General features: G+C 64.2%; 55 protein-coding genes (1 of these 55 cut by a window edge). 21 read left to right on the top strand and 34 right to left on the bottom strand.

Annotated features, from left to right (window positions below):
* The 12 genes from VIM95_RS16910 to VIM95_RS16855 form a co-directional block, all read right to left on the bottom strand.
* A protein-coding gene (locus VIM95_RS16910) for a hypothetical protein (RefSeq protein ID WP_331988059.1) crosses the window boundary here: on the bottom strand, nt 1–2017 show its 5' portion. Its footprint begins 335 nt before the window's first position; the window shows 2017 of its 2352 coding nt (coding positions 1–2017); the start codon lies at nt 2015–2017; its stop codon lies off the left edge, out of view.
* Entirely contained in the window at nt 2010–2615 is a 606-nt protein-coding gene (locus VIM95_RS16905; protein WP_331988057.1) for an outer membrane lipoprotein carrier protein LolA, read from the bottom strand. The genes VIM95_RS16910 and VIM95_RS16905 overlap by 8 nt, the downstream gene beginning before the upstream one ends.
* Entirely contained in the window at nt 2612–3031 is a 420-nt protein-coding gene (locus VIM95_RS16900) for a thioesterase family protein (RefSeq protein WP_331988055.1), read from the bottom strand. Before VIM95_RS16900 ends, VIM95_RS16905 begins: the two co-directional genes overlap by 4 nt.
* Nucleotides 3021–4568: an aromatic amino acid ammonia-lyase gene (locus tag VIM95_RS16895; RefSeq protein WP_331988053.1), complete on the bottom strand. Its 1548-nt coding sequence runs from the start codon at nt 4566–4568 to the stop codon at nt 3021–3023. Before VIM95_RS16895 ends, VIM95_RS16900 begins: the two co-directional genes overlap by 11 nt.
* Entirely contained in the window at nt 4549–5487 is a 939-nt protein-coding gene (locus VIM95_RS16890; RefSeq protein WP_331988052.1) for an acyltransferase, read from the bottom strand. The genes VIM95_RS16895 and VIM95_RS16890 overlap by 20 nt, the downstream gene beginning before the upstream one ends.
* Nucleotides 5484–6221 (bottom strand): glycosyltransferase family 2 protein, encoded by a 738-nt coding sequence (locus tag VIM95_RS16885; protein WP_331988051.1) that lies wholly within the window; start codon nt 6219–6221, stop codon nt 5484–5486. The genes VIM95_RS16890 and VIM95_RS16885 overlap by 4 nt, the downstream gene beginning before the upstream one ends.
* Nucleotides 6218–7909, bottom strand: a complete 1692-nt coding sequence (locus tag VIM95_RS16880; RefSeq protein WP_331988049.1) for an AMP-binding protein — start codon at nt 7907–7909, stop codon at nt 6218–6220. The genes VIM95_RS16885 and VIM95_RS16880 overlap by 4 nt, the downstream gene beginning before the upstream one ends.
* Nucleotides 7902–8444, bottom strand: a complete 543-nt coding sequence (locus VIM95_RS16875; protein WP_331988047.1) for a hypothetical protein — start codon at nt 8442–8444, stop codon at nt 7902–7904. The genes VIM95_RS16880 and VIM95_RS16875 overlap by 8 nt, the downstream gene beginning before the upstream one ends.
* Nucleotides 8445–8448: 4 nt before the next feature.
* Entirely contained in the window at nt 8449–8709 is a 261-nt protein-coding gene (locus tag VIM95_RS16870; protein WP_331988045.1) for an acyl carrier protein, read from the bottom strand.
* 72 nt (nt 8710–8781) lie between these two features.
* Nucleotides 8782–9042 (bottom strand): phosphopantetheine-binding protein, encoded by a 261-nt coding sequence (locus tag VIM95_RS16865; protein WP_331988043.1) that lies wholly within the window; start codon nt 9040–9042, stop codon nt 8782–8784.
* A complete protein-coding gene (locus VIM95_RS16860; protein WP_331988041.1) occupies nt 9029–9811 on the bottom strand; it encodes a lysophospholipid acyltransferase family protein in 783 nt (260 codons plus the stop codon). The genes VIM95_RS16865 and VIM95_RS16860 overlap by 14 nt, the downstream gene beginning before the upstream one ends.
* Complete coding sequence (locus VIM95_RS16855; RefSeq protein WP_331988039.1) at nt 9804–10529, bottom strand: beta-ketoacyl synthase chain length factor; 726 nt, start codon at nt 10527–10529, stop codon at nt 9804–9806. The genes VIM95_RS16860 and VIM95_RS16855 overlap by 8 nt, the downstream gene beginning before the upstream one ends.
* A 312-nt stretch (nt 10530–10841) precedes the next feature.
* Here VIM95_RS16855 and osmF point away from each other — a divergent pair, with 312 nt between their 5' ends.
* Genes osmF through VIM95_RS16835 form a run of 4 tightly spaced genes read left to right on the top strand, consistent with a single transcriptional unit; the run spans nt 10842 to nt 14608 of the window.
* On the top strand, nt 10842–11771 hold the full coding sequence (gene osmF / locus VIM95_RS16850; protein ID WP_331988037.1) for a glycine betaine ABC transporter substrate-binding protein OsmF: 930 nt from the start codon (nt 10842–10844) through the stop codon (nt 11769–11771).
* 4 nt (nt 11772–11775) lie between these two features.
* On the top strand, nt 11776–12939 hold the full coding sequence (locus VIM95_RS16845; RefSeq protein WP_331988035.1) for an ABC transporter permease: 1164 nt from the start codon (nt 11776–11778) through the stop codon (nt 12937–12939).
* Complete coding sequence (locus tag VIM95_RS16840; RefSeq protein ID WP_331988033.1) at nt 12936–13868, top strand: ABC transporter ATP-binding protein; 933 nt, start codon at nt 12936–12938, stop codon at nt 13866–13868. Before VIM95_RS16845 ends, VIM95_RS16840 begins: the two co-directional genes overlap by 4 nt.
* A complete protein-coding gene (locus VIM95_RS16835) occupies nt 13865–14608 on the top strand; it encodes an ABC transporter permease (RefSeq protein WP_331988031.1) in 744 nt (247 codons plus the stop codon). The genes VIM95_RS16840 and VIM95_RS16835 overlap by 4 nt, the downstream gene beginning before the upstream one ends.
* Before the next feature lie 13 nt (nt 14609–14621).
* On the opposite strand, the gene VIM95_RS16830 is transcribed toward VIM95_RS16835, so the two are convergent.
* The 6 genes from VIM95_RS16830 to VIM95_RS16805 all read right to left on the bottom strand — a co-directional run bounded on the left by VIM95_RS16830 (nt 14622) and on the right by VIM95_RS16805 (nt 20170).
* On the bottom strand, nt 14622–14903 hold the full coding sequence (locus VIM95_RS16830) for a DUF427 domain-containing protein (protein ID WP_331988029.1): 282 nt from the start codon (nt 14901–14903) through the stop codon (nt 14622–14624).
* A complete protein-coding gene (gene egtD, locus VIM95_RS16825; protein WP_331988027.1) occupies nt 14900–15865 on the bottom strand; it encodes an L-histidine N(alpha)-methyltransferase in 966 nt (321 codons plus the stop codon). Before egtD ends, VIM95_RS16830 begins: the two co-directional genes overlap by 4 nt.
* Nucleotides 15866–15899: 34 nt before the next feature.
* The gene (gene egtB / locus VIM95_RS16820; protein WP_331988025.1) at nt 15900–17183 is read right to left on the bottom strand and encodes an ergothioneine biosynthesis protein EgtB; all 1284 of its coding nucleotides are present in this window, start codon (nt 17181–17183) and stop codon (nt 15900–15902) included.
* Between the two features lie 162 nt (nt 17184–17345).
* Nucleotides 17346–19136, bottom strand: a complete 1791-nt coding sequence (gene aspS, locus VIM95_RS16815; RefSeq protein ID WP_331988023.1) for an aspartate--tRNA ligase — start codon at nt 19134–19136, stop codon at nt 17346–17348.
* A gap of 93 nt (nt 19137–19229) precedes the next feature.
* Nucleotides 19230–19883 (bottom strand): DUF502 domain-containing protein, encoded by a 654-nt coding sequence (locus VIM95_RS16810; protein WP_331988021.1) that lies wholly within the window; start codon nt 19881–19883, stop codon nt 19230–19232.
* A gap of 29 nt (nt 19884–19912) precedes the next feature.
* Nucleotides 19913–20170 (bottom strand): zinc ribbon domain-containing protein, encoded by a 258-nt coding sequence (locus VIM95_RS16805; RefSeq protein ID WP_331988019.1) that lies wholly within the window; start codon nt 20168–20170, stop codon nt 19913–19915.
* A gap of 241 nt (nt 20171–20411) precedes the next feature.
* Here VIM95_RS16805 and VIM95_RS16800 point away from each other — a divergent pair, with 241 nt between their 5' ends.
* The 10 genes from VIM95_RS16800 (at nt 20412) to clsB (ending at nt 27284) form a co-directional block, all read left to right on the top strand.
* Nucleotides 20412–20846 carry a DUF2147 domain-containing protein gene (locus VIM95_RS16800; RefSeq protein WP_331988017.1) on the top strand — a complete coding sequence of 145 codons (435 nt, stop codon included), beginning with the start codon at nt 20412–20414 and terminating at the stop codon, nt 20844–20846.
* A gap of 114 nt (nt 20847–20960) precedes the next feature.
* A complete protein-coding gene (locus VIM95_RS16795; RefSeq protein WP_331988015.1) occupies nt 20961–21668 on the top strand; it encodes a TetR/AcrR family transcriptional regulator in 708 nt (235 codons plus the stop codon).
* 87 nt (nt 21669–21755) lie between these two features.
* Entirely contained in the window at nt 21756–22514 is a 759-nt protein-coding gene (locus VIM95_RS16790) for a sulfite exporter TauE/SafE family protein (protein ID WP_331988013.1), read from the top strand.
* A gap of 142 nt (nt 22515–22656) precedes the next feature.
* Nucleotides 22657–23442, top strand: coding sequence for an SDR family oxidoreductase (locus VIM95_RS16785; RefSeq protein ID WP_331988011.1), 786 nt, complete (start codon nt 22657–22659; stop codon nt 23440–23442).
* 57 nt (nt 23443–23499) lie between these two features.
* Nucleotides 23500–24159 (top strand): TetR family transcriptional regulator, encoded by a 660-nt coding sequence (locus VIM95_RS16780; protein WP_331988009.1) that lies wholly within the window; start codon nt 23500–23502, stop codon nt 24157–24159.
* 34 nt (nt 24160–24193) lie between these two features.
* Nucleotides 24194–24628, top strand: coding sequence for a hypothetical protein (locus VIM95_RS16775; protein WP_331988007.1), 435 nt, complete (start codon nt 24194–24196; stop codon nt 24626–24628).
* 3 nt (nt 24629–24631) lie between these two features.
* Nucleotides 24632–25111, top strand: a complete 480-nt coding sequence (gene nudB / locus VIM95_RS16770; protein WP_331988005.1) for a dihydroneopterin triphosphate diphosphatase — start codon at nt 24632–24634, stop codon at nt 25109–25111.
* A gap of 22 nt (nt 25112–25133) precedes the next feature.
* Entirely contained in the window at nt 25134–25901 is a 768-nt protein-coding gene (locus VIM95_RS16765) for an endonuclease/exonuclease/phosphatase family protein (RefSeq protein ID WP_331988003.1), read from the top strand.
* Nucleotides 25901–26143, top strand: coding sequence for a hypothetical protein (locus VIM95_RS16760; protein ID WP_331988001.1), 243 nt, complete (start codon nt 25901–25903; stop codon nt 26141–26143). Before VIM95_RS16765 ends, VIM95_RS16760 begins: the two co-directional genes overlap by 1 nt.
* Nucleotides 26124–27284 carry a cardiolipin synthase ClsB gene (gene clsB, locus VIM95_RS16755; protein WP_331987999.1) on the top strand — a complete coding sequence of 387 codons (1161 nt, stop codon included), beginning with the start codon at nt 26124–26126 and terminating at the stop codon, nt 27282–27284. Before VIM95_RS16760 ends, clsB begins: the two co-directional genes overlap by 20 nt.
* Before the next feature lie 3 nt (nt 27285–27287).
* Here the strand turns inward: clsB and VIM95_RS16750 are convergent, their stop codons facing one another.
* The 13 genes from VIM95_RS16750 to VIM95_RS16690 form a co-directional block, all read right to left on the bottom strand.
* Complete coding sequence (locus VIM95_RS16750; RefSeq protein ID WP_331987997.1) at nt 27288–28280, bottom strand: XdhC family protein; 993 nt, start codon at nt 28278–28280, stop codon at nt 27288–27290.
* Nucleotides 28280–30454 carry a xanthine dehydrogenase family protein molybdopterin-binding subunit gene (locus VIM95_RS16745; RefSeq protein ID WP_331987995.1) on the bottom strand — a complete coding sequence of 725 codons (2175 nt, stop codon included), beginning with the start codon at nt 30452–30454 and terminating at the stop codon, nt 28280–28282. The genes VIM95_RS16750 and VIM95_RS16745 overlap by 1 nt, the downstream gene beginning before the upstream one ends.
* 2 nt (nt 30455–30456) lie before the next feature.
* A complete protein-coding gene (locus tag VIM95_RS16740) occupies nt 30457–30939 on the bottom strand; it encodes a (2Fe-2S)-binding protein (protein ID WP_331987993.1) in 483 nt (160 codons plus the stop codon).
* 152 nt (nt 30940–31091) lie between these two features.
* Entirely contained in the window at nt 31092–32402 is a 1311-nt protein-coding gene (locus VIM95_RS16735) for a sigma-54 dependent transcriptional regulator (RefSeq protein WP_331987991.1), read from the bottom strand.
* A gap of 222 nt (nt 32403–32624) precedes the next feature.
* Nucleotides 32625–34463: an ATP-binding protein gene (locus VIM95_RS16730; RefSeq protein ID WP_331987989.1), complete on the bottom strand. Its 1839-nt coding sequence runs from the start codon at nt 34461–34463 to the stop codon at nt 32625–32627.
* A 124-nt stretch (nt 34464–34587) separates the two neighbouring features.
* Nucleotides 34588–35379, bottom strand: coding sequence for an ABC transporter ATP-binding protein (locus VIM95_RS16725; protein WP_331987987.1), 792 nt, complete (start codon nt 35377–35379; stop codon nt 34588–34590).
* Between the two features lie 10 nt (nt 35380–35389).
* Entirely contained in the window at nt 35390–36211 is an 822-nt protein-coding gene (locus VIM95_RS16720) for an ABC transporter permease (protein ID WP_331987985.1), read from the bottom strand.
* A 19-nt stretch (nt 36212–36230) separates the two neighbouring features.
* Nucleotides 36231–37199 carry an ABC transporter substrate-binding protein gene (locus VIM95_RS16715; protein ID WP_331987983.1) on the bottom strand — a complete coding sequence of 323 codons (969 nt, stop codon included), beginning with the start codon at nt 37197–37199 and terminating at the stop codon, nt 36231–36233.
* Between the two features lie 226 nt (nt 37200–37425).
* A complete protein-coding gene (maiA, locus tag VIM95_RS16710) occupies nt 37426–38076 on the bottom strand; it encodes a maleylacetoacetate isomerase (RefSeq protein WP_331987981.1) in 651 nt (216 codons plus the stop codon).
* A 134-nt stretch (nt 38077–38210) separates the two neighbouring features.
* Entirely contained in the window at nt 38211–39194 is a 984-nt protein-coding gene (locus VIM95_RS16705) for a fumarylacetoacetate hydrolase family protein (RefSeq protein ID WP_331987979.1), read from the bottom strand.
* Between the two features lie 5 nt (nt 39195–39199).
* Nucleotides 39200–40327 carry a homogentisate 1,2-dioxygenase gene (locus VIM95_RS16700; RefSeq protein WP_331987977.1) on the bottom strand — a complete coding sequence of 376 codons (1128 nt, stop codon included), beginning with the start codon at nt 40325–40327 and terminating at the stop codon, nt 39200–39202.
* Between the two features lie 59 nt (nt 40328–40386).
* Nucleotides 40387–41466: a 4-hydroxyphenylpyruvate dioxygenase gene (gene hppD, locus VIM95_RS16695; RefSeq protein WP_331987975.1), complete on the bottom strand. Its 1080-nt coding sequence runs from the start codon at nt 41464–41466 to the stop codon at nt 40387–40389.
* Between the two features lie 3 nt (nt 41467–41469).
* Entirely contained in the window at nt 41470–42279 is an 810-nt protein-coding gene (locus tag VIM95_RS16690; protein WP_331987973.1) for a phenylalanine 4-monooxygenase, read from the bottom strand.
* Between the two features lie 143 nt (nt 42280–42422).
* On the opposite strand from VIM95_RS16690, the gene VIM95_RS16685 reads away from it, so the two are divergent.
* Nucleotides 42423–42908, top strand: a complete 486-nt coding sequence (locus VIM95_RS16685) for an Lrp/AsnC family transcriptional regulator (protein ID WP_331987971.1) — start codon at nt 42423–42425, stop codon at nt 42906–42908.
* Between the two features lies 1 nt (nt 42909).
* On the opposite strand, the gene VIM95_RS16680 is transcribed toward VIM95_RS16685, so the two are convergent.
* A complete protein-coding gene (locus VIM95_RS16680; protein WP_331987969.1) occupies nt 42910–43926 on the bottom strand; it encodes a D-alanine--D-alanine ligase in 1017 nt (338 codons plus the stop codon).
* A 57-nt stretch (nt 43927–43983) separates the two neighbouring features.
* Nucleotides 43984–44640 carry a GNAT family N-acetyltransferase gene (locus tag VIM95_RS16675; RefSeq protein WP_331987967.1) on the bottom strand — a complete coding sequence of 219 codons (657 nt, stop codon included), beginning with the start codon at nt 44638–44640 and terminating at the stop codon, nt 43984–43986.
* A 109-nt stretch (nt 44641–44749) separates the two neighbouring features.
* Between VIM95_RS16675 and VIM95_RS16670 the strand changes: the two genes are divergently transcribed.
* The 4 genes from VIM95_RS16670 (at nt 44750) to VIM95_RS16655 (ending at nt 50533) form a co-directional block, all read left to right on the top strand.
* Nucleotides 44750–45667: a LysR family transcriptional regulator gene (locus tag VIM95_RS16670; protein WP_331987965.1), complete on the top strand. Its 918-nt coding sequence runs from the start codon at nt 44750–44752 to the stop codon at nt 45665–45667.
* A complete protein-coding gene (locus VIM95_RS16665) occupies nt 45664–46341 on the top strand; it encodes a hypothetical protein (protein ID WP_331987963.1) in 678 nt (225 codons plus the stop codon). The genes VIM95_RS16670 and VIM95_RS16665 overlap by 4 nt, the downstream gene beginning before the upstream one ends.
* 304 nt (nt 46342–46645) lie before the next feature.
* Nucleotides 46646–48286 (top strand): electron transfer flavoprotein-ubiquinone oxidoreductase, encoded by a 1641-nt coding sequence (locus VIM95_RS16660; protein WP_331988087.1) that lies wholly within the window; start codon nt 46646–46648, stop codon nt 48284–48286.
* A 177-nt stretch (nt 48287–48463) separates the two neighbouring features.
* Entirely contained in the window at nt 48464–50533 is a 2070-nt protein-coding gene (locus VIM95_RS16655; protein WP_331987961.1) for a TonB-dependent receptor, read from the top strand.
* 66 nt (nt 50534–50599) lie between these two features.
* Here the strand turns inward: VIM95_RS16655 and VIM95_RS16650 are convergent, their stop codons facing one another.
* Entirely contained in the window at nt 50600–51853 is a 1254-nt protein-coding gene (locus VIM95_RS16650; protein ID WP_331987959.1) for a hypothetical protein, read from the bottom strand.
* A 434-nt stretch (nt 51854–52287) separates the two neighbouring features.
* Between VIM95_RS16650 and VIM95_RS16645 the strand changes: the two genes are divergently transcribed.
* Nucleotides 52288–54570, top strand: a complete 2283-nt coding sequence (locus VIM95_RS16645; protein WP_331987957.1) for an NADP-dependent malic enzyme — start codon at nt 52288–52290, stop codon at nt 54568–54570.
* 113 nt (nt 54571–54683) lie between these two features.
* On the top strand, nt 54684–56233 hold a 1550-nt coding region (locus VIM95_RS16640), incomplete at its 3' end, for a sensor domain-containing diguanylate cyclase (RefSeq protein WP_331987955.1).

Raw genomic sequence — 56233 nt, 5'->3', positions numbered from 1 at the left:
CCCGCCAGGACTGCCGGCCAAAACGGCGCCACAGTGCGCCGAACACCAGCAGATAGCTGACCAGCACCAGGTAGCCCATGCGGTAGCGGTAGCGCGCCATCAGCTCCGAAATCTCACCCACCTTGTCCACCCAGCGCACGCCCGGTACTGCGGTGCCAGCTGCGGCCAGCTTGGGCAGGTCACCCAACTTGTCCACACCACGCAGCAGCACCACGCTGGCGTAACCCTCGCCAAAGCGGCCCAGCCACTGCGGTCGCAGTGGTTCGGAAACCGGCGCAGCCAGCCAGTCATTAAGTTGCAAGAGGGGTACGGCTTGGCTGCTCGCCGGCGGCATATCCTCACCCAACTGGCGCGTGGCCAACGCCAGTACGCCTGCCTCGCCTTGCACCACCCGCTGGACCAAAACGGCATCTGCCGCCTGCCGCTGAGCCGAAGGTACCCAGTCCGATACCGCCTGCACGCCACGGATCACGCCCGCCGCCTGCAGGGGCATGAGCCTCGCCTTGAGGGTCTCCTCGGCCTGCAACACCGCCTCGGCCGTGGCACCGCGCACCAGGTAGAACTGAGCCGGGCTGGGTAGGTCCAGCAGCCTGCCCACCTGTATCTGATCTGCAAGCAACTGACCCGGCGGGTTCTGCAGCAGACGGATATCGTCGTTGGCGGTAAGCCTAGGCAGGCCCAGCACGAGCAGTACACACACCACCAAGGCAAAGGCCACGCTAAAGCGATTACGCCCCAGGCTGGGCCAGATCGCCCTGCGGCTACCCAGCCAGCGCGAGAAGCGGGTAGCCGGCATCTCGCCCTTGTCGAGGAAAGGGAACCACCACAACACGGTGACAAAGGCAGCACTGAGGCCCACCACCGAGAAGAGGGCAATCTGCCGCAAGCCCGGGAAAGGCGTCAGCGCCAACAGGGCGTAGCCTATGGCTGTCGTCAGCATGGCCAGCCACATTACCCTGCCCTGCTCTTGCAGCATGGCCCAGCGCTCGCTGGCCGGGCGCCCTAGCCGGCTGCTGAAGTAGTTGGTGCCGTAGTTCTCGGCCACCCCCACGAGGCTGGCGCCGAACACCAGGGTGATCAGGTGCAGGTGGCCAAACAGCAGGGTGCAGACCGAAATGGCGGCCAACAGGCCCACGGCAATGGATAGCGTGACCAGAATACGCGGGCGGATGGCACTGAAGGCAAACAGGGTGATCAGCACGATGCCAGCCAGCGAACCCATGCCTATGGTATGGATCTCATGCTCGGCCTGGTCGGCAGCGGCCACGGCAAACAGCGGCACGCCTACCGTCAGCACGCGGGCCCTGGGCACAGCCGCCAGTGCAGCCTGCCTCGCCGCTTTCAGCCTGGGAACCAGTGCCCGTTGGCTGGCCACCGAAAAAGCCGGCCCCTGCTGCTCCAGGGTCAAGAGAGCGTATTGCGTGTTGCCCTGCGCCACGCTCAGGCGGCCATCGGCCACCCGTACCGGGCTGGCGCCAGCGCGCTCGGTCAGCCAGCCACCATAGAGGTTGAGCGGGTCATCCTGCCATCTCCCCACGCGCGGCAAGCCCATGGGGCGGTAGAGCGCCTGTACCGCCTGCTCGGCCAATTTTGCGGGCGCTTGGGTTTGGAGCTGCAGCCGCTGCCCATCGGTCAGCAGGTGCTGCCGATAGGGGGCAAAAAAGCCCAGCCATTGCTCGCCGGCATCGTCCGCCACGCGGTAGCGTAATGCGAGCTTGAGATCGCTTGCCTCAAGGCTGGCAGCGTAGGCATCGGCTGCACGGCGGCTTTCAGACCAGTCCCGCCCGGCCACCAGCACCACGATACGGCGCCCGGCAGCGTCTGCCAGCCTTTGGGTCGCCTGCTGCACCGCCGGCTCGCGCTCATCGCGCGGCAGCATGGCCAGCACATCGGTATCGAGCTGCATGCGATTGCCGGTCCACAAATAGAGGTTGTGGGCCAGCACCGCCAGCACGAGCACCAGCCAGCCCATGGCCAGCCAGCGCACCGGACGGCTTGCGCGGCCGACCTCAGTCAAAGCGGGCGGCCTCTTCCGCACTCAGCTTGGCCGGCTCCACGCTCTGGGCAGAGAAGCGGATGCCAGTCTTGTCACCATTGGTCTCGTCGATCTGGATGCTGCGCACATATTGGTCACCCGCCATCTCGACCTTGGCCATCAATTTGGCGAGCGCCGCTTGCTTGGGCGTGAGCAGCAACCGCCAGGATCTACCACTGGTTTCGCCTTCAATGCGAAAGTGCTCCGCCAAGCCGCTCACGTCGCCATTGAGCAAGGAAAACAGCAGGCCGTTGATCACTCTGACCGAAGGCTCCTTGCCGGCATCGAGCCGGAAGGCCACCTCGCCACCCTGGGTGGCGACAATCTCGTCGCGCGTCAGCTTGAGCACCCCGGCGAAAGGCTGCTGGGTGCGCCAGAGCACGCCGCGCTCACGCGCAACCAGGAAGTCCCCGCGCGACAGCAACGGCTTCTTGAAGCCAGCCACCTGCTTGCTCTGCTCGAAGCTGCCACGCAGCACCGGCGGCTGCGCCAGCCGCTCGCGCACGGCAGCGGCCAGATCGGCCGCCTGCAGCGGGACCAGGCAGCACAGCACAAGCAATACACCTATCCAACGGCTCATAAGCCCTCCACGCCCAGCTTCTGCCACAGTACCGGTGGGCAGACATATTGCAGCTCCTGGCTGGCCATCTCCACCGCCACCTGGATGGTGTAGGCCTTGTTGAGCTTCTGGCCGCTTGCCGCATCCGTGATCAGGTAGTCGAGGCGCAAGCGGTTCTGCCACTCGGTGATCTCGGCCCGTACCCTGATGCGCTGCCCAAAGACAATGGGCCTCACATACTTGAGCCGCATGTCTACCACGGGCCAGGCGTAGCCCGAATCACGCATTTGCGGGTAGTCATAGTCGAGCCGACCCAGCAGCGTGCTGCGGGCAATCTCCAGGTACTTCACATAGTTGCCATGCCAGACAATATCCATGGGGTCGAGGTCATGGAAGGCCGGCGTAAGCTCGACCTCCGCCCATAGCTCAGGCTTCATACAGCCTCCAGCAGCGGGCGCGTAGCGCACTCAGGAGCTGCTGCAGCTCGGCATCCAGCGCGCGGTCCTCGATCACCAGCGGAATGCGCTCGGCAAGATCAGTCTGCATGGCCGCAAGCGGCGCCGGCAGGACCAGTTGCGGCGCCAGCCGCTGCCGCAAGGCCACCCCCTGGCGAGCGGCAATCAGCATGCCTGCCACCACCTGCTCGCTCAGCTCCAGCACCCGCAAGCAATCGCGCGCAGCAATGGTGCCCATGCTGACCTTGTCCTGGTTATGGCACTCGGTCGAGCGGCTGAAGACCGAGGCCGGCATGGTCTGCTTGAGCGCCTCGGCAGTCCAGGCCGAAACACTGATCTGCAGCGCCTTGAGGCCATGATTGATGGCGGCGCGCGGCCCGGTCGCACCGGAGAGGTTGCTGGGCAGGCCGTGGTTGAAGCGGGTATCCACCAGTAGCGCCAGCTGTCGATCCAACAGGTCGGCCACATTGGCCACCGCCTGCTTGAGCCCGTCCATGGCAAAGGCAATGTGGCCGCCGTAGAAATGCCCGCCATGCAGCACCCGCTCGTTCTCGGCGTCAATGATGGGGTTGTCGTTGGCGCTGTTCAGTTCGTTCTCGATCAGGCCGCGGAAGTAGGGCAAGGCATCGGCCAGCACACCGATCACATGCGGGGCACAGCGCAGCGAATAGCGGTCCTGCAGGCGTTGCTCGTTGCGGCTGGGGCGGTCGCTCGCCAGGTCGTCGCGCAGGCGCGCTGCCACCTGCTGCTGGCCGACGTGCGGCTTGACCGCGAACAGGGTCTCGTCGAAATGATGGGCATTGCCCTCGCTCGCCAGCACATTCATGGCGGTAAGCCGGGTGGCAAGCTGGCAGAGATAATCGGCACGCTGCCAGGCAAGGCAGGCAAGGCCGGTCATCACGGCGGTGCCATTCATGATGGCCAGGCCCTCCTTGGGGCGCAGCCGCAAGGGTTCGATACCGAGTTCAGCCAGCACTTCGCCGGCCGGACGGCGCACGCCGTGGTACAGTACCTCGCGCTCACCGCAAAGCACGGCGGCAAGGTAGGAGAGCGGGGTCAGGTCACCACTGGCACCCACCGAGCCCTCGGCCGGGATCAAGGGCAGCACATCATGCCTGAGCAAGGCTTCGATCTGCGCGAGCAGGCCCACGCTCACGCCAGACATGCCTTGCGCCAGCGAGGCCAGCCGGGCAGCCAGTACGGCGCGGGTTTCTTCCGGGCTCAGAAAACGGCCCGCGCCTATGCCATGGTAGGCGTAAAGGTGATGTGGCAGCTCGGCCACCAGCTCTGGCGGCACAGTGACCGTACAGGAATCGCCATAACCCGTGGTCACGCCATAGATCACCCCATCCTCGGCCAACAAGCGGTCCAGGAAGTCGGCGCCGCGGGCAATACGGCCGCGGAATGCCGGATCGGCAGAGAGCTGCGCCGGGCGAGCCCGCTCGGCCAGGGCCACCACGTCCTCGATCCGAAGGCGGCTGCCGTCGAAGCAGACGGGTTCAGTTTGCAGGTTTTGCATGGGCTTGGTCCCAGAACGGGAAGAAATTGAACCAATCATAAGGGGATCGCACCAGCATGGCGGTCAGCTCGGCCGCGTAGGCAGCAGCGTATTCCGCCATGGCGGCGGCGCGGCGGCCACGGGGTAACACTACCCGATCGGCCAGCAGGCTGAAGCGCAGGCGGTAGCCCAACCCTTCATGCACGCAGCCGAGCGCCAGCAAACGGCACTTCAAAAGGCTGGCCAGCACATAGGGGCCGACCGGAAACGGCGCCGGCTCCCCCAGGAAATCCACCGCCACGGTCTGGCTGGCGAACACCGGCACCCGGTCACCGGCGATAGCCACGTATTCACCGGCTTCAACCTTTTCAGCCAGCAGCACCGCCGTGGCAGGCCCGACCTCGCTGACCTCCATCAGGTTGAGGTCGTTGTCGGGGTTTAGTCGTCGCAGCACCCGGTTGAACTGTTCGGCATGGCGGGTATGGACCAGCACATTGAGCTTGATCCCGGCCTTGTTCTCGCCCAGCACCCGGCACAGTTCCAGGCAACCGGTGTGTGCCGTTACGATCACCGCACCACGGCCGTCGGGCTGGGCCTCGCGGATCAGCTCCCGCCCTTCCACCTTCACTTGCGCGAAGGGGTAGCTGCCAGACACCGCCAACAGCTTGTCGAGCATGGTCTCGGCAAACAGGCCGACATGACGCAAGCCGTCACGTATCCCCGGCGGGTGGCCCAGCGCACCGGTAGCCCCTTCCAGCCGCCTAAGGTACTGGCGCGACGCACGCCTGAGCGCCGGCTTGCCGTACCAGTGCAGGAATACGATAGGGTAAAGGCAGAGCCGGAACGGCCAGCGGCCGAAGACACGGTGCACCCAGAACAACAGCCAGATGCCGCAGACGAAGCCGCTCTCGCCGATCTCGGCCCAGTGTGGCTGCTTCACGGCGCAACCTTGCGCCAGAGCAGCCGGGGGGAGCGGAACAGCATGCCCAGGAACATGGCGGCATGCATGCGCGAGATCAGCACGTTATCCATGAGCAGGCGGAAGTGGGACACCCCATCGAGCGGGTAGTGAACCCGGGTAGGCTGGTTGACGATGCCCATGCCGCGCCAATGCAGGCGAACCAGGATCTCCACGTCGAAATCCATGCGGCGGCCCAAATGCACGCTGTTGATCAAATCCACCGTCGCCGCAAGCGGATAGATGCGAAAGCCGCACATGGAATCGCGAATCTCGAAGGACAAAGTATTGAGCCAGACCAGGATATGGGTCAGGTAGCGGCCATAGAGGCGCGCACGAGGGACACTCTCGTCGAAGATCGGGCAGCCACAGATCAGCTTCTCCGGCTGGCGCGCCGACTCAGCCAGGAATACCGGGATATCGTCGGCATCATGCTGACCATCCGCATCGATCTGCAAGGCATGGCTATAGCCTGCCTGCAGCGCAGCGCGCAGACCGGCGATCATGGCGCCGCCCTTGCCCTGGTTCTGCGGCAGCCTCAAGAGGCTGATCTGCTCGGGCTCGCCGGCAGCCAGCGCATCCAGCACCGCTGCACAACCGGGCTCGCTGCCATCGTCGACCAGAATGCAAGGCAGGCCATGGCGACGGATGGCGGCGACCACGGCGCCGATGGCCTCACCATGGTTGTAGACGGGAACGACAGCACAGGTATTCATGCAGGATGACCAAAGACGAGACGACCGCTGGCATGCACGCCGGCGGGAGATTGCATTGTAAAGGACAGTGTGGCGCGTTCGCGTTGGTAGCCCAGCAGCAGTTCCAGCATCTGGCCCGGTTGGATCAACTGCTGGAATTTCACCGCGTCCATGCGCAGAAAGTGGGCGGGCAGCGAGAAACACTCCTGCCCCAGCCGCACCACCCACTCCAGCTGGGCCACGCCAGGCAGGATGGGTGAGCCGGGGAAGTGGCCGTCGAAGTAAGGCAGCTCCGGGCTGATATAGAGACGCAGCGTGGCGGTGTTGTCGGTCACGGACAAGCAACGCACCGTAGGCCGGCGGGGGTCGAGCAGCGCGCGCAAGGCTTCGTCGGTGGTCTTGCCCTGGGCATTGAGCGGCAAGCGCCATAGATAGCGCCAATGCCGCGGCAGCACACTGGCTTCGAGCTCGCTGGCGAGCGCGGTGCGCAGGCGCTGGCTCAGCGCACGCTTGCCCTCGGCTTCCAGCAGGGCCCAGCCCTGCTCGGTCGGCACGCCCAGCACCGCCAAGGTGCTGCGGGCGCCCTCCCGCACTACCAGCCTGGCTTCGGCCAACAGGCCAGTAGCCAGCAGCGCGGCTTCCACCGCGCTCAGCGAGACGCGCTTTTCTTCCAGCTTGACGATGCGATCCGCGCGCCCCAGCAGTTCGAACCCCTGCTCGGTCAGACGCACGCGGTCCGAGGTGGTCTGCCAGCCAGGCTGGGCCAGGTGCGGCGAGCAGACTGCCAAGGCGCCGCCCTCTACCCGCACCTGCACCCCAGGCAGCAGCTGCCAGGCGGCATCGGTATCGTGCCGGCGTTGCCGCCAGGCTATGCCGCCGGTCTCCGAGCTGCCGTAGACCTCCAGCGGTGCCTGGCCCAGCAGCGCCCGGCTGTCGGTCAGCGCTTCCTGCAGCAGGGGACCGCCCGAAGAGAACACGGCTCGTAGGCTTATGCAGGCCTGCCCCCAGGGCAGACCGGCCGGCAGACGCTTGAGATGGGCCGGGCTCGCCACCAGCACGCAGGCAGTCTGGCCGGTCATGGCGGCAACCATGTCCTCCGGGTAGAGCAGCCGTTGGGCCGCGAAGGGCCTGCCGCTGGCCAGGGGCCATAGCACGCGGAACAGCAGGCCGTAGATGTGTTGATGAGAAACGGTCGCCAGCACCACGGATTCGCCCGCGCGCTCGTCAAAGCAGGTGGCAAGTGCCAGCACTTCGTCAAACAGCTGCGCCAGACGCTTTGGTATGGCGCTCGGTAGGCCGGTGGTACCCGAGGTATAGACGGTCAGCGCCAACGCTTCACGCGGCAGCGGCTGCCAGTCCACCTGGCGTGGCTCGCCAGCCCGTACTTGCGGCAGGCTGTCAGGGATATCGCCGGCAAAACCGTCGACCTCGCGCCGCAGACGCTCAGCCGTGGCGGGGAGCAGGTCGGAGGGGAGGTAGACCTGCTTGCCCGCCTGCCAAGCCCCGAACAAGGCGGCGGCAAACTCGACGCAGTCCTCGAAGTACAGCGCATAACGCTGGCCCGGGTCAGCGGCAAAGGCACCGTACCAGCCGCTCACCATCTGGCTGAAGCCAGCGAAATCCAGCACCGTGCCTGCCCGAAGCGCAATCGGATGGTCAATCGGCCGACCTTTGGCCAGCAGCTGGTCAAGGGCAATGAAGTCAGCCATGGCCATGCCCCCCTTTCACCTTGCGGCGCACCAGCCACTCGCCGGCAAACAGACAGCCCATCAGGCAATAGCTGATCAGGCCGTTGTAGAGCGCCCAGGTGGCATCGCTGGCCCACAGGGCGGTAACCAAGGCCACACTGCCGTTGAGGACAAAGAAACCACACCAGACCTGGGTGACGCGGCGGGTATAGGCCACGCCCTCGGGTGGCAGCGTGGGCTCGTGCAGCCGCGCCAAGCGTTCGATCACGCTGGGCGGATAGACCAGGCTGGCACTGAAAACCGCCAGCAGCACGCCATTGACCAGCACCGGGTAGAGTTTGAGCGGCCAGGCCGCATTGCCCAGCATGCTGGCAGCAGCCAGCAGCAAGGCGCCCACCGCCGCCACCAGCCAGACTCGCTCACGGGTGGCATAGGCGCGCAGGAATGCGAGGGCGGCCAACAGGAGCGCCAGCCAGCGGGGTTCGAACCGCCCGAGGCCGGCATAGACCAGCGCCGGGTAGGCCAGCGTCAACAAGGTGATCAGCAGCGCACGCATGCGCTCAGGCGGACGTGCCTGGGGTATTCAAGAGGGCGTATACCGCCTCCACTACATCCTGCAGCGTGCGCACGGCCTTGAAGACCTCGGGTTGCAGGCTACGGCCGGCAATGGGCTTGAGCTTCACCAGCAGATCGACCGCGTCGATGCTATCGATATCGAGATCATCCGACAGCCTTGCATCAGGTTTGATACTGGCTGGGTCGATATCGAAGGTTTCCTGGAGGATCACGCTGAGGCGATCGTAGATTTCCTGCTTGGTCATGGTCTTCCTCTGGCGGCGAGCCTGCGCCACCCCTGCTACCGCGCCAAAAAGCGACGCCGGCGGCTTGATCGATTACTTGGTACGGCTGGTCGAGACAAAGGCAGCCAGCTTACGCACGCTGCCAAAGTGCTGACGGGTTTCCTCTGAATCCGCCGACATGGTCACGCCGTAGCGCTTTTGCAGTGCCAGGCCCAGTTCCAGTGCGTCGATCGAATCGAGGCCTAGCCCTTCCACGAACAGGGCGGCTTCCGGATCGATGTCGTCCGGGCTGATGTCTTCCAGATTCAGGGACTCGATGATGAGCCCTTTGATTTCCTGTTCAAGCGCCTGCATGGGCTTGCGTCTCCTTCAAAAAATACTGGTGTAGGTATTTGGTCAGCCGCCGTGCCGCCAGTGAGGGGATCTGTCCGGCCTGGTCCATAAAGGGCTGGACGATGATGTCCTCCCCGACTTCGATGGTCAGCAGGGGCGCCCTGAGCGGCACCCGCCACCATGGCCGGCCCTTGGTCAGGAACAGCGGCTCGCAACGTATCGTCACCGGCGTGATGTTGCAGCCGCCCCGTACCGCCACATTGGCCGCACCACGCTGCAGCTTCATCTCACCATTTTCGGACGTACGCGTACCCTCGGGAAAGATCACCAGATTATGGCCGGCGTGGATCGATCGGATGCAGTCCTCGACGACGCCGGGGCCGGAATCATTACATATATAGCCGGTGGCCTTGAGCGGCAAACGGGTGAACGGGTTGCGCGCCAACCCTGCCTTGGCCACGCAATCGGCGTCGGCAATACGCGAGATCAGAAAGATCACGTCGATCAGCGTCGGGTGGTTGGCCAGCACCAGAAGGCCCTTGCGCTGCAAACGCTCAGCCCCCAGGATGCGGTAGCGCAACAGGCCCAGCAGCCGCATCCACTCGACGAAAAGGCCAAAGCCACGCTGCACCGCCAGCCGTGCCAGGCGCTCGCGTCGAGCCGGCTGCCGTACCAACAGTGACAGCAGCGGAAAGTACAGCAGGCCCAGCAGCAAGCAGGCCAAGCCAAAGCTCGTAAAGGCAATGCCGGTTCCCAACACGCGCCAGGCGCGTCCCAGCCACTCAAGCATGGCGTTGCCAGCGCCAGGTACGCGCCCCTACCGTGTGTTCCAGCGTGGTCTCGGTCGAGAGCAGAAAGCGCAGCACGGTGAGATCAGGCGGCAAGTCAGTGGCCCGCGCCTCGGCCTGGGCCGGCAGCGTCTCGAGCGACAGTCCGCCCGCCTGGGCGCGGGAGAGTCGGCAGGCCCAGGCACGGGGAAACTCGTCAGACCGATTGAAGCCATCGAAAGGCTCGGGCAAGGGTTCGTCGTAGCAGACCACGAGCACGCAGGGCTCGCCACCGGCCAATAGCCCCAAGGCCTCGGTGAATGCGGCCTCGGCGGTCTCCTCGCCCAGCGCAACGGCGGTGTAGCTGGTAGGGTCCTGGCGGGCGATGGAAAACAAGGCCCCGATGGCATTGTGCACCGACAGGCTGAAGGCCGTCGGCGAGAGCCCATCCTCGGCCGCCAGTTGGCGCAGCAGCGCCACGGTGCGGACCGAGTCGCCATGGCGCGAGGCAAAGACGATGGGGCAAGGTGCAGCATCATCCTGCCCCCAGTAGGCGGCCTGCAGGGCGATCCGGCCCAGCCGCTCAAGGCGGCGGCGCATCATGGCCGGCATCTCGGCCAATGCAGGCAGGCCCTCGTCGGGCAAAGGCCGTGGTGCGGCCAGCCAGGCCTGCCAAGCCTCGGCATCCGGTAAGCCTGGCGCCCAGGCGGCCCAACGGTCTAGGGAAAATCGAATCGTCATGGTCGCGCGTTGATAGGCATAGGGATTCAGCGCGAAGTATGGGAACTTTTTTGGAAAAGCGAAGCACACTCGCCCAGCGAGAGGCGCGATTTCAGCAAAACGACCATAAATATGCAAGCAAAGTCAGTAACCTGCGTTGTTTTAGCGAAATGGCATATTTCCATACGCTACCGGGCTTACCGGAAGCGCCACGCCGCAGCCCGCCTGCACGCTGACTTGCCGGGCAGGCAACTGGCCGAATCTGCTAAGCTCGCCAGCGTCGGCCAGGGCATACGGCTTGCTACTGGTACTGGCCAAGATAAGGAGAACAGCATGGTTAACCGTTCGTTCAAGCCCCCCATGACCGCCATGCTGGTGGTCGGCATGGCGTCATTGGGCTCGGCGCACGCCGCCGATACCCCGGTCCGGGTTGCCTCCAAGATCGATACCGAGGGTGCCCTGCTGGGCAATATGATCGTGCAGGTACTGGAGGCCAACCATATCCGCACCGAAAACAAGCTGCAGCTTGGCCCGACCAAGATCGTGCGCAGCGCCCTCTTGGCCGGCAGCATCGACATCTACCCTGAATACACCGGCAATGGCGCCTTTTTCTTCAGTACCGAGCAAGACCCGGCCTGGAAGGACGCCAAGGCCGGTTACGCCAAGGTCAAGGAATTGGACCTCGCCCGCAACAAGCTGGTCTGGCTGGCACCGGCGCCAGCCAACAACACCTGGGCGATCGCAATCCGCAAGGATGTCGCGGCCAGCAACCAGCTCAAATCCTTGGCCGACCTCGGCCGTTGGCTGGCCAAGGGTGGCAAGTTCAAACTCGCGGCCAGCGCCGAGTTCATCGAACGAGCCGATGCCCTGCCCGCCTTTGAGGGCGGCTATGGCTTCAAGCTCAAGCAGGAGCAACTTTTGGCGCTGGCAGGCGGCGATACCGCAGCCACCCTCAAGGCCGCCGCAGAGCAGACCTCTGGCGTCAACGCCGCCATGGCCTACGGTACCGACGGGCCGGTAGCGGCGCTCGGTCTGCAGATCCTGGACGACCCCAAGTCGGTCCAACCGGTCTACGCACCGGCGCCCGTGGTGCGCAATAGCGTGCTGAACCAGTACCCACGCATCGCTACCCTGCTCGCCCCCGTCTTTGCCAGCCTGGACGGTCCCACCCTGCAGACCCTCAATGCACGCATCGCGCTCGAAGGGCAGGATGCCAAGCTGGTGGCAGCGGGCTATCTGAAGGCCAAGGGCTTTATCAAGTAGGCCGATGACAATACGCAACCGGGTCCTGCTCTGCCTGATGCTGCTGGGCCTGCCAGCGGCGCTATGGCTGGCCTTTCTTGCCGAGGCGCCCAACCGTCTTGTCAGCGGCCAGGGCCAGCCGCTCGCGCACTATCTTGCCGGCCCGCGCTACCTTCTATTGCTCCCCTTGATCGCTTGGCTGGCAGCCGTGTTTGCACGTCCTAGCCCACGCTGGCAGCTGTGCATCATTGCCTGTAGCGGCGCCTGGCTGGGTGGACTCACCTGGCTGGCTGGCGACGCCGCTCGCTCCATCGCCCAGACGGCCAGCCCGCTTGCGCGCACCTCCTTGGGTGGCGCTTTCTGGCTGCTCTGCCTGCTGGGCTGGCTGGCCGCCGGCGACGCCACTGCGCGCCTGCCCAGCAGTTGGGTCCGTCGTGGTCAGCGTCAGCTGTGGGCTTTGTTGCCGCTGCTGCCCGTACTCTGTCTATTGGCCAGTGGCCAACTGGATGAACTCTCCCTGCTCAAGGAATACCACAACCGACGTGAGGTCTTTACCGACGCTCTGGTGGCTCACCTCACCCTGGTCCTGGGCGCTTTGCTGCCCACCCTGGCGCTGGGGCTGCCGCTGGGGTGGTCGCTGTATCACCGACCATTGCGGCAAGGCCCGGTGCTGGCCGTACTGAACCTGGTACAGACCCTACCTGCCATCGCCCTGTTCGGCCTCCTGATCGGCCCGCTGGCAGCCCTGGCGGCCGCCTGGCCTGCCTTGGGTGAGCTGGGCATACAGGGCGTAGGCGCCGCCCCCGCCCTGATCGCACTGACGCTCTATGCCCTCTTGCCCATCACCCGCAGCGTGCTGTCCGGATTGGTACAGGTGCCAGCTACAGCGCGCGAAGCAGCAACTGCCATGGGCCTCAATGGCTGGCAGCTGTTCCGGCAGCTGGAGCTGCCACTGGCCCTGCCGGTCTTGCTGGCCGGACTGAGGCTGACCGTCATCCAGCTGATCGGGCTCGCCATGCTGGCCGCCCTGGTCGGCGCCGGCGGCCTCGGCACCCTGATGTTCCAGGGCCTGGCCAGTAGCGCGCTCGACCTGATCCTGCTGGGCGTGCTGCCCGCGGCCGCCCTCACCCTGCTGGTTGATGCCGGCTTCAAGCACTGGGCGGCCAATCTCAAAGGCGCCCTGCCATGATAGAACTGAGCGAGGTCAGCAAGACCTTTGGGCAACAGCCGGCGGTCGAGCGGCTGTCGCTGACGGTGGCGCGTGGCGAATTCCTGGTCCTGTTGGGAGCCTCCGGCTCGGGTAAATCGACCACGCTGCGGCTATGCAACCGGCTGCTGGAGCCCGACAGCGGCAGCATCCACTTTGCCGGTACGGATCTGCGCAGCTTTGAACCCCATGTGCTGCGCCGACGCATGGGCTACGCCATCCAGTCTGTCGGCCTTTTCCCACATTGGACGGTGGCGCAGAACATCGCCACCGTGCCGCAATTGCTGAGGTGGTCCAAGGCCAGGATCGCGGCACGGGTCGAGGAACTCCTGAGCCTGCTGCACCTGGACCCGGCCACCTTCAAGGACCGTTATCCGCATGCGCTCTCCGGCGGCCAGCAGCAGCGCGTAGGGGTGGCCCGAGCGCTGGCGGCCGAACCTGAGGTGCTGCTGATGGACGAGCCCTTCGGCGCACTCGACCCGGTCACACGGCAGGCCCTGCAGGAAGAAATCGCCCGCATCCACCGAGTGGCCGGCACCACCATCCTGATGGTCACCCATGATGTGGACGAAGCATTGCGCCTAGCCGACCGCCTTGTCCTGATGCAGCAGGGCCGCGTCCTGCAACAAGGCAGCCCGGCAGCCCTGCTGGCGCCGCCACTCGACACCAAGGTTGCGCAGATGCTGGGGGGGAGGGAGCTGGGGTTGCGCCGGCTGGCCTTGCAGACTGTCGCCAGCCGGGCACGGCCCGAACTCGCCAGCCCAGGCCCCAGCATCGCTGCCGACGCCAATCTGCGTGAGGCGCTGGACCTGATGTTGCAGCAGGCTTGTGACCACCTGAACGTGCACGACGCGGCAGGCCAGCCCATCGGCAGGCTCTACCTGGCTGACCTGGCGGAAGCCGGCGCATGAGCGGCCCGCTGCGGCAATTGCTGCGCGATCCGCTGGTCTGGTCGAGCATGCTGCTGCTGGCGCTGGTCCTGGGCATGCCCGGCCTGCGAGGGGTATTCGCCACGCTTTTTCCCGAACTGCCGCGCCCCCTCTACGAGCAGGACAGTTTTCTGAGCCTGACCCTGGCCCATCTAGGGTTGGTTCTGCTGGCTGGTAGCATAGCCAGCAGCCTGGGTCTGCTGGGCGGCATAGCCGGTACCAGGCGGTGGGGGCGGGAATTCCGCCCCTTGCTGGAGACGCTGGCCGGAGTAGGTCAGACCCTGCCGCCGGTGGCGGTACTGGCCGTGGCCGTACCCCTGGTCGGCTTTGGCGCCCTGCCCGCCCTGATAGCGCTGGCGCTCTACGGGCTCCTACCCGTGCTGCACGCCACCCTGGCCGGCCTAGACAGCGTACCCGCGGCCGAGCGGGATGCCGCAAGCGGCCTGGGCATGACGCCAGCGCAGATATTGTGGCGGCTGGAGCTCCCGATGGCGGCGCCGGTGATCCTGGCCGGCGTGCGCACCTCGCTGGTAATCAATATCGGCACTGCCGCGGTGGCCGCCACCGTGGGCGCGCACAATCTGGGCTCACCCATCATCATCGGCATCAATGGCTACAACACCGCCTATGTGCTGCAAGGGGCGCTGGTACTCGGCCTTTTGGCCATCACCTGCGATCTGGCGTTAGGCCGACTGGCCCGCCGCTGGGCGCACCCGCCCTGAGCCCGCCTTGCGCTCAGGCGACGATCTCGACACCCTTCCAGAAGGCGACACGGTTCTTGATCTGCGCGGCGGCCGACTTGGGCTCGGGGTAGTACCAGGCGGCATCGACATTGATCGCGTCGCCCACCTGCACGCTGTAATAGCTGGCCAGGCCCTTCCAGGGGCAGACCGTATGGGTATCGCTGGCCAGAAAGTGCTGCCGGACCAGGGCCTCGGCCGGGAAGTAGTGATTCCCCTCCACCACCACGGTATCCTGACTCTCGGCCAGCACCACGCCCCGCCAGATCGCCTTCATGACCGTCCTCCTTCTGGCGCCGCCAGCCAGTGGACCGAGAAGGCCTGGGCTGGATCAGTCCAAACGGCCTGCGGCGTGAAGCCCGCGCTGCGCGCCAACGTCTGAAAGCCGGCGATAGTGTACTTATAGGAATTCTCGGTATGCAGGCTGTCCCCCTCGGCAAAGTGGATGCGCTCGCCACATAGCCGCACGACCTGCCGACAAAGGCTCACAAGGTGCATCTCGATACGCTGCTGTATCGGGTTGTAATAGGCGTAGTGGGCAAAGGCATCCAGATCGAAATCCGCGCCCAGCTCACGGTTGGCACGCAGCAGCAGGTTCTTGTTGAAGCGCGCAGTTACACCGGCCGCATCGTTATAGGCGGCGTGCAGTACAGCCGGTGTCTTCACGAGGTCCACCCCGATCAACAGCCCACCACCGGCCAGGGAGCTCGCCATACGGCTCAGCAAACCCAAGGCCTCGCGCGGTTCGAAGTTGCCGATGGATGAGCCTGGGAAAAAACCTACCCGTCTCCCCACAGCGGGCGGCAGGGCCAGGTTATGGGTGAAATCCCCGACCAGGGGCTGAATCTGCAGGCCAGGGTAGTCCTCCCGCAGCCGCTGCGCCGCCTGCTGCAGGTGCTCGCCGGAGATATCCAGCGGCACGAAGCGGCGTGGCGCTTCCAGCGCATCCAGCAGCAGCCGGATCTTGCGACTGGCGCCAGCACCGTATTCGACAATGTCGGCCGCCGGGCCGATGACCGCCGCCATTTCCTCAGCGTGGCCGGCCAGGATGCCCAGCTCGGTACGAGTGGGGTAGTACTCGGGCAGTTCGCAGATCAACTCGAACAGCTGCGAACCGGCTTCGTCGTAGAAATACTTGGGAGAAACGCTACGCGGCCGCTGTTGCAGGCCGTTAAGCAGATCGGCGGCAAAGCCGCTGACGGCAATGATGGGGCTATCGGGCAAGCGCATCAGGGTCATGGGGGCTCCAGAGCCGGGTTGACTGGCAGCTTGGTTACAGATCACGCGCAAGGCGCAGGCCGCTGAACTGCCAGCGCGCTGTTGGCGGGAAGAAGTTGCGGTAGCTGGCCCGGCTATGCCCGGCCGGCGTGGCGCAGCTGCCACCGCGCAATACCAGCTGCCCGACCATGAACTTGCCGTTGTACTCCCCCACCGCCCCGGCCAAGGGCTGAAAGCGCGGGTAAGGGTCGTAGGAAGAACGCGTCCATTGCCAGACTGCGCCGAATAGCTGCTGCAGGCCTTCACCCTCGCCAGCCGCTCGGGGGTGCGGATCCAGCGAGGCAAGCGACATGCCTGCCGGCGGCGCCCCCGTAGCTTGGCTCGCAGCAGCCACCTCCCACTCGAACTCAGTAGGTAGCCGCGCACCTGCCCAGGCGGCGTAGGCCGCTGCCTCATAGAAGCTCAGATGGCAGACCGGTTCGGCCAGGTCCAGCGCCCGCTCGCCGTAGAGCGTGAACTGCGTGCGCAGTCCTTCCTGCTCCAACCAATAAGCGGGCGCCCGCCACCCCTGTGCCTGCACGGTGGCCCAGCCCTCGCTCAGCCAGAGTTCCGGCCGGCGGTAGCCGCCATCCTCGATAAAGGCCAGGTAGTCGCCGTTGCTGACCAACTGGCGTGCCAAGGCATAGGGCTGCAGATAGATGCGGTGACGCGGTGTCTCGTTATCGAAGGCGAAGCCACCGGCGCCATGGCCCACCAGCACTTCTCCGCCCTGGTAGCCCTGCCAGCTCCCCCCCACAGGCAGGACCGCTGCTACCTGCGGTGCCTTGCCCCAGGCTGGCAGCAAGGGGTTGAGCGAAAAAGCGTGCTTGATGTCGGTCAGCAGCAGTTCTTGGTGCTGTTGCTCGTGGTTAAGGCCCAACTCGACCAAAGGTACCCAGCCTGCTCCCGTCGATTGGTCGCCTTCCAGCAAGGCCAGCATGGCGGCATCCACATGGGCTCTGTAGCGCAATACCTCTTCCAGTGAGGGTCGGCTCAGCATGCCACGTTGCGGCCGCGGGTGGCGGCTACCCAGGCTCTCGTAGTAGGAATTGAAAAGGTGGAAGTAACGCGGGTCGAAGGGCCGGTAGTCCTGCACATGGGCACGCAAGACCACGACCTCGAAGAACCAGGTGGTGTGCGCCATATGCCATTTGCTGGGGCTGGCGTCCGGCATGGACTGGATGCACTGATCCTCGGCGCTGAGCGACTGCGTCAACGCCAGCGTGAGCGCACGGACGTCGCGGTAACGCGACGCCAAAAGGAGAGGGTCGGCGACATAGGCCGGCAAAGTGGAGGGCACGGGGAGCCTTTGCGCGATCGGGAAGCTAACAAGCAGATTAGTCTGGCTAAGCTGCGGTTCCCTTACATTGGACGATAAATCCCCCACACGCCACCCTATCCGGCCGAGCCTGCAATGAAAAAGGACGCCCGCGGGCGTCCTTTTTCTGTCGGCAACGGCCGATCAGGCCACTTGCGGCGGGTTGCGCAGCTTGATGTGCAGCTCGCGCAGTTGCTTCTCGTCCACCACGTTCGGTGCCTGGGTCAGCAGACACTGGGCACGCTGGGTCTTGGGGAAGGCGATCACGTCACGGATGGACTCGGCACCGGTCATCAGGGTGACCAGACGGTCCAGACCGAAGGCCAGGCCACCGTGCGGGGGTGCACCGTACTGCAGGTTTTCCAAGAGGAAGCCGAACTTGTTCTGGGCTTCTTCCGGGCCGATGTTGAGCGCTTCGAACACGGTGGACTGCATGTCGGCGCGGTGGATACGAACCGAACCGCCACCCAGCTCCCAACCATTCAGCACCATGTCGTAGGCACGCGCCTTGCACTTGCTCGGGTCGGTCTTGAGGAACTCGACATGCTCGACCTTGGGGCTGGTGAAGGGGTGATGGCAAGCCACGTAGCGCTTGTTCTCGTCGTCGTACTCGAACATCGGGAAGTCGACCACCCACAAAGGCTTCCACTCGCGGGTGAAGTAACCGCCGGCTTCACCCTTCTCATGGCCGATCTTCAGGCGCAGCGCGCCGATCGCTTCGTTGACGATCTTGGCCTTGTCGGCACCGAAGAACACGATGTCGCCGTTCTGGGCACCGGTACGCTCAATGACAGCAGCCAGCGATTCCGGGGTCAGGTTCTTGACGATGGGCGACTGCAGGCCGGTCTCGTTGAGCTGGGTGACATCGTTGATCTTGATGTAAGCCAGGCCACGGGCGCCGTAGATGCCGACGAACTGGGTCCAGGCGTCGATCTCGGAACGGGTGAAGGCTGCGCCACCGGGGATGCGCAGGCCGACCACACGGCCGCCTTCCATATTGGCGGCACCGCTGAAGACCTTGAAGGGCACATCCTTCATGACGTCGGTCAGCTCGGTGAACTTGAGGTTCACGCGCATATCGGGCTTGTCCGAACCGTAGAAGAACATGGCGTCGTCATACTGCATGCGCGGGAACTTGCCCAGTTCAACGCCGATGGCCTCCTTGAACACGTGGCGCGCCATTTCTTCGGTCACGTCCATGATCTCGTCTTCCGTCAGGAAGGAGGTCTCGATATCGATCTGGGTGAACTCGGGCTGACGGTCGGCACGCAGGTCTTCGTCGCGGAAGCACTTGGTGATCTGGTAGTAGCGGTCGAAGCCAGCCACCATCAACAGCTGCTTGAAGAGCTGGGGCGACTGCGGCAGGGCGAAGAAGTGGCCGTCGTGCACGCGGCTCGGCACCAGGTAGTCACGGGCGCCTTCCGGGGTCGAGCGGGTCAGCATCGGGGTTTCGATGTCGATGAAGCCGCGCGAATCGAGGAAGTTACGCACCAGGAGCGCCACCTTGTAGCGCAGGCGCAGGTTCTTTTGCATCTGCGGCCGGCGCAGGTCGATCACGCGGTGCTGCAGACGGGTCATCTCGCTGAGGTTTTCCTCATCGATCTGGAACGGCGGGGTGACCGCGGCGTTCAGGATCACGATCTGCTTGGCCAGGATCTCGATCTCGCCGGAGATCAGGTTGGCGTTGGCGGTACCGGCCGGGCGCTCGCGCACGATGCCGGTCACTTCGATCACGAACTCGGAGCGGACGGTATCGGCCAGGGCGAAGGCTTCCGGGGTATCCGGGTCGATCACCACCTGCACCAGACCCTCACGGTCACGCAGGTCAATGAAGATCACGCCGCCATGGTCGCGGCGGCGGTGGGCCCAGCCCTTCACCGTCACGGTCTGGGAGAGGAAACGCTTGTCGATCAAGCCACAATAGTCGGTACGCATGGTGCTGAATCCTGTAACAGCCCTCTTGGGGCATATGAATAGCGGAAAGTCTGGTATTGCCGGAAAGTTTGACGGGCTAAGCAGGGTGGCTGCTTAACCCTTGGGATTGGCGTCGGTGGCCTGACCGAAGGACTTGCAGGGGTCTTCCCCGGCGGCCTTGGGCGACGGTGCGACCACGCCCATGGAAATGACATATTTGAGCGCCTCGTCCACGCTCATGTCGAGCTCACGGGTATCGGCCTTTTTCACCACCATGAAATAACCCGATGTCGGGTTGGGGGTGGTAGGCACATAGACCGAGACATGCTCGCCCTCCAGCTGGCAAGCCAGCTCCTGGGCCGGCGCACCGGTCAAAAAGGCCACGGTCCAGGCCTCCGAGTGCGGGAAGCGCACCAGCAGGGCCTTGCGAAAGGCGTTGCCGGAATCAGACAGCACCGTGTCGGAAACCTGCTTGACGCTACCGTAGATGGACTTGACCACCGGGATGCGGTTGAGGATGTCCTCCCAGAACTTCACCAGCCGCTGGCCCAGGATGTTGGCGGTCAAAAGGCCCGTGCCCAGCAGCACTACCATGACCAGGATCACGCCAAGGCCAGGCACATGCACGCCGAGGATGTCCTTGGGCCGGCTGCCCTCGGGCAGTAGCAACAGGACATTGTCCATCATGCCCACCAGCGTGCTGATCACCCACAGGGTGATGCCCAGCGGCACCCAGATCAGCAGGCCAGTGACCAAATAACGTCTCATGCTCGACTCTCGTGCTCTCTCAGTGTGGCTCAGTGACTACAACCGGCACCGCAGGTATGGCCGGCATCGCCGGCGGGCGATTCGGCCTTGGCAGCAGGCTTGCTGCCGCCCTTGAAGTCGGTCGCGTACCAGCCGGAACCGTTGAGCTGGAAGCCCGGCGCGGACAATTGCTTGGTAAAGCTCTCCTTGCCGCAAGCCGGACACTGGGTCAGGGCGGGGTCGGACAGCTTGCGCAGAACATCAGCACGGTGGCCGCATTCACTGCATTGGTAATCGTAGATAGGCATCGTGTTATCTCCGTTACAAACTGGAAAAGCCCAATCAAAGCCGCGCATTATAACGCAGCGCAGCATAGCCTGTACGGTCGAAAATGCGGCCTCCTGCGGGCCGCTTCAAGCCTTGCCTCCGGGCACTTATGCCAAGGGCCTTGCTGTGGCTGGCAGCCCCCGTTTTTCCGTAGTAGGCTAGTGCGCCCTTATAAGAAAATATTGACGTGCAGAGCACGCACCCCTAACGGAGAAGACCACGATGCACCTTGCCCGCCTTTTCTTGCCCAGCCTGATGGCCCTGGGCATGGCCGCCGCCCAGGCAGACGCCCTGAGCCCGGTTGGCAACTGGAAGAACATCAGCGACAAGACCAAGAAGGTCGAAGCGGTGATCCAGATCTGGGAAGAAGGCGGCGAATACAAAGGCAAGCTGGTCAAGCTATTCGACAGCAAGGAGACAACCTGCTCGGCCTGCAAGGGCGACAAGCAGAACAAACCCCTGCTGGGCCTGGAAATCATCTGGGGCGTCAAAAAAGATGGCGACGAATGGAACGGCGGCAAGATCCTCGACCCCAATAGCGGCGACATCTACAGCGTCAAGATGAGCCTCGCCGAGGGCGGCCAGCAACTGAAGGTCCGTGGCTTCATGGGCTTCTCGCTGCTGGGCCGCACGCAGATCTGGCTGCGCGACCAATAGGCCAGCGCGAGGCCTCGTAACAGGCCCTGCGCAACATCGATCAATCGCATCTATCCTCCATCCGCCGCTTATAGGCTGCGGGTGGAATGGAGCATTGGCAAGAACCGGAAAATAATGAACGACAATGTAAGCGAGCAGCCCCGCAGCAGCGGGCGCAAACTGCAGCGACGGGGGGAGGAATCCCGGCGCAAGATACTGGACGCAACCTTGGTACTGATCGCCAAGCGCGGCCTGCATGGCGTAACCCATCGCGCCATCGCGGCCGAGGCAGGCGTACCGCTCTCCCTCACCACCTATTTCTTCAGTGGTCTGAACGACCTGATCGAGCAGGCCTTCGATCATTTCGTGATTGCGGCAGCCAACGACAATATCGAGATCATGCACCAGCTGGCAGCCTATCTCGATACCTTTCCGCCGGAGGCGTTGCAGCAGGAAGGCCCGATCCGTCAGGAGGTACACGGCATCGTCACCAGCCAGCTGGCCAACTTCATCCGTCAGCAAGCCTCAACCCACTCGGTGGGTCTCGCGGTAGAATTGAACTTCCTCTACCTGTACCGCCTGGACCCGCCCATCCGTGCCAAGGCGCAGGCCTACCGGGCGCGACTCGTTGCCGGCATTGCCGAGCTCGCCGCCAAGGTCGGCTCCCTGCAACCGGAAATCGATGCCTCGCTGGTACTGAGCGTGATCCACCGTCTGCAGTTCGAATGCATGAACCTGCCGCCCCCCTGGCCCGAGAGCCTGCTCGAGGGCGAGATCGGCCGCATGCTCGAACTGGTGTTCCGGATACCGGAGGAAGAAAGCCCGGCAGCCACCGCCGACTGATCCAAGGGAGGCGCGGCAGAAATATAGGTCGCTGCGGCCCCGATATTTCTATAGTGCCTCCCTAACCCGCCCCCCCGTATCGCCGACATGCTTGAAATCCTGCCCCTGGTCCTGCTCTCCTTCACCGCCGGCCTGATCGACGCTGCAGTAGGAGGGGGAGGCCTCGTGCAGGTGCCCGGCCTCTTTGCCGCCCTGCCGGGCTATGCGCCGGCCACGCTGTTCGGCACCAACAAGTTCAGCTCGGTATTCGGCACTGCCACGGCCGCCTGGCGCTACTCGCGCAAGATCGATATCGCCTGGCGCCTGGTGGTGCCGGCGGCGCTGACCGCCTTTGCCTTCTCCTTCCTGGGCGCCATGGCGGTCGACGCCATCCCCAAGGCCTATATGCGGCCGCTGGTACTGGCCCTGCTGGTCTTTATGCTCGGCTACACGCTGAAGAAGAAGGACTTTGGCGCCATGCACCGGCCCAGCCACATCGGCCGCCGGGAGCTGCTCGTGGCCCTGGCCATCGGTGGCGCCATCGGTTTCTATGACGGCCTGTTCGGCCCAGGTACCGGCAGCTTCCTGATCTTTCTGTTTATCCGCTTCTTCGGTTTTGACTTCCTGCGCGCCTCCAGCGCCGCCAAGGTGGTCAACGTGGCCACCAACCTCGCCGCCCTCGCCTTCTTCATCCCCGCCGGCCACGTGCTCTATCACTTCGCCATCCCCATGGCGGTCGCCAATATCGCCGGCGCGGTCTGCGGCGCCCGGCTGGCCATGAAGGGCGGCACCGGCCTGATCCGCAAGCTCTTCATCGCCCTGGTGACCGTGCTGATCGCCAAACTGGCCTGGGACACTTTTCACTGATCACTCTTGCCACTTGTCCGGAGCAATACGGTAACGATTGACAAATGACCGCCGGTCATTTGAAATGCAAACCACAAATGACCAAAGGTCATTTATTTTTCGACCAACAACTGACCGACGGTCATTTAAAAAGGATTACCCAATGGAAAAACTCAATGGCAAGTGGGCGCTGGTGACCGGTGCCTCCAGTGGCTTTGGCATGGACTTCGCCGGTGCCTTGGCCGAGCGTGGCGCAAACCTGGTACTGGTGGCGCGCCGCAGGGAGCCCATGGAGGCGCTGGCCGCGCGGCTGCGCAGCGACCATGGCGTCAAGGTGGAGGTGATCGGCATGGACCTCGCCCGGCCGGGCGTAGGCTTGGAACTCAAGCAATTGCTGAGCGAGCGGGATATTGCCGTGGACGTGTTGATCAACAATGCCGGCTATGGCGTCTATGGCGACTTTGTGGAACAGGCGCTGGACCGCACCCTGGACATGCTGCAGCTCAATATGCTGAGCCTGACCGAGCTGACCCATGCCTTCGCCGCCGACATGGTCAGCCGCGGTAGCGGGCATATCCTGCTGGTCGCCAGCCTGGGTGGCTACCAGGCCACGCCCACCTACGCGGCCTACGCCGCCAGCAAGGCCTATGTCCTGCTGTTTGGCGAAGCGCTCAATACCGAACTGGCCCCCAAGGGCGTCAAGGTCAGCGTGCTCTCGCCCGGTATCACCGCCACCCAGTTCCTGGCGGTATCGGGCCAGCGCCCCACGCTCTACCAACGGCTGGTAATGATGCGCCCACGCCCGGTGGTCAATACCGGCCTCGCAGCCCTGTTCAAGGGCAAAGCCAGCGTCATCCCTGGCCTTGCGAACAAGCTGACCGCCTTCAGCAACCGGCTCGCGCCGCGCAGCCTGCAGAGCAAGGTTGCGCTGCAGTTGATGAAGAACTGAGTACCCCCCGGAGCGCCATCGCTCCGGGGCAATTCCAATCGTGTTTACAATGGCGCCATGATGCAAAGAGCTCTTGATGCCGCCGACAAGGCCGAACGCCGCAACGCCATCCTGGCGGCGGCGCGCCAGTTGTTCCTGCAAGACCCGCACAAGCTGCCCTCGGCAGCCCAGATCGCCGAAGCCGCCGGGCTCGCCAAGGGCACGGTCTATCTCTACTTCCGCACCAAGGAAGAAATCTTCGTCGGCCTGCTGGCTGCCGACTTCCGCAGCCTGTTCGAAACAGTCGCCGAGATATTCCACAACCCGCCGGCCGAGTTGCCGGCCTTGTTGGCCCACTTCCTGGAGCACTACCTACGCTACCTGGACCAGCATCCGGAATTCCTGCGGCTCGATGCCATGGCCTACAGCGTGCTGGAGCAGAATCTCAGCGACGAGCAGTTGCGCGCCTTCAAGCTGGAACTGACCCAGTTGCTGGTCGCCAGCGGCGCGGCCATAGACCGCGCCCTCGCCCTGCCTGAAGGCCGTGGCAGTACGCTCTTGATGCGAACCTACGCGTTGACGCGCGGCCTATGGCAGTCGCTGGACCAGCCACGCTGCATTGCCGCCATGCTGGACGACCCGATCTTCGCCCCGCTGCGACCGGACTTTCGCAGCGAGCTCGCCGCCGCGCTGCGCGAATACTGGCTCGGCGCGCTCAGCATCGCGGCGCAGGGGTAGAATAGGCTTTTCGTCGTCTACCGCCTTCCGCCTCATGCTCAAAACCTTGCTCGCCAGCCTGGCCCTGACCACCGCCCTTCTGACCCCGCTTGCCGCACAAGCCGCCACGCCGACCGAGAAAGGGGTGCTGGTGGTCTACCTCGGTGCCGAGGATTGCCGCTGGTGTACCTTCTGGGAAAGCCGCCTGTCCGGTCAGGAGCGAAAGTTCAAGGCGACGCCGGAATTCAAGAAACTGCAATATCGTACGGTCAAGAATAACTACCTGGCCGAGCCCTACGTCGCCCGCGACTTTCCAGACGACCTGAAATGGGTGTTCGAATCGCTGGCTGAGCGCGACCGCCGGCCGCCGCGCCCGACCTTCCTGGTCTACAACGATGGCAAGCTGGTCGGCAAATACGCCGGCAGCGAAGGCTGGGACGAGAAAGGCTACCCGACCGTGAAGAAACTGCTAGACAGCGCCAAGGACTGAACCATGCCCCAGTACAAACGCCCGGAATCGGTCCTCGTGGTGGTCTACACGCCGGAATTGAAGGCGCTGATCATAGAACGCAGTGACTTCAAGGACGCCTGGCAATCGGTGACCGGCAGCCTGGAAGATGACGAAACCCCGCGCGAGACCGCGGTGCGCGAGCTGCGCGAGGAGTTGGGCATCGAAGCCAGCCGGTATGAACTTCAGGACTGGGGCATTGTGAATGTCTGGGAGATCTTCGAGATCTGGCGCCATCGCTACGCCCCGGACGTGACCGAGAACACCGAGCACGTCTTTGGCCTCTTGGTGCCAGAGACCTTCGAACCCACCCTGGCACCGCGCGAGCACGTGGGCTGGCTGTGGCGCGACTGCCATGTGGCAGCCGAGGCGGTGTTCTCGCCTTCGAACGCAGAGGCGCTGCGCATACTGCCAGAGATGGCCGTCAAGTTCGGTGCCACCATGATCACCCAAGGCAACGCCTGAACGACCAACCATACCAACCACCATGCCGCCCGACGCTAAGCATGGCCTGTCGCTGAGGATAGCGACCTACAACATCCACAAGGGCATGTCGGCCTTCAACCGCCGACATGTCCTGCCGGCGCTCAAGCATGCGCTGGGTGGGCTGACCGCCGACCTCGTGTTTCTGCAGGAGGTGCAGGGCGAGCACAAGGCGCGCTCGCAACGCCATGCCGACTGGCCCACCCTACCGCAGCACGCCTTTCTGGCCGACGAAGCGCTGCACCATGTCTACGGCCCCAACGCCGAATACCACGCCGGCCACCATGGCAATGCGCTGCTGTCGCGCTTTCCCATCCTCGACTGGCACAACCAGGACGTGAGCCTGAGCCGCTTTGAGCGGCGCGGCCTGCTGCATAGCAGGGTGGATATCCCGGATTGGGACAAACCCCTGCACACCCTGTGTGTGCACCTCAATCTGCGCGCTGCCGATCGCCGCAAGCAACTGGCGGCACTGGCCGACTACGCCCAGGCCAACATTCCCGCCGATGCACCATTGATCGTGGCCGGGGACTTCAACGACTGGCAGCAGGATGCCTGCGGCTATCTGCGCGAGGCGCTGGATCTGCGCGAGGCCTTCCACAGCCTGCACGGCCGCCTCGCGGCCAGCTTCCCGGCCCGTATGCCGCTATTGACGCTGGACCGCATCTACCTGCGCGGCCTGGACGTAGAGCATGCGCAAGCACATGGCGGGCGCGATTGGGCCAAGCTCAGCGATCATGCGCCGCTGACCGCCACGGTGCGGAGGACTTGATGCAGGACAAGCGCGGCCGGCTGGAGGAACAACCGTTCGACTATGTCGCCTGCAAGAATGGCAGCGTGCAACTGCGCTGCCGCGGCCGTGTGGTCAAGACCCTGGCTGGCACGCAAGCCGTCCGCTTCCTGAGCAAGGCCGCCAGCCTGGATGCCGCGGCGCTGCAACACCTGCTGGCGCGTGAAACCGGACAGTTCAAGATGGGTACCGAAAAGGCGGCCGATGAGCTGGCGCGACGGTAACGAGATCGCGCTGCTACGCAGCGGCACCGAGTATTTCCCCGCCCTGCTTGCCGCCATTGCCGGGGCGCGGAGCGAAATTTTCCTGGAGAGCTATCTCTACGAGCCCGATGCCACCGGCCGGCAGGTCACCGCCCGACTGATGCGCGCCGCCCGGCGTGGCGTGCGGGTGCAAATGCTGCTGGATGGCTTTGGCGCCCGGCTCCTGCCCACGCGCCTGCGTGAGAACCTGTTGCGTGCCGGGGTGCGCCTCTTGTTCTTCCGTCCGGAATATTCGCGTTTTTCCCTAAACCGCCAGCGGTTGCGGCGCATGCACCGCAAGATCGCACTGATCGATGGCCGGCTGGGCTTTGTCGGCGGCATCAATATCCTCGACGATATCGACGAGCCCGGCCTCGCGCCCCGCTATGACTACGCACTGCAGATACGCGGCCCCCTGCTGATCGACCTGCACCAGATCCTGGTCAGCCAGTGGCGCTATAGCTGCTGGTCCCAGCTCAAGCGCGAGTGGCATCGTCTACCCAAGCCCCCGCAACCAGAGCCGCACCCCGGCAATGTCACCGCACAACTGATACGGCGCGACAACCTACGCCATCGGCGAGCGATCGAAGCGGCCTATCTGGAAGCAATCGAGGCGGCCCACCACGAAATCGTGATCGCCAACGCCTACTTCCTGCCGGGGCTCAGCCTGCGGCATGCCATTCTGGCCGCCGCCCGGCGCGGGGTAAAGGTGGTGATCCTGCTGCAGGGACGCATCGACCACGCACTGCTGCACTACGCCACCCGGGTGCTCTATCGCCCCTTGCTGGCAGCCGGGGTGGAGATCCATGAATACCGGGCCGGCTTTATGCACGCCAAGGTGGCGGTCATCGACCATAAGTGGCTGACCGTGGGTTCATCCAATATCGACCCCTTCAGCCTCCTGACCGCGCGCGAGGCCAATGTGGTGGCCATGGACTTCACCCTCGCCCAGGCACTGCGGCAGGACATCCAGCGGCATATCGAGCAGGATGCCGTACCCATCACCGCCGAGCACGGCCGCCGCACCCGCTGGTGGCAGCGCGCCCTGCCCTGGCTGGCCTACCAGCTGGTACGCGGCCTCCTGGGACTAACCGGCTACGGCCGACGCGAGTACCGCGAGTAAGACTCAGGCGATCTCGGAGGGAGTGTCGACCGAGGCCTGAGGCGGCCGCTGCAGAATGGCCACCCCATTACGTACCGCCACGATCTCGGCCAGGATGGCGATGGCGATCTCGGCTGGCGTGCGGCTGCCGAGGTAGAGCCCGACCGGGCCATGCAAGCGGTCGATCTCGGTGCTGGAGAGATCAAACAGCGCCAAGCGCTCGCGGCGCTTTTCGGTATTGCGGCGAGAACCGAGGGCCCCCACATAGAAGGCCGGCGATTTGAGCGCCTCAAGGAGCGCCATATCGTCGAGCTTGGGGTCGTGGGTCAACGCCACGATGGCGGTATGGGCATCGGGCTCCAATGCCAGCACCACGTCGTCGGGCATACCCTCCTCCAGGCGCACGCCTGCCACATCCCAATCCTGGCGGTATTCCAGACGCGGATCGCATATATGCACCGCAAAGCCCAAGGCCTGCGCCATCTGCGCGGTAATGCGTGAGAGTTGGCCGGCACCGATCAACAAGAGGCGCCACTGTGGGCCAAAGATGCCGACAAAGCATTCGCCCGACAGCCCAGGCTTGTCCTCGCGCCGGGCCGCCGCCAGGCTGACCTCGCCACTGCCAAGGTGCACGGTGCGGCTGACCAGCTCATGCCGACCGGTCCGCGCCAACAGCTCGTCCAGCCAGGCAATGTCACGCAGCGGTTCGACCAGGAGCCGCAGCGTGCCACCGCAAGGCAGACCAAAGCGGCTGGCTTCGGCCTTGCTCACGCCATAGCTCACGATGCCGGTCTGCTCGGGCCGCTCGCCCAGGCTGACACGACGGACCAGGTCGTCCTCGACACAGCCGCCCGAGACCGAGCCTTCCACCGCACCGTCACCACGTACCGCCAGCAGCGAACCGACCGGTCGCGGTGCCGAGCCCCAGGTCTCGACCACGCTGACCAGCCACACCGCCTGCCCGGCCACGCGCCAAGCACGAGCCCGCGCCAGCACCTGCAGATCGAGCGCGTCCATCAGGCCAACTTCAGTGGCAGGCTGGTGAGCCGCTTGCCGGTCGCGGCGGCGATCGCATTCGCCACCGCCGGCGCCAAGGGCGGCACACCCGGTTCGCCCACACCGGTCGGGGCTTCGCCACTGGCGACGATATGTACTTCGATCTTGGGCATCTCGTTGATACGCAGCACCTGGTAATCATGGAAGTTGGACTGCTCGGTGGCACCGTTCTTCAGGGTAATCGCACCATGCAGGGCAGCCGAGAGCCCGTAGCCTATGCCGCCTTCCATCTGTGCGCGCACCACGTCCGGGTTGATGGCCACACCGCAATCCACCGCACAGACCACGCGGTCGACGCTGAAACTGCCGTCTTCACGCACTGTCACCTCGGCCACCTCGGCCACATAGCTATTGAACGATTCCACCACGGCGACGCCACGACCACGCTTTTCCCCCGTCTTGCCAGCAGCCAACGGCTTGCCCCAACCGGCCTTCTCCGCCGCCAGCTTGAGCACGCCAGCGTGGCGCGGATGCTTGCTCAGGAGCCCCAGGCGGAATTCCACCGGGTCGGCCCGGGCGGCCTCGGCCATCTGGTCTATCATCGTCTCCACCGCAAAGCCGGTATGGGTATGGCCCACAGAGCGCCACCACAGCACCGGTACCGTCTTGCGTGGCGAGTGCAGGTCCACCAGCAGATTGGGCACGTGGTAGGGCAGGTTGGCCGCGCCTTCGACCGAGGTCGCATCCACGCCGTCCTTGACCATAAAGGCCTCGAAGGGCGTGCCGGCCAGTATGCTCTGGCCGACAATGCGCTGCCGCCAGGCAATCAACTCGCCACGGCCATCCAGCGCTGCCTCGATGCGGTGCAGATACAGCGGCCGGTAGTAGCCGCCGCGCATGTCGTCCTCGCGTGTCCACACCAGCTTGACCGGCGCCTTGCCACCGATGGCCTTGACGATACGGGCGCACTCGACCGGAAAGTCGGCTGCCGGGTTGGCCCGCCGACCAAAGCTGCCACCGGCATAGAGGGTGTTGATGCGCACCTGCTCGGGCTTGAGGCCCAGTACGCCCGCCACTGCCGCCTGGTCCACGGTGTGGAACTGCTCGCCATTCCACATCTCGGCGCCATCCTTGTCACGGCGGATCACGCAGTTGAGCGGCTCCATCGCGGCATGGGCCAAGTAGGGGAACTGGTAGTCCACCCGCGCCACGCTGCCAGCCTTGCGGAAGGCGACGTCCGCGTCACCTTGCTTGCCGGCCACGCTGCCCGGCTCGTCCAAGAGGCGGCGGTATTCCGCCACCAGCTCCTCGCTACCCTGAGCCATGGCGCTCGACTCATCCCACTCTACCTTGAGCGCATCGCGGCCCTTCTTGGCGGCCCAGAAGCCCTTGGCCAGCACCGCCACGCCGGTGTCGATCATGACCACGTCCACCACCCCGCGCACCTTGCGGCTTGCAGTGGCATCGAAGGACTTGGGCTTGGCGCCAAAGCGCGGCGGGTGCGCCACCACCGCGGTCAGCATGCCGGGCAGGCGGATGTCCTGCGTGAAGACCGCCTTGCCATTGGTCTTGTCGGTCGTATCCTTGCGCGGCAGCTTCTGCTTGCCCACCAGGGTAAAGGTCTTGGGGTCCTTCAGCGGTGCATCCTTGACGGGTTCCAAGGTCACAGCCGTCGCCACCAGTTCGCCAAAGCGCGCCTTCTTGCCACTGCCGGCATGGCTCACCACACCTTGCTTGACCGTGATCTCGCCGGCCGGCACGTTCCACTGGCTGGCCGCAGCCGCTACCAGCTGTGCCCGTGCAGCAGCGCCGGCCTGGCGCAGCTGCATCCAGGAGTTGGCCATGGCGCTGCTGCCCCCGGTGCCCTGCATGGTGCCAAAGGAGAGATTGTTATAGCGCGAGGCATCAGCCGGGGCGGCCTCGACCTTGACGTGCGCCCAGTCGGCGTCCAGTTCCTCGGCCAGGATGGTGGCAAGACCGGTATAGGTCCCCTGCCCCATCTCCAGGTGTTTGGCGATCACCGTGACGCTGTCGTCAGCGCCTATGCGGACAAAGGCATTGGGCGCCAGATTGCTAGCCACCTCTGCTTCGGCAGCACGGGCACGGCCGGCAGGGGTAAAGTGAAAACCGATGACCAGCGCCCCGCTGGCGCCGGCACGCAATACATCGCGGCGGGAGAGTTCGAGCGTTCCCATGATCAGGCCTCCAGCTTCTCGGAAGCCTTGCCGGCCATGATGGCGGAGGCCTCATGTATGGCGGCGCGGATACGGTGGTAGGTGGCGCAGCGGCAGACATTGCCCGCCATGGCGGCGTCGATATCGGCATCGGTCGGTTTGGCGTTCTGTGCCAGCAAGGCGGTGGCCGACATGATCTGGCCCGATTGGCAGTAGCCGCATTGGACCACATCGAGCTTGCGCCAGGCCGCCTGCACGGCACGGGCCGGCGCACCCTTGATGCCCTCGATGGTCACCACCTTGCCCTGGCCAACCGCCGAGACCGGCAGGCTGCAGGAGCGGGTTGGCTGGCCGTTGAACCAGACCGTGCAGGCACCACACAGCGCCATGCCGCAGCCATACTTGGTGCCGGTATAACCGAGCTCGTCGCGCAGCACCCACAGCAGCGGGGTGTCAGGATCGGCATCGACCTTCACAGTCTTGCCGTTGATGTTCAGCGTGGCCATGTACGGACTCCATCAGGGCCGCGTCACGGGATGTTGACCATCCTCTAAGGCGGCGGGTTGTGATCGGGGACCCCAGCAGTATAGAAATTGCCGCACGCTTGCAAAGGCCGGAGGACGGCCGGTGCACGGATATATTCGCCGCTGGCCAAAAGCTATTCGCCGCGGCCGGTCAGGCCGTACTTCTTGACCTTGTCGTAGAGCGTCTTGCGCGGCAGCCCCAGAGCCTCGCTGGCGGCACTGACCTGGCCGCTGGCCCGGTCCAGCGCGTCCACGATCAAGCTCTTCTCGAAGCGGTCCATCAGCGCCGGCAGGTTGAGCGGCGTCTGGCTGGCAGCGGGCTCCAAGAGGCCCAGTACAAAGCGGTCGGCCACATTGCGCAGCTCCCGTACATTGCCCGGCCAGGGCTGGGCCATCAGCTCGCGCATACGGCCGGCATCCAGCACCGGTGCCGGCCGCTTGTAGCGCAGCGCGGCCTGCAGCACAAAGTGCTCGAACAGGAGCGGAATATCCTCGCGCCGCTCGCGTAGCGGCGGCAGGGTCAGGGTCACCACATTGAGCCGGTAGTAGAGGTCGGCACGGAATTTCTGCTGATCGGCAAGCTGGCGCAGATCCTCCTTGGTCGCCGCGACCACCCGGCAATCAACCGCGATGCTCTCATTGCCACCCAGCCGTTCCACCACCCGCTCCTGCAGTACCCGCAAGAGCTTGACCTGCAGCTGCAAGGGCATGCTTTCCAGCTCGTCCAGAAACAGGGTACCGCCGTGGGCATGCTCGATCTTGCCGATACGGCGCTTGACCGCACCGCTGAAGGCGCCGGTTTCATGGCCGAAGATCTCGCTCTCGAAGAGTTGCTCCGGCAACGCGCCGCAGTTGAGCGCCACAAAGGGGTGGCTGGCCCGGCCGCTGTACTGGTGCAGGCAACGGGCGACCAGCTCCTTGCCGGTGCCGGTCTCGCCCAGCACCAGCACGTCGGCACCGGCGTCGGCCACGTTCTGGATCATGGCGCGCACCCGCTCCATGGCGTCGCTCTTGCCCAGCAAGGTGGTACCGATGCCGTCACGGCGTTCCAGCTCGCGCCGCAGCTGGCGGTTCTCCAGCACCAGCTGGCGCTTGTCCTGGGCGCGCCGCACCACCTCGATCAACTGCTCCGAGGAAAAAGGCTTCTCGATAAAGTCATAGGCCCCGTCGCGCATGGCTTGCACCGCCATGGCCACATCGCCATGGCCGGTCACCAGCACGATGGGCAGTTCCGGGTCGAGCGCCACCACCTTGTCCAGCAGCGCCAGGCCATCCATGCCCGGTAGCTTTACGTCGCTGACCAGCACACCGGCAAAGTCGCGCTCAAGCAGCCTGAAGGCTGCCTCCGCCGTCTCGAAGGTGGTGACCGCGAAATCTGCCAGCTCCAGCGTCTGCTGGCTGGCGTGGCGGATCATGGCGTCGTCGTCGATGAACAGGACTTGCATACGGCTCTCTACGCTATCTCGCGTCAGCGAGGCTCCCTCGCGACGGCGAGGGCGGGGGGAGTGGGATCAAACAACGACATGACATTTGATTCTAGATGCTGTTTAACGCCCGGCGAGCGGGCGTTGTTGCCGCGCTGGGGCGGCATATGACCCCGGCCTTCCCCTTGCGGGATACGCCGGGTGCTGCTGGAAAGCCTGGGCAGAACTGGCATATCTTTTTATCTAGGCGCGCGGTAGCTCAATGGTAAAACAGGCACCGCCATTCGGGCGATTGGCGGCGCTCAGGTTGCCATGACAGTCGCGCAGGATGGAAAGCGAGATGGCCAGGCCCAGGCCCAGGCCTTCCCCGCCCTTGGTGGAGAAGAAGGGGTCGAACAGATGGTCCAGCGCCTCGGGCGCAATACCTGGGCCATTGTCGCTGACCAGAATGCGCACCCGCTCCCCCTCGCCCGTCACCAGCACCTCGATACGCGGTACCGGTACGCCGGCAACGGCATCAAGGGCATTGCGCAAGAGGTTGATCAGCACCTGCTCGAGGCGTACCTGGTCACCCAGCACCTGGATCTCCGGCTCCCAAAGCTCCCACTCCAGCAGCACCTGCTCGCGCCGCAACCGGTCCTCCAGCAACAGGCGGGCATTGGCCAGTGCCACCGCCACGCTCACCGGTACGGCGGGCTGGCCGGCGGTACGCTTGCGGGCAAAGTTACGCAGTTGGCCGGTGATCTTGCCCATGCGCTCCACCAAGCCCGTCATCAGCCCCAGGTTGCCGCGTGCCTGCTCGGGCTTGTCGCGGTCGAGGAAGATCAGCGCATTGTCGGCCAGCGTACGCATGGCGGCGAGCGGCTGGTTGAGCTCATGCGTCACGCCGGCCGCCATCTGCCCCAGTACCGCCAGCTTGCCGGCCTGGACCAGCTCATCCTGCGCATCGCGCAGCTCGGTCTCGGTGCGCTTGCGTTCCTGTACCTCGCGCTGCAGGGCCTCGTTGGCATCGATCAGGTCACGGGTACGCTCGGCCACCTTGATCTCCAGCTCATCATGGGCACGCTGTAGCGCCTCCCGCGCGGCCAGGTTGTCACGTATGCGGCGCTGCCGTTGCCGCCAGTAGAGCAGCAACAGCCATAGCGCGATCAGGCCAAAGCCGGTTGCAACCAGGGTGTCGCGCACCATCTGCCGCACCGAAGCCAGGTCCGAGAACAGCATCACCCGCCAACCCAGGTCGTCCAGCCACACCGTCTGCGCCAGCCATGCCGAGCGCCCTCGCCCATCCGGCAAGGCCACGATGCGGGTGCCGTCGTCGATGTCGGACATGGCTATCAGCCCGAGCGAAGGAAAGCCACTGCGGTCGTACTGGAAGGTATTGCGGATATAATTCAGCGCGTCCGAAGTCAGCGGGTCCAGGCTCTTGAGCTTCCAGGCCGGGGTGGCTGAAAGAAAGATCACCCCGGCCCTATCTGCCACCAGTACATGGTCGCTGGCGCGCCGCCAGCTGGCTTCCAGGGCATCCAGGCTGACCTTCGCGATCACCACGCCAACCACGCGCTTCTGCTCGAACACCGGTTGCGACAAGAAATAGCCCGGCTGCCGGGTCGTGGCACCCACGCCAAAGAAGCGGCCAGGCCGCCCGGCATGCGCCTCCTGGTAATAGGGGCGGAAGGCGTAGTTGTAACCGACGTAGGTCTGCGGTGTGTTCCAGTTGCTGGAGGCGATGGCGGTCCCCCCCTCATCCAGCAGGTAGAGGGTGGAGGACTGTGCCTCGCGGTTGATCGTCTCCAGGTAGCGGTTGACCCGCTCCCGCCGCTGTGGGTCATCCGGGTGGGCCAGCAGGCCGGTGATCTCACTATTGATCGAAAGCACATAAGGCAGGTAGGCATACTTGTCGACCGCGTTGTGCAGGCTGCCGACATAGACGTCCAAGCGGTGTGCCCCGGCCTGGCGGATGCTGCCCAACTCGCGTGCCTCTGCCCAGCGGCCGGCCAGCCATAGCACGGCGAGGCTCAGCAGCAGCGCTACCAACCACCAGGGCAGCCAGCGGGCTAGACGCGTGCGGATCTGGACAGGCACACAAACTCCCAATCAATAAAGGACAAGAGCGGCAAGGCGGCGAATGTCCCGGATCCGCACCCTACCGCTCCTCTCCGCCGCCGGCTAGCCCAAGGGCAGAACGGCGGCACCACACACCCAGGCCTCAGTCGGTGGTCAGACCGGCCATCTCCACGGCTTCGTGGCGTTGCTGCTCTTCCATCACCTGCAGGGAGAGTTCGCGCTTGAGGGCGTTGAACTCGGCCGAGCTGGAATCACGTGGCCGGGGCATATCCACCATCACGTCGCGCTTCACGGTACCCGGGCGGTAGGTCAGCACCACGATGCGGTCGGCAAGGTAGATGGACTCTTCGATCGAGTGGGTCACGAACAGGATGGTCTTGCCGAACTCGTCCCAGATCCGCAGCAGCTCGTCCTGCAGGCTGCGGCGGGTCAGGGCATCGAGCGCGCCGAATGGCTCGTCCATCAGCATGATGGGCGAATCCAGCGCCAGCACCCGGGCAATGGCCACCCGCTGGCGCATGCCGCCCGAGAGGTCTTTGGGGAAGCGGTCGCGGAATTCCTTGAGCTTGAGCTTCTCCAGGAGGCTCGCCACCTTGGCCTCGATCTGGGCCGGGTCAGCCTTCTTGACCTTGAGGCCGAAGGCGATGTTCTCGGCCACGGTCATCCAGGGAAAGAGTGCATATTCCTGGAACACCATGCCGCGGTCGGGGCCCGGCTCGGTAACCAACTTGTTCTCGACCGTGATCTGGCCACCGGTGGGCAGGGAAAAACCCGCCACCGCATTGAGCAGGGTGGACTTGCCGCAGCCGGATGGGCCCAGCAGGCAGACGAACTGGCCGGCCGGGATTTCGAGGTTGATGTCACGCAGGGCGATCACGTCGTCACCCGGCGTCTTGAAGACTTTCTGTACGTTCTGGACGCTGATCTGGCTCATTCTCGCCTCCTTATTGCTCAAGGCCGCGGTGCCAGCGCAGCAGATGGTTGTTCAGGCGGCTCATGGCGGTATCGATCGCCAGGCCGATGATGCCGATGCTGAACATGCCGGCGATGATCTTGTCGGACCAGAAGTACTCGCGCGCTTCCAGAATACGGAAGCCCAAGCCGTTGTTGACCGCGATCATCTCGGACACGATCACCACGATAAAGGCGGTGCCCATGCCGATGCGCGCACCCGACAGGATGTAAGGCGTGGCGGCCGGCAACATGACGCGGGTGAACATGGTGAACTGGTCCACGCCCAGGTTGCGGGCAGCACGGACATAGATCGAATCGACCTGACGCACGCCGGCGATGGTGTTCATCAGCACCGGGAAGAAGGCACCGATGGCGATCAAAAAGATCGCCGGCGGGTTGCCCAGGCCGAACCAGAGGATGGACAGCGGGATATAGGCAATGGGCGGAATCGGCCGCAACACCTGTACCAACGGGTTGAAGATGGCATTGGCCTTGTTGCTGGCACCCATGATCAGGCCCAGCGGCAGGGCCAGGCCCGCGCCGATGGCAAAGCCCACCAGTACGCGGTAGAGGCTGCCGATGGAGTCGGCGATCAATTCGCCCGAAAACATCCACTTCAAGTAGCTCGTTTGCGCCGGGTCATAGGGCATCAGCGGCGTGGCGTACTCGTACCACTTCTTCAGCACCGCCCAAGGGGACGGCAGGATTTGCGGGTTGATCCACTCGAGCTGTGCTGCCAGTTGCCATAGCAGCACAGCGACGAGCGGAACCACGATGCCGACAAGGCCGGCACCCAGTTTCTTCAGGTTCATGATCGTGGTTCCGCTTGTATTACTTGACGCCCAGCGACTGCTTGGCAGCGGTCAACAGGTCCAGCTTCACCCAGTCCTTGGCGACCGGCGGCTTGGCCATCTTGCCCACGCCGTACTTGGCCATCAGATCGGTGGTGATCTGAATATGGTCCACGCTCAACTCATAGGCATAGGGGCTGTTGCCGATCGCATCCTGGAAGTCATCCGCGGTGATCTGGTTCTTGAACATGGTGAAGCGCACATAGTCCTCGGCCTTCTTGGGATCATCCATAAAGGTCTTGGTGGCTTGCACAAAGCACTTCATGAATTTCTCGGCCAGCGGCTTGTTGGCATAGAGCTTCTCGGTCATCACCAGGGTACGGATAGGCTCGCCCATGGGGGTGTCGTAGGGCTTGAGCAGCTCAATGCCCCAGTTCTTGTTGATGGCCTGCGAGGCTTGCGGCTCGGACTGGGCCATGGCGTCAATCTGCTTTTGCATCAGCGCCTGGTTCAGGTCGGCAAAGGGCATGTAGACGATCTGCACGTCCTTGCCCGGCTGGTCGGACCAGGTCAGGTTGAACTTGGCCAGCTCGGCAAACAGCAGCAGCTCCTGCGCGCCACCACGGGCTACGCCCACCTTCTTGCCCTTGAACTGGGCAACGGACTTGATGCCGCTATCCTTGCCCACCACGATACGGGCGCCGCCTTTGGCAAAACCGGCCACGGCGTAGATCGGCACACCGGCGGCACGGCCGGCGATGGCAGCATCGGCCGCACTGGCAGCGACGTCCACTTCACCAGCAATGATGGCCGGCATGATGTCCAGGCCCTTGGCGAACATGCGCTCTTCGACCTTGATACCGCACTTGGGGCCCAGTTCCTTGAGGTAGGAAACCGCACCATAGTGAGCAAAACGCAGATTGCCGAGGCGGATCACGTCGTCGGCGGCATGTACGGTAGTAAACGACAAGGCGGCGGCAGCCACCATCAGGGAGGCGAAGCGTTTCATTCGGAACTGTCTCCAGTTTTGGTTTTCGGTTGACCAGACCAACGCAGCGAATCTGGCCACAGCCCGCTTTCCTATGCAAGCAGCTTGCCAGCTCGGCAGAATATGACAGTGCAAGCCAAGCCGCTGATTTAGCGGCAATATGTCCGAATAAACAGCCTAAGCACACCACCGCGGCGGCGAAACTCCGCACAGCACCCCACTGGCGGCGGCGGATTTCCGCCCAGCCTTACTCGCTATCGGGCTGGCGCGAGGGATGGGTGGCCTCGAAAGCCGGCAAGCTCGTAAGGTGAGCGTCGATGGCGACGATATTGGGGAAGGGAGTGAGGTCCAGGTTGAAACGGCGGGCATTGAACACCTGGGGCACCAGGCACAGGTCAGCCAAAGACAGTGCACCACCGTAGCAGTAATGGTGACTGCCGAGTCGTTCAAGCTCGGTCTCCAGCGCGGTGAAACCCACACCCATCCAGTGCCGCAGCCATTCGTCCACCACCTCCTGCGACTGGCCCAAGGTCCCCTTCAGATACTTCAGTACCCGCAGGTTGTTGATCGGGTGGATGTCACAGCCTATGGCATAGGCCAGGCTGCGCACCTGGGCGCGGGCCAAAGGCTCGCCGGGCAGCAGCGGCGGCATGGGGTAGCGCTCCTCCAGGTATTCGCAGATGGCCAGCGACTGGGTCAGTACCACGCCCTCGGTCTCGAAGCTGGGTACCAGCCCAGCCGGGTTGAGCGCCAGGTAGTCCGGCTTGCGCTGCTCGCCACCGTCGCGCAGCAGGTGGACCGGCACGGCCTGGTAGTCCAGCCCTTTCCAATGCAGCGCAATACGTACCCGCCAGGCAGCGGAGGAACGGAAATAGGTGTAGAGCTTGCGTTCGGACATGGTCTGTACCCGGTCTAAGCGGTCAAGGTTGGCGAGGAGGTTTAGCTACGTCATGCGTGCCGTGCCGGTAAAACAAACGCTCCCTGCCCTAATTCTAGGTACAGGGAGCGATCACGGCAGTGCGGCTTACGGCCTTAAGCCTGGCGCAAGACGACAGTCTGCTCGATGCTGCCGAAGATGGACTGGCCCTTGCTGTCCCACATATCGATCTTGACCGTGTCGCCAGCCTTGAGGAAAGGCGTCTTGGGCCCACCCTGCTCGATGGTCTCGATCATGCGGACCTCGGCCAGGCAGCAGGAACCGCGTGCGCGGTCCTTGTTGGAGATGGTACCCGAGCCGACGATGCTGCCAGCACCCAGCTTGCGGGTGCGCGCCAGGTGGGCGATCAGATCAGCGTGGCTGAAGGTCATCTCCTCGCCAGCATTCGGTTCACCAAACCATTCACCGTTGAGCCAGACACGCAGCGGCAGGTGCAGACGGTTGTCGTACCAATGGCCTTCCAGCTCATCCGGCGTAACCGCCACCGGGCTGAAGGCGCTGGCCGGCTTGGACAGCACAAAACCAAAGCCCTTGGCCAGCTCGTTGGGGATCAGGTTGCGCAGGCTCACGTCGTTGACCAGCATCACCAGGCGTACATGCTTGGCGGCAGCATCGGCAGAAGTGCCCACTGCCACGTCGTCGGTGATCACCGCGACTTCGGCCTCAAGGTCGGTACCCCAGGCTTCGTCGGAGATGGTGATGGGATCGCGCGCGCCCAGCATATCGTCCGAACCACCCTGGTACATCAGCGGGTCGGTGTAGAAGGATGGCGGCATCTCGGCATTGCGGGCCTTGCGCACCAGCTCCACATGGTTGAGATAGGCCGAGCCATCCACCCACTGGTAGGCACGCGGCAACGGCGCAGCGCAGTCGGCAGGGTTGAAGGGCAAGGCATCGGTACGGCGGCCGGAATTGAGGTCATCGCTGACCGAGCGCAGATGCAGGGCGGTATTGGCCCAGTCATCGAGCGCGGCCTGCATGGTGGCGGCGATCTCGGGGACGGCCACGTAAAGGCTCAGGTCGCGGCTGACCACCACCAGGCGGCCGTCACGGCCGTGTTTGAGGCTGGCGAGTTTCATAGGGCCTAGTCTTTCTTTACTTTCCAGCTGTCGGCGTAACCGGTCCATTCCACCTTGAAGGCGGCGTCGGTCAGGTCCAGCGGGTCACGGGCATCGATCATCACCGCCACCTCGTCGGTCTCTTTCTTGGCATGCGCCGCACCAGCCGCAAAGGCCTTGGGGTGCGGGCCATGGGTAAAGCCGCTGGGGTGGAAGCTGACCATGCCGGGATGGATGTTGTCGCGACTGAAGAAGTTGCCCTTGTGATAGAAGATCACTTCGTCGTAGTCGTCGTTGTTATGGAAGAACGGCACCTTGAGCGCGCCAGGGTCGGATTCGATCGGGCGCGGGCAAAAGGTGGTGACGATAAAGCGATCGGTCTGAAAGGTGGTGTGCACCGAGGGCGGCAGGTGATAGCGGTGCGACATGACCGGGCGGATATCGCGCCAGTTCAGCTTCACCGGGGTCAGGTCGCCGTGCCAGCCCACCGCATCCAGCGGGTTGAACGGGTAGGTGATGGTGGTCAGCGCGCCACGGCGCTTCACGATCACACGGGTCTCGGTCTCGCCCTGCTGGGCGCGGAAGGCGTCGTCCATCAAGGGGCGCCCCAGCACCGCCGGGTCGAAGATGGCGTGCGGTCCAAGCATGCCCTTCTCGGGCAGGCGGTAGGCAGCTTCGGTCGCCTCGATCATCAGGATGGCAAGTGGCGCGCTCACTTCAATACGCCACATGCAGCCACGCGGCAGCACCACGTAGTCGCCCTCGGCGATGCTCATATGGCCCCAGTCGCAGAACAGCTCACCTACACCATCGTGCACGAACAGCAGCTGGTCGCCGTCGGAATTGCGGGCCAGAGCCGGCATGGATTCCGCCAGGCGCCACCAGCGCACTTCGCAATGGGCGTTGTGCATCATCACGCTGGCTTGCCAGGGCGAGCTGACCTGCTGCTTGGATTCGACAAAGTCCAGCGCACGCGGCTTGACCGGGCCGTCAAAACTCAGCCAGCCAGTGGGCGGGTGCTTGTGGTGGAAATGGGCGGCCGGGCCACCAAAGCCCTCCTTGCCCACTTCGCGCTCGAAGGTGCCATCGGGCAGGTCGGCATGGGCCTGCTTGGAATGGAGGCCATCGGCCAGCGGCAGACGTATCCAGTGCATTGCTTGTCTCCAGCGAATTCTTGTCACAAGGCGGCGGGCATGCCCGCCGCCTGTCGGTCTTAAGCCGATACCTTGTCGTCGGCCTGAATCACGCCACGGCGGACCTGATCCAGCTCGATCGACTCAAACAGGGCGCGGAAGTTACCTTCGCCAAAGCCCTCGTCACCCTTGCGCTGGATGATCTCGAAGAAGATCGGGCCGATGCAGGTCTCGGTGAAGATCTGCAGCAACAGGCCGCCGCCAGGGGCGCCGTCCAGCAGGATCTTGTTGGCCTTGAGGCGCTCAACGTCCTCACCATGGCCCGGCAGGCGCTTGTCCAGGAGTTCGTAGTAGGTGTCCGGGGTGGTCAGGAACTTCACGCCGCGAGCCTTGAGCTTCTCGATGGTCTCGTAGATGTTCTCGGTGGTCAGCGCGATGTGCTGGATACCCTCGCCCTTGTACTCGCGCAGGTATTCCTCGATCTGGCTCTTGTCGTCGGACGACTCGTTGATCGGAATACGGATCTTGGCGCAGGGGCTGGTCAGCGCACGGCTCTTGAGGCCGGTCAGCTTGCCTTCGATATCGAAGTAACGGATCTCGCGGAAGTTGAACAGGGTCTCGTAGAACGAGGCCCACTTGTCCATGGCACCGCGGTGCACATTGTGGGTCAGGTGGTCGATGACCTTGAGGCCACAGTCGTTCTTGGCCGGATCGGCACCCTCGATGGGGATGAAGTCCATGTCATAGATGGAGGCCTTGCTGTTGCCCTCATAGCGGTCCACGAGATACAGCAGCGAATCGCCAATACCCTTGATCGCCGGGATATTCAGCTCCATGGCGTTCGGGCGGCTCTCCACGCCCCAGGCACCCAGTTGCAGGGCGCGCTCGTAGGCCTTGGCGGCATCCTTGACGCGGAAGGCCATGGCACAGGCAGACTCGCCATGCTGCGAGGCAAAGCGCGAGGCAAAGCTGTGCGGCTGCGCGTTCACGATCAGATTGATGTCACCCTGGCGGTACAGGATGCAATCCTTGGAACGGTGCTTGGCGATGGCGGTAAAGCCCATCAGCTCGAACAGCTCGCCCAGCGCCTTGGTATCGGGACCGGTGAACTCGACGAACTCAAAGCCGTCGGTACCCATGGGGTTGATAGGATCAATCATCGTTTATCTCCGGTTGGCCGTGCGGCGGTTGGCGAGCAGGCCGTGGTTGTATGCCCAGGCGTAAAAGCTGTTTTCCAGTTGATCGAAGCTGTCGATCACAAAGAGCTCCTCCTGCATGTGCCAGATGTCGTAGGACTTGCTGGCGATCACATCCAGGTTGAACGGGAGTTTCTTGGGCCCACCCGAGAGGCTGTAGAGCACTTCCTTGGGCGAGGACAGGATGCCGGCGCCGTAGATGCGCAGGCCTGCCGGGTTATGGATCAAGCCGTATTCGACGGTGTACCAGTAGATACGTGGCAGCCAATCGCGGGCGGCAGGGTCGACCTCGGGGTTCTCGAAGGCGGCGACGCCGGCCTTGCCGAATTCCTCGAAGAAGGTACAGAAGCGCGGGTTGACCAGCAGCGGGGCATGGCCCAGCAGGTCGTGGAACATATCCGGGCTGGGGGTGTACTCGATCTCGTCCGGCCGGCGGATAAAGTCGGTCGAGGGAAAGATGCGTTCACTGAGGAGCTTGAAGAACTCGTAGTTGGGCACCAGGCCGTCCACCCGCATCAGCGTCCAGCCGCTCTGCTGCTGGATGCCATCGCTGATCTCGGCCAGGGTGGGGATATGATCGGCCGGGAAGCCGACGGCCTCCAACCCTTCCAGGAATTCATCGCAGGCGCGGCCAGGCAGCACACGCTGCTGGTTGGCGTAGAGCTGCGCCCAGGTGTTGTGCTCGATTTCGGTATAGCTCGGCACCTCCACCACGTGGATGTCGCGGTAGTCGGGAATGCAGTCATGCATGCCGCGCGGGGTGAGCACTGTGTCCATGATGTCGCTCCAGACCTGTCCTGCCAGGTTCAATTGATGGCGGAAGGATACGGAAGCCCCTGCGCAATGTGCTTGCGTAATGTCGCGCAAAGCAGCGCAGCATTGGCATAAAATGCCAAGACAACCGCATTCAGAGCACAGAAATGATCGAACTGGACAAGATCGACCTGAAAATCCTGGCGGCCCTGCAGGAAAACGGGCGGCTCAGCAACCTGGAACTGGCCGACGCCATCAACCTGTCTCCCTCCCCTACCCTGCGCCGGCTCAAGCGGCTGGAGCAGGAAGGCGTGGTGGCCCGCTACGTGGCCCTGCTCGATCCATCCAAGGTTGGACTGGGACTGGAGGCCTTCGTTCGGGTCATGCTGGACAAGCGTGAACGGCAATTCGCCGCCTTTGCCCAGGCAGTGCAAACCTGGCCCGAAGTCGTGGCCTGCCACGCGATGGCCGGTGAGATGGACTACCTGCTACGCGTGGTATTCGAAGACCTGAGCCATTTCTCACGCTTCGTCATGGATACCCTGCTGCAGCATCCCGGCGTGGTCGATGTGAAGTCTAGCTTCGTACTGCAGGCAATCAAGCAGACCACGGCCCTGCCGCTGGCCCATCTGGCAAAGCGAGGAGTAGCTTGATTCAGCCTTGCCGCAGCAAGGCCAGGCGGCAGATGCGGTCGCACAACTCGGGGAATGATATCCCCACCGCCGCGGCCGACTGTGGCAACAGGCTGGTGGCAGTCATGCCCGGCAAGGTGTTGACCTCCAGCACCCAGAGCCTACCCTGCTCATCCAGCCGGAAGTCGGTGCGGCTGTAGCCATCGAGCTTGAGCGCCGCATGGGCCAATACAGCCAGGCGCTGCGCCTCGGCCGCGATGGCTGGCGATACGTCGGCCGGAAAGACCTCGCGTACCGCACCGGCTTGGTATTTGAGGCGATAGTCGAACACCTCGCCGCCAAGCAGTATCTCGCCCACAGCCAAAGGCTGGCCATCCAGCACCCCTACCGTCAGTTCGCGCCCGGCCACATAGCGTTCCAGCATGACCTCGCGGCCGTACTGTGCAGCCTTGTCAATCGCCGGCGCCAACTCTGCACGACTGCGGACGACCGTGAGCCCGACGGTTGAGCCCTGGGCATTGGGCTTGACTACCAACGGGTAGCCCAGCGCGTCACCCACTGCGGCAGGGTCCTGCGGCGCCATGCGCCATTCGGGCGTGGGGATGCCCGCGGCCAGGAAGAGCCGTTTGGCGATGTCCTTGTCCATGGCGAGGCCGCTGCCCAAGGGACCGCTGCCGGTATAGGCCAGGCCCGCCATCTCCAGCATGGTCTGTAAGGTGCCATCTTCGCCACTGCCACCATGCAGGGCCAGGAAGACCAAGTCCACCTCGGCCAGATCGCCAGCCCGGAACAAGGCACCACCGCCCTGGCGCACCAGGGCCAGGCTGTCGGTGTCCGGCGGCAAAGGAGCCACGCCGCTGGCCAGCAGCAGGGCCTCCTGTTCGGAAGACAACAGACCTTGCGAGGTCTCGAAGGCCAGCACTTCGTGGCCGCGGCTACGCAAGGCAGTGAGTACCTGCGCGCCACTGGCGAGGGAGACGTCGCGTTCTTCGCTGGTGCCGCCCATCAGCACCGCAATCTTCAAGGGTTGGGAGGTCATGGCAGGTCTGGCGGGTTAGGGGTAAGACGCCGCCCGCGGCAGGCGGGCGGCGGGAGATCAACGCGGTTGCAGGCCGGGGCGGCGGGAGACCGGTGCGCGCAGTGGACGCAGCGGCAGCTGGGAGGCTGGTTCGCCACGGCTGGTCACCAGGCCGGCCTCGGCCAGATGAGCCTGGCAGTCCTCCAGGGTATGACGGTAGACCTCGCTGGCCGGCAGCCAGGGGAAGTCACGCAGCTCGCCAGCCGGCTGCATACCGAGCTTGGCCAGTACCCGGCGGGAACCCAGATTGTCGGGCCGGACGATGGCATGGACTTCGCGTGCCCCCAGCCAGCGACGGGCCACGCCCAGGGCATAGCGGCCCAGCTCGGTGGCTAGGCCTTGCCCCCAGGCGGAGGGGCGCAGGCGGTAGCCCAGGTTGAGCCGCTTCTCGCCGCCATAATCGCGCCAGGACAAGCCACCCACGCCGACTACCGTTTCCGGCGCATCCTTGAGCGCCACGATCCATAGACCAAAACCGTGCTGGGCCCAGTGGATATGCCAGCGCCACACGAGGTCGGCAGCGGCGTCGCGGTCACGCAGCGGGCCAGCCGGGTTGTGCCGATTGGTTTCCGGGTCGCCAAAGATCTCGAACACCGCCTCACGGTCGGCCTCAGTCGGCGCACGCAGGATCAGGCGTTCGGTCTGCAGTTCGGCGGGGATATCGATGCGGCGCATGGCGGGTTCCTGTAGTCGGCGGCTGTCTGATCAGCGTTGGTGCCATTCTGTAGCCATGCAGCTCTCATCGGAATACGATAACTGCTTATAGTTTTTATAAGTCTGACTTATGTCTTTGATGCTCAGTGATCTGGAGTTGCTGCTGGACGTGGCCGAGCGTGGCAGCTTCAGCCAAGCCGCCGCTGCGCGTGGCTGGTCGCAACCGCAGGTCAGCCAGCGCATCGCCCAGCTGGAGGCGGCACTCGGTACGCAGCTGTTCCAGCGCCATCGCCGCGGCGCGGTTGCCACCGCAGCCTGCGAGCGTTACCTCGAATCGGTCCGGCGTGCACTCGGCGAGCTCAATAGCGGCCGGCTGGCCATCCAGGGCGCGCCGGCCTTGCCGGAGGCTCGGGTCGGTTGCCCGCCTTCGCTGGCTTCGCTGGTCTTCAGCCCCTTGGTGGCTGCGCTGGCTGAGGCGCCCATCGAGCTGTTCTGCCATACCGACCACTCGCCGGAGCTGATGGAGCGGGTACTGAGCGGTCGGCTCAAGGTGGCCTTTGTGCTCAACCGCCCCACCATTACCGGCATCCAGCTGGAAATACTGGCCCAGTCCCCCATCGTCGCCTTGGTGGCCGCCGACCACCCCTTGGCCGAGGCCGGCCCCTTACCGCTCAAAGCCATTGCCGATGCACGCATCTCGCCCCAATGGTGGGGCAGTGATGCCGAGGCGCTGGTTCAGCTGCTGCGCCAATACCGCCGTGCCCCTCTGCCCTTGCACACCAACCAGCCAGCCACCACGGCCTGCGAACTGGCGCTGGAGCACGGCTTTATCGTCTTTATGCCGGCCATTGCCGCACTGCGCGAACTCCGTGCCGGCAAACTCAAGCAACTGGAGCTGGAAGACCTGCCAGACTGGTACTGGGAGGTGATGATGGCCTACCGCGCCGGCAAGCGACCGGATGAGAGCCGCGACGCCGTGCTGACCGCCGCCCGCGCCCTGGGTGAACACTGGCGACAAGCCTTGCTGGAACTGGGAGTCGCGGCATGAGCCAGACCCAGCCCGATGCCCTCCTGGCAGGCGCCACCGGCCGTACCGGTGAGGCCCTGCTCAATGCCCTGCTGGCCAGCGGCCGCTATGGCCGCGTCCATCAGTTGACCAACCGCGAGCAGGTAAGCAGCCACCGTGGCCTGGAGTACTGGCAGCTGCCCGAACCACTGAGCGCCGAGACCTTGCAACACGCGAACGCTCCTGCGGTACGGGATGTCTACATCATGAGCTTTGCCGACCGGTTGCACTCCCAGCGCGACAAGGCCGTGCATACCGTGCCCGCCGAGCTTGCGGAAGCGCTGGCGGCGGCCGCCGCCAAGGCCGGTGCGGAACGGCTGTTTATCGTCTGCCCGCTGACGGCCACCGAGCAGATGTCGAGCTTCCAGCATTTCTATGCCGGGGCCGAGACTACGCTGAACCTTGCCCGGCTGCCCTACCGACGGGTCGCCATCCTGCTACCAACCGAGGCGGCCACCGCCCCACCGGCCCAAGGTTTCTGGCCCAAGTTGCGCCATGCCTATCTGTCGCAATTCCGCCTCATGTTGCCGCAGAGCACCGCCCCCTTCACCCCGGGCCGCTTCTGCGAGGCCGTGCTGCGCGTGGCGGAGCAAGGCGGGAGCGGCATGCAGGTGTATGGTGCGACTGCACTGCATGCCTTGCTCAAGACCAAGTAACCTGCCCAAACATCGGCTCAAAGGAGGTTGCAGCCTATCCGCCGGCTCACGTCAGCGAGCCGGGGGCCATGGGGGCCCGGGCAAAAAAGCGAGGGCACATCGATTTTTTGGCTGACTTGATGCGCCCGCCCCGGCCGGGCGGAGCGATGTCAGTCCAGACTTCAATGCGCTTGAAATTTACCCAGCAAGCGCTTGGTTTTTTGACGAAAATAGCTGCAATCCCGCATCATTACTCGATTTACTTCCCGCGGCGCACCCGACGCCGATAACAACAGCGAGGACACACCCCGTGGAACGCGAATTCATGGAATACGACGTGGTGATCGTCGGCGCCGGCCCTGCCGGCCTGAGCGCCGCGATTCGCCTCAAGCAGCAGGCCGCCGAAAAAGGCACCGAGGTCAGCGTCTGCGTACTGGAAAAGGGCTCCGAAGTCGGTGCCCATATTCTCTCCGGCGCGGTCATCGACCCCATCGCCATGAACGAGCTGTTCCCAGACTGGAAGGAACGCGGTGCACCACTCAACGTGCCGGTGACCGAGGACAAGTTCCTGGTCCTGGAAGCGGACGAGAGCTACCGCATCCCCAACTTCCTGTTGCCGCCGCTGATGAACAACCACGGCAACTACATCGTCAGCCTGGGCAATGTCTGCCGTTGGCTGGCCACCCAGGCCGAAGAACTGGGCGTGGAGATCTACCCCGGCTTTGCCGCCGCCGAGGTGCTCTACCATCCGGATGGCTCGGTCAAGGGTGTGGCCACCGGCGACATGGGCATTGCCAAGGATGGCAGCCACAAGCCCGAGTACGCCCGTGGCATGGAGCTGCATGCCAAGTACACCCTGATCGCCGAGGGCGTCCGCGGCTCGCTGGCCAAGGAGCTGCAAGCCCGCTTTGACCTGCGCGATGGCGTGGACCCGCAGAAGTTCGGCATCGGCATCAAGGAACTGTGGAAGGTCGACCCCAAGCAGCACAAGCCCGGCCTCGTCATGCATTCGCAAGGCTGGCCGCTCGATAGCAGCACCGGTGGCGGTTCCTTCCTCTATCACCTGGACGACAACCAGGTGGTGGTGGGCTTCGTGGTGCATCTCAACTACGAGAATCCCTACCTCAGCCCCTACGACGAATTCCAACGCTTCAAGACCCACCCGGCGATCCGAGGCACCTTCGAGGGCGGCAAGCGCATCGCCTACGGTGCCCGCGCCATCAACGAGGGCGGCCTGCAGTCCATCCCCAAGTTGACCTTCCCCGGCGGCGCCCTGATCGGCTGCTCGGCCGGCTTTGTGAACGTGCCGCGCATCAAGGGCAGCCACAATGCCATGAAGAGCGGCATGCTGGCCGCCGAGGCCGCCTTCGAGGCCCTCTCGGCCGGTCGTGGCGGTCACGACGAACTCGCCAACTACCCAGAGAAGCTGCGCCAGTCCTGGGTCTGGGATGACCTCGACAAGGTCCGCAACATCAAGCCAGCCATCAGCAAGTTCGGCCTCTGGGGCGGTACCATCTACGGTGGCTTTGACATGTGGTGCCATTCGCTGGGCATCCGCCTGCCGTGGACCTTCCACCACAGCAAGGCCGACAACCAGACCCTCAAGCCGGCGGACGAGTGCGATCCTATCGCCTACCCCAAGCCAGACGGCAAGGTCAGCTTCGACAAACTGAGCTCGGTGTTTATCTCCAACACCAACCACGAGGAAGACCAACCCAGCCATCTGCGGCTCAAGGACACCAGCGTGCCGGTCCAGCTCAACTGGAAGGTCTACGCCGGCCCCGAGCAGCGCTTCTGCCCGGCCGGGGTGTATGAATACGTCGGCCTGGAAGAGAACCAGCCGCGCCTGCAGATCAACGCGCAGAACTGCGTGCACTGCAAGACCTGCGACATCAAGGACCCCAGCCAGAACATCAATTGGGTAGTGCCCGAGGGCGGCGGTGGTCCGAACTACCCCAATATGTAAGTAGCTTGAGGCACAAGAAGGCCGCGATTCCGATCGCGGCCTTTGTTTTTGGGCCAAGCCGGGCCCCTTGTTTGTTATGTTATAACATTTTATGATACGTTATAACGTAGTAGAAATCACAAACCACGGGGCCTTGCCCTGGCAGCAAGATGCCCCGCCCATCCCGGAGCCTCACCCATGCCCTATCGCCTTCCCGCCAACTGGCGGTTCTCCAGCCTCGTGCTCGCCGTTGCCGCTGCCTCGCCCGCCTGGGCAGACGATGGCCAGCCAGCCCAGGCTATCGTCATCACCGCAAACCCGCTGCGCAGCAACGAGATCAGCTCCCCCAGCAGCGTGCTGCAGGGCGACGCGCTGCTGCTGCGCCAGGCCTACAGCCTGGGCGCCGTGCTCGATGGTCTGCCCGGCGTCAGCAGTACATCGTTCGGCCCAGGTGCCAGCCGCCCCATCATCCGGGGGTTGGACGGCGACCGTATCCGCATCCTGCAGAACGGCGTCACGGCGCTCGATGCCTCGTCCTTGTCCTTTGACCATGCCGTCGCGCAGGACCCGTTCTCGGCCGAGCGTATCGAGGTGGTACGCGGCCCGGCCGCGCTGCTCTATGGCGGCAGCGCCATCGGTGGCGTCATCAACACCCTGGACAGGCGCATACCGCGCAACCCGATCGAGGGTGTCAACGGCCAGATCGACCTCAATGCAGGCGGTGCCGCCCGCGAACGCAACGCCGCCGTAGCGCTGGATGCCGGCAACGGCCAGTTCGCGCTGCATGCCGATGCTGCCTCGCGCGATGCAGGCCTCTTGCGCATTCCCGGCTACGCCTGGACACCATCCCGCCGCGCGCAGGCCGTGGGTGAAGAGGAGCAAGCCGCGGCTGCCGCCAAAGACACCCTGCCCAACAGCAACGGTCGTGCCATCAGCGGTGCCGTGGGTGCAAGCTGGACCTGGGCCGATGGCTATCTGGGCCTTTCCTATGCCGATTACCAGGCCAACTATGGATCGGTGGCCGAAGCCGGCGTACGGCTCGACATGCATCAGCAGCATCTGGCCCTGGCTGGCGAGGTCCGTGCGCTGGCCGGTCCCATCCAGTCGGTGAAGTTCGACTTCAGCAATACCGACTATGAGCACAAGGAGATCGAGGACGGCGAGGTGGGTACCCGCTTTACCCACAAGGGCTACGAGGCCCGCATCGAAGCCCGCCACCGCCCGCTGGGCGAATTCAACGGCGTGATCGGCCTGCACACCAGCTCCACCCGCTTTGCCGCGCTCGGGGAGGAAGCCTTCGTGCCACAGACCGACAGCGACAGCCATGCCCTCTTCCTGCTTGAGGAGACGCCGCTGAGCCAGACCCTCAAGCTCAGCCTGGGCGGGCGTCTGGAAGCCACCCGGCATGCCCCGGATGGCCAGGGCAATACGCGCTTCGATGGCGCCTACGGCCGTCGTTATACCGCTGGCAGTTTCTCGCTGGGTCTGCTGGGCCAGTTGGGGCAGGGTTGGTCTTGGGCCGCCAACGCCAGCCGCACCGAGCGCGCCCCCACCTTCTATGAGCTTTACGCCAATGGTGAGCACGTGGCTACCGGCATCATCGAACGCGGCGACAACGCCGCCGGCAAAGAGAAGGCACGTTCGCTGGACCTGGCCCTACGCTACGCCCAGGGTGGTACCCGCGCCAGCATCGGCACCTACTACAGCCGCTTCGACAACTTCATCGCCCTCATGCCCACCGGCCGCTATTGCAGCAGCGAGGGCGAGGCGGACGTCTGCACGGACGACCCGGCAGCCGGCGTGGCCGAGTACCGCTACCAAGGGGTACCGGCCAGCCTGCACGGCATTGAGTTCGAAGGCAGCAGCAAGCTCGCCGCACTCGCCGGCAGTGGCGACTGGGCACTGGACTGGCAGGGTGACTACACCCGCGCCAGTAACCGCCTGAGCAGCGAACCGCTGCCCCGCATCGCGCCGCTGCGGCTGGCTGCGGGCGTGAGCTATGGTCTCGGTCCATGGAGTACCCGTTTGGGTGTGCAACACGCCGCTTCGCAGAGCCGGGTACCGGTGGGAGAGAACACCACCGAAGGCTATACCACGCTGAACCTGAGCCTGAGCTATCGCTTCAAGCTCAGTTCGGGCGAGTGGCTGGCCTATCTGCGCGGCGACAACCTCACCAATCAGGAAGTCCGCTACGCCAGCTCGCTGCTGCGAGACATCGCACCGCAAGGTGCGCGTGCCATCAAGGTCGGTTTGCGCGGCCAGTTCTAAAGCCGCCGGCAGACAAACAAAAAGCCCCGACCAGCGGGGCTTTTTGTTCGATGCGGTACGGAACGATCAGTAGGACCGTGCCGTGCCACCACCGGTACCGACCGCCACATATACGCCGGCACCGTTGAGCAGGTCGAGCACGGCTGCACTGCCGCCGGTGGTGCCCAGCGTCCAGGTGCCATTACCGGACCCGGTCAGGATGGTGCCGTTGGCACCACCGATGACGAACTGGCCGACTGCGTAGACCGCGTTCAGATCCTGCGTGGTTGGCACACTGTTGACCTGCCAGCTCATGGGCGCGGTCACCACATTACCCGAGGTGTCCTTGCCGCCGGTGATCACACTGGTACTGGTCAACACGGTACCGTTCTTGCCCACGACAACGAAGGTCGAGCCGTTGTAGTACACGCCACGCAGATCGGCAGTGACGCCGCTGGGCTGGGCCGTCCAGGTCTTGGCGTCCTGGCTGGTGAGGATGGTGCCGCCCTCGCCCACCACGATAAAGCCATTGGCGGTGTATTGCGCGTGGTACAGATTCTTGGTGGTACCCGAGGTCTGGGTGGTCCAGGCCGAGATATCCGGCGGGCTGGTAATGACGGTACCGCCGTTGCCGATCGCCAGATAGACACCGGCACCTGCACCACTGGTCAGGTGGTTCAGACGTTGGGTGACATTGGTCGGAACGGTGGAGACGGCCCAGTTGGTAGCGTCGCTGCTGGTCAGCAGCTTGCCGTCGTTGCCCATCACCATGAAGCGGACATTGTCGAAGAAGATGGTGGTCAGGTCAGCCGTGGTACCCGAGGTCAGCGCGGTCCAGTCCTTGCCGTTGGTGCTGCGCTGGATGGAGCCACCGTTGCCGACGGCCATGAAGTAGCCGCTATAGGCCAAACCGTTGAGATCGGTCGTGCCTGCCGTGCTGCCCAAGGTCCAGACGCCACCGGCCGGGCGTGGCACGGCCGGGATGGAGGCCGTCGCCGGGCCGGCACCGCTGCCATTCTTGGTTGCATTCATGAGAAAGGAGTAGGTCCTGCCGTTGGTCAAGCCGGTCAAGACGAAGGGCGAGTGCACCGGCCAGATCGCGCGTGCCTCGGGGAATTGGGCGTAGGTATCGGTTGTAATGGATGGCGCTGCCGCAGCAAAGATCCAATAGGTCAGCGAGGGGTCTTCGTCCCAGGTGATGGTGACCTGGCCTTCACCGGCCTGGACAGCAAAGTTCATGGGCGCCGCACCGGGCTTGGACTCGGAACCGCAGGCGCTCAGCGCCAGCAAGGAGGCCAGCAGCGCAACGCGCCACCAGGTCTTGAGTATGTTCAGAACCACTGCAAATCTTCCTTTCAGGTGAAACAGCCATCGACCGTCTGGCTTGCCGCCAGCGCACGTGGCAACGGGCGCCCGCCGGGTAGACAGGCACGGCGAACCTGCAACGGTCGCCATGATAAGCAATTGGAGTGTTGCAAGATATTGCCAATGGTATCGAATGTCGCATCGCTCGCGGGGGGTTTCGCGCGGGAAAATCGCGGCACAGCCATCGGCAAGGCATGCCATGCGTTTGAAATGTCAGGAATGTAGGTTCTCCGACGCACACTACGTAGTAGCCGCAGCTGAGCAATTACTCAGATGAATCAGTCACTTGGCCATCGACGCTGCGCGAGCACGCGTATTCCGACCGATAGATCGGGATTTCCCGCTCGGCCCGGCAGCCCGGCCGGCCTATAATTGAGCGCTACCTACCAAAGACGATGTCGGAGTTTGAGATGGATGAAGAACTGCGCAAGAGCGCACTCGAATATCACCAGTTTCCGAAGCCGGGCAAGATCCAGGTCGCCCCGACCAAGCCGCTGGCCAGCCAGCGCGACCTAGCCCTGGCCTATTCCCCTGGTGTTGCCGCTGCTTGTGACGCCATCGTTGAAGACCCGCTGAACGCCTTCAAGTACACCGCCCGTGGCAACCTGGTGGCCGTGATCTCCAACGGCACCGCCGTGCTGGGCCTGGGCGACATCGGCCCGCTGGCCGGCAAGCCGGTGATGGAAGGCAAGGGCGTACTGTTCAAGAAGTTCGCCGGTATCGACGTGTTCGATATCGAAGTGGACGAGAAAGACCCCGACAAGCTCGTGGATATCATCTGCGCGCTGGAACCTACCTTTGGCGGCATCAACCTTGAAGACATCAAGGCGCCGGAGTGCTTCTACGTCGAGCAGAAGTGTCGTGAGCGGATGAAGATTCCGGTCTTCCACGACGACCAGCATGGCACGGCCATCATCACCGCTTCGGCCGTGCTGAACGGCCTGCGCATTGTCGACAAGGACATCGGCCGCGTCCGCCTCGTCGTATCGGGTGCCGGTGCCGCTGCCATCGCCTGTCTGAACCTGCTGGTGCAGCTGGGCATGAACCCGGCCAACATCATCGCCTGCGATTCCAAGGGCGTGGTCCACACCGAGCGTGAAGACTGGGACCGTCTCGACGAATCCAAGAAGCGTTACGCGCAAAAGACCGACTTCCGCACCCTCAAGGATGCCATGGTCGGCGCCGACATCTTCCTCGGCCTGTCCGGTCCCAAGCTGGTGACCCAGGACATGGTGCGCAGCATGGCCAGCCATCCGCTGATCCTGGCGCTGGCCAACCCGGAACCGGAAATCCTGCCACCGCTGGCCAAGGAAGCCCGTCCGGACGCCATCATCTGCACCGGCCGTTCGGACTTCCCCAACCAGGTCAACAACGTCCTCTGCTTCCCCTTCATCTTCCGGGGTGCGCTGGACGTTGGTGCCACCACCATCAACGACGAGATGAAGCTCGCCTGCGTGCGCGCCATTGCCGACCTGGCGCTGGCGGAGCAGAGCGATATCGTGGCGGATGCCTATACCGGCCAGTCGCTGACCTTCGGTCCGGACTACATCATTCCCAAGCCCTTCGACCCACGCCTGATCGTCAAGATCGCGCCGGCCGTAGCGCAGGCCGCCATGGATTCGGGCGTGGCCACCCGCCCAATCGAGGACATGAACGCCTACCACGAGTCGCTGCTGCAATTCGTGTACAAGTCCAACCTCTTCATGAAGCCGGTGTTCACCGCCGCCAAGAAGGCCAAGACCCGCGTGGTCTATGCCGAAGGCGAGGACGAGCGCGTGCTGCATGCCGTGCAGGAGATCGTCGACCAGGGTCTGGCCCAGCCCATCCTGATCGGCCGTCCCAGCGTGATCGACATGCGCATTGAGAAGCTCGGCCTGCGTATCCGCCCGGGCGTGGATTTCGAACTCGTGAACAACGAGAACGACCCGCGCTACCGCGAGTACTGGAACGAGTACTACCAGCTGCGCAAGCGCCACGGCGTGAGCCAGGAGTTCGCCAAACGCGAGGTGCGCCGCAAGACCACCCTGATCGGTGCGCTGATGATGCGCCGTGGCGAAGCCGACGCAATGATCTGCGGCACCTACGGTCACTATCAGGACCACCTGGACTTCGTCTGCCAGACCATAGGCCGCAAGCCCGACACGCACACCTATGCCGCCATGAACGCGCTGATCCTGCCGCGCGGCAACGTGTTCATCACCGACACCTATGTGAACCAGAACCCGACCGCCGAAGAGGTGGCCGAGATCGCGCTGATGGCCGCCCAGGCCGTGCGCAACTTCGGCATTGCCCCCAAGGTGGCCTTGCTGAGCCACTCCAGCTTCGGTTCGGTGGATTCGCCCACTTCGCTGAAGATGCGCGAGGCCTTGTCGCTGCTGCAGGCTCGTGCACCGGAACTGGAAGTGGATGGCGAGATGCATGGTGACGCCGCGCTCTCCAGCCTGATCCGCAATATGGTGATGCCGGATTCGGCCCTCAAGGGCGAAGCCAATGTGCTGGTGATGCCGACGCTGGATGCCGCCAATATCTCCTTCAACCTCCTGAAGGTGAGTGCGGCCGACGGCGTGACCATCGGCCCCATCCTCTTGGGCGTCAGCAAGCCGGTGCATATCCTGACCCCGACCGCCTCGGTCCGCCGCATCGTCAACATGACCGCCCTGGCGGCCGTGGAAGCAGGACAGCAGTCGGCCTGAGTATCGGTCTGAGCTGCAAGACGCCCCGCCCACGCGGGGCGTTTTCATTTTCCGCGTTGCCGCAGGCCTTGGCCTTGCGGCATGCTAGCCCCCTACCCGTCCTACGCTCGCGCATGTCCACGCCGAAAATCGATCTCCGCCGCCTGATCCTGCTGCTCGCCCTGGGCTCGGTGGTCCTGACTCTGGCCAATACTTTCTATGCCAGCTATCTGGTTCAGCGCGACCTCCTGATCGCCAATACGCTGGAAGCCAACCGGGTCTACGCTGCCAAGTTGTCCGAAGCGACCGAGACCTATCTGGCCGGTACCATCCAGCAACTGGCCTACAGTGCCCAGCGCCTGCCTGCCCTGCTGGCCCAGCCGGATGCCTTGCAGCAGGAAGCAGACCGGCTGCACGGACAGACCCACAGCTTCAACTCTGTCGCAGTGATCGACGCCAAGGGCAAGATCCTGGCTACCTCGCCCGGCACCCTGCACATAGTAGGCACGACCACCGCCAGCCCCGGCGCTCAGGCAGCGCTGAAGGCGCGCGCACCGCTGATCAGTCCGCCCTACCGCTCGGTGACCGGGCGGCTGATCCTCTTCATCTCCCACCCCATCTTCGCTGCCGACGGCACCTTTCTCGGTTATGTCGGTGGCTCCATCTACCTGCACGAAACCAATATCCTGCACACCCTTTTGGGAGAGCACTTCTACCGCGACGGCTCCTATGTCTACGTAGTGGACCAGAGCGGCCGACTGATCTATCACAAGACCCCCCAGCGCATCGGCGAGCTGATCAACCGCAACAGCGTGGTCCAGGCGGTGATACGAGGCGAGAATGGCAGCCAGCGGGTCGTCAACACCCAAGGCACCGACATGCTGGCCGGCTACGCCTTCATGAAGAGTACCGGCTGGGGCGTGATTGCGCAGCGGCCGACAGAAGTCACGCTAGCCGATCTGCAACGCCTGATGTGGGTCACCCTGCGCAACTCCCTACCCCTGCTGGGTCTCTCGCTGCTATTTATCTGGTGGCTGTCCAAGCTGATCGCCCGGCCGCTTTGGCAACTGGCACGCAGTGCCGAACAGCTCGATGAGCAAGGCACCCAGGAGGCGATCGCCGGAGTCCGGTCTTGGTACTTTGAAGCCAGCCAGCTCAAGCGCGCCATGCTGCGCGGCTTGTCGCTGGTCAACCGCCGCATCAACCGCCTGAGCCACGAGACACTGACCGACGCACTGACCGGGCTCAGCAATCGGCGCGGCATGGACGCCGCCCTGGCGGTGCTGCAGGCAGAGGAACAAGCCTTCGCCGTGATCGCGATCGACCTCGACCATTTCAAGCAGGTCAACGACCGCTACGGCCACGATACCGGCGACCAGATACTCAAGCAGTTGGCCGAACTGATGCGGCGCAACTCCCGCCATGGCGACACGCTGGCGCGCCCAGGCGGCGAGGAATTCATGATGCTGCTGCCCGGCGCCACCATGGATACCGCGCAACAGGTGGCCCAACGTCTGCGGCTGGCCATGGCCAGCCAGGACAACGTGACCGGCAACGAGGTCACCATCTCGCTGGGTGTGGCGCACTGGCCCAGCAGCGACGACGACCTCGCCACGGTCATCAGAAAGGCCGACATCGCCCTTTATGAGGCCAAGCACCAGGGGCGCAACCGGGTGGCGGTGGC

The sequence above is a fragment of the Chitinimonas sp. genome, assembly GCF_036568685.1.
Classification (GTDB): Bacteria; Pseudomonadota; Gammaproteobacteria; order Burkholderiales; family Chitinimonadaceae; genus Chitinimonas.
Note: the sequence above shows the minus strand (reverse complement) of the source record. Positions and strands in the feature narration are given on the sequence as shown.

Excerpts from the sequence above, each read along its gene's own strand:
- VIM95_RS16725 (WP_331987987.1), bottom strand. The coding sequence starts at position 35,379 with ATGAGCCAGATCAGCGTCCAGAACGTACAGAAAGTCTTCAAGACGCCG.
- VIM95_RS16645 (WP_331987957.1), top strand. The coding sequence starts at position 52,288 with ATGGATGAAGAACTGCGCAAGAGCGCACTCGAATATCACCAGTTTCCG.
- VIM95_RS16760 (WP_331988001.1), top strand. The coding sequence starts at position 25,901 with ATGCAGGACAAGCGCGGCCGGCTGGAGGAACAACCGTTCGACTATGTC.
- VIM95_RS16700 (WP_331987977.1), bottom strand. The coding sequence starts at position 40,327 with ATGCACTGGATACGTCTGCCGCTGGCCGATGGCCTCCATTCCAAGCAG.
- VIM95_RS16800 (WP_331988017.1), top strand. The coding sequence starts at position 20,412 with ATGCACCTTGCCCGCCTTTTCTTGCCCAGCCTGATGGCCCTGGGCATG.
- VIM95_RS16665 (WP_331987963.1), top strand. The coding sequence starts at position 45,664 with ATGAGCCAGACCCAGCCCGATGCCCTCCTGGCAGGCGCCACCGGCCGT.
- VIM95_RS16845 (WP_331988035.1), top strand. The coding sequence starts at position 11,776 with ATGACAATACGCAACCGGGTCCTGCTCTGCCTGATGCTGCTGGGCCTG.
- VIM95_RS16745 (WP_331987995.1), bottom strand. The coding sequence starts at position 30,454 with ATGGGAACGCTCGAACTCTCCCGCCGCGATGTATTGCGTGCCGGCGCC.
- aspS (WP_331988023.1), bottom strand. The coding sequence starts at position 19,136 with ATGCGTACCGACTATTGTGGCTTGATCGACAAGCGTTTCCTCTCCCAG.
- VIM95_RS16775 (WP_331988007.1), top strand. The coding sequence starts at position 24,194 with ATGCTCAAAACCTTGCTCGCCAGCCTGGCCCTGACCACCGCCCTTCTG.
- egtD (WP_331988027.1), bottom strand. The coding sequence starts at position 15,865 with ATGACCCTGATGCGCTTGCCCGATAGCCCCATCATTGCCGTCAGCGGC.
- nudB (WP_331988005.1), top strand. The coding sequence starts at position 24,632 with ATGCCCCAGTACAAACGCCCGGAATCGGTCCTCGTGGTGGTCTACACG.
- VIM95_RS16875 (WP_331988047.1), bottom strand. The coding sequence starts at position 8,444 with ATGCGTGCGCTGCTGATCACCTTGTTGACGCTGGCCTACCCGGCGCTG.
- VIM95_RS16740 (WP_331987993.1), bottom strand. The coding sequence starts at position 30,939 with ATGGCCACGCTGAACATCAACGGCAAGACTGTGAAGGTCGATGCCGAT.
- VIM95_RS16870 (WP_331988045.1), bottom strand. The coding sequence starts at position 8,709 with ATGACCAAGCAGGAAATCTACGATCGCCTCAGCGTGATCCTCCAGGAA.
- VIM95_RS16685 (WP_331987971.1), top strand. The coding sequence starts at position 42,423 with ATGATCGAACTGGACAAGATCGACCTGAAAATCCTGGCGGCCCTGCAG.
- VIM95_RS16675 (WP_331987967.1), bottom strand. The coding sequence starts at position 44,640 with ATGCGCCGCATCGATATCCCCGCCGAACTGCAGACCGAACGCCTGATC.
- VIM95_RS16735 (WP_331987991.1), bottom strand. The coding sequence starts at position 32,402 with ATGCAAGTCCTGTTCATCGACGACGACGCCATGATCCGCCACGCCAGC.
- VIM95_RS16705 (WP_331987979.1), bottom strand. The coding sequence starts at position 39,194 with ATGAAACTCGCCAGCCTCAAACACGGCCGTGACGGCCGCCTGGTGGTG.
- clsB (WP_331987999.1), top strand. The coding sequence starts at position 26,124 with ATGAGCTGGCGCGACGGTAACGAGATCGCGCTGCTACGCAGCGGCACC.
- VIM95_RS16880 (WP_331988049.1), bottom strand. The coding sequence starts at position 7,909 with ATGGCTGACTTCATTGCCCTTGACCAGCTGCTGGCCAAAGGTCGGCCG.
- VIM95_RS16750 (WP_331987997.1), bottom strand. The coding sequence starts at position 28,280 with ATGGACGCGCTCGATCTGCAGGTGCTGGCGCGGGCTCGTGCTTGGCGC.
- VIM95_RS16655 (WP_331987961.1), top strand. The coding sequence starts at position 48,464 with ATGCCCTATCGCCTTCCCGCCAACTGGCGGTTCTCCAGCCTCGTGCTC.
- VIM95_RS16835 (WP_331988031.1), top strand. The coding sequence starts at position 13,865 with ATGAGCGGCCCGCTGCGGCAATTGCTGCGCGATCCGCTGGTCTGGTCG.
- VIM95_RS16790 (WP_331988013.1), top strand. The coding sequence starts at position 21,756 with ATGCTTGAAATCCTGCCCCTGGTCCTGCTCTCCTTCACCGCCGGCCTG.
- VIM95_RS16810 (WP_331988021.1), bottom strand. The coding sequence starts at position 19,883 with ATGAGACGTTATTTGGTCACTGGCCTGCTGATCTGGGTGCCGCTGGGC.
- hppD (WP_331987975.1), bottom strand. The coding sequence starts at position 41,466 with ATGATTGATCCTATCAACCCCATGGGTACCGACGGCTTTGAGTTCGTC.
- VIM95_RS16830 (WP_331988029.1), bottom strand. The coding sequence starts at position 14,903 with ATGAAGGCGATCTGGCGGGGCGTGGTGCTGGCCGAGAGTCAGGATACC.
- VIM95_RS16895 (WP_331988053.1), bottom strand. The coding sequence starts at position 4,568 with ATGCAAAACCTGCAAACTGAACCCGTCTGCTTCGACGGCAGCCGCCTT.
- VIM95_RS16795 (WP_331988015.1), top strand. The coding sequence starts at position 20,961 with ATGAACGACAATGTAAGCGAGCAGCCCCGCAGCAGCGGGCGCAAACTG.
- VIM95_RS16885 (WP_331988051.1), bottom strand. The coding sequence starts at position 6,221 with ATGAATACCTGTGCTGTCGTTCCCGTCTACAACCATGGTGAGGCCATC.
- VIM95_RS16860 (WP_331988041.1), bottom strand. The coding sequence starts at position 9,811 with ATGCTTGAGTGGCTGGGACGCGCCTGGCGCGTGTTGGGAACCGGCATT.
- VIM95_RS16840 (WP_331988033.1), top strand. The coding sequence starts at position 12,936 with ATGATAGAACTGAGCGAGGTCAGCAAGACCTTTGGGCAACAGCCGGCG.
- osmF (WP_331988037.1), top strand. The coding sequence starts at position 10,842 with ATGGTTAACCGTTCGTTCAAGCCCCCCATGACCGCCATGCTGGTGGTC.
- VIM95_RS16900 (WP_331988055.1), bottom strand. The coding sequence starts at position 3,031 with ATGAAGCCTGAGCTATGGGCGGAGGTCGAGCTTACGCCGGCCTTCCAT.
- VIM95_RS16680 (WP_331987969.1), bottom strand. The coding sequence starts at position 43,926 with ATGACCTCCCAACCCTTGAAGATTGCGGTGCTGATGGGCGGCACCAGC.
- VIM95_RS16690 (WP_331987973.1), bottom strand. The coding sequence starts at position 42,279 with ATGGACACAGTGCTCACCCCGCGCGGCATGCATGACTGCATTCCCGAC.
- VIM95_RS16765 (WP_331988003.1), top strand. The coding sequence starts at position 25,134 with ATGCCGCCCGACGCTAAGCATGGCCTGTCGCTGAGGATAGCGACCTAC.
- VIM95_RS16670 (WP_331987965.1), top strand. The coding sequence starts at position 44,750 with ATGTCTTTGATGCTCAGTGATCTGGAGTTGCTGCTGGACGTGGCCGAG.
- VIM95_RS16805 (WP_331988019.1), bottom strand. The coding sequence starts at position 20,170 with ATGCCTATCTACGATTACCAATGCAGTGAATGCGGCCACCGTGCTGAT.
- VIM95_RS16865 (WP_331988043.1), bottom strand. The coding sequence starts at position 9,042 with ATGCAGGCGCTTGAACAGGAAATCAAAGGGCTCATCATCGAGTCCCTG.
- VIM95_RS16720 (WP_331987985.1), bottom strand. The coding sequence starts at position 36,211 with ATGAACCTGAAGAAACTGGGTGCCGGCCTTGTCGGCATCGTGGTTCCG.
- VIM95_RS16905 (WP_331988057.1), bottom strand. The coding sequence starts at position 2,615 with ATGAGCCGTTGGATAGGTGTATTGCTTGTGCTGTGCTGCCTGGTCCCG.
- VIM95_RS16715 (WP_331987983.1), bottom strand. The coding sequence starts at position 37,199 with ATGAAACGCTTCGCCTCCCTGATGGTGGCTGCCGCCGCCTTGTCGTTT.
- VIM95_RS16855 (WP_331988039.1), bottom strand. The coding sequence starts at position 10,529 with ATGACGATTCGATTTTCCCTAGACCGTTGGGCCGCCTGGGCGCCAGGC.
- VIM95_RS16785 (WP_331988011.1), top strand. The coding sequence starts at position 22,657 with ATGGAAAAACTCAATGGCAAGTGGGCGCTGGTGACCGGTGCCTCCAGT.
- VIM95_RS16780 (WP_331988009.1), top strand. The coding sequence starts at position 23,500 with ATGATGCAAAGAGCTCTTGATGCCGCCGACAAGGCCGAACGCCGCAAC.
- VIM95_RS16660 (WP_331988087.1), top strand. The coding sequence starts at position 46,646 with ATGGAATACGACGTGGTGATCGTCGGCGCCGGCCCTGCCGGCCTGAGC.
- maiA (WP_331987981.1), bottom strand. The coding sequence starts at position 38,076 with ATGTCCGAACGCAAGCTCTACACCTATTTCCGTTCCTCCGCTGCCTGG.